The sequence below is a fragment of the Vibrio aestuarianus genome (assembly GCF_028858425.1).
Lineage (GTDB): Bacteria > Pseudomonadota > Gammaproteobacteria > Enterobacterales > Vibrionaceae > Vibrio > Vibrio aestuarianus.
In genome coordinates this window covers 2,649,371-2,707,041 of sequence record NZ_JAKNYQ010000001.1, presented here as the reverse complement: position 1 = coordinate 2,707,041, position 57,671 = coordinate 2,649,371, and the positions used below count along the sequence as shown (strand labels likewise).

Here is a 57,671-nt window from a genome sequence, read left to right as displayed (position 1 = left end):
CTGGTTGTGAACTGAGCGCTGAAGACAAAGATATTCTTGAGCACCCAACGGTAGGTGGCGTGATCTTATTTGCTCGTAATTACCATGATAACCAGCAACTTTTGGCTCTTAATAAAGCCATTCGCCAAGCGGCAAAACGTCCCATTTTGATTGGTGTTGATCAAGAAGGTGGTCGTGTTCAGCGTTTTCGAGAGGGCTTTTCGCTGATCCCTGCCGCACAAGATTATGCGCAGCACAGCAATGGTGAAGCGCTTGCTCGACAAGGTGGTTGGCTGATGGCTGCGGAATTGATCGCCCATGATATCGATCTCAGTTTTGCGCCAGTACTGGATAAAGGCCATGAGTGTAAAGCTATTGGGAGTCGCGCATTTGGCCATGATGTCAATACCATCATTCGTTATAGCTCCGCTTATATGCAGGGAATGAAAGAGATTGGTATGGCAACGACTGGAAAGCATTTCCCAGGACACGGTGGTGTTATTGCCGATTCACATTTAGAAACGCCTTATGACCAGCGAGACACTATTTTTGATGTCGATATGGCGATTTTTAAAGCTCAAATTGAAGCGGGATTATTAGATGCGATGATGCCCGCACATGTTATTTACCCTCAGTATGACGCGCAGCCAGCAAGTGGATCACAATACTGGTTAAAACAGATTTTACGTCAGCAATTAGGGTTTAAAGGGCTGGTTTTCTCTGATGATCTTACTATGGAAGGGGCGTCTGTCATGGGCGGACCTGCAGAGCGGGCTCATCAATCATTGGTGGCGGGGTGCGACATGCTTTTAGTGTGTAACCAACGCGATGCTCAGGTTGAAGTCTTGGACAATTTACCGATATTAAACGTCCCCGCCGCAGAGGGTTTGCTTAAGCGCAAGTCATTTACGTTATCGCAGTTGCACAGCTCGACTCAGTGGAAACAAGCTTCGGAAGCGATCAAGCGCATGTTGGGTTAGAAACCAATAAAACGCCACACTATCAATTATTGTGGCGTTTTGGTCAGTGGTTTAATGGAAGCCCAATACTTCTTTCAAACTTTTGAGATAACGGCGGCTAACGGGCACATGATGTTCGCTCCGAGTGACGATGGTTGCCAACCCATTTTCTAACAACTTGATCTCTTTAATGGCTTTGGTGTTAATTAAATATTGGCGATGACAGCGCACCAAGGGCGTTTTTTCCTCTAAAACTTTGAGCGTTAATTGGCTGGTGGCTCGCTGTTGATCTGTTTGCACATGTACACCACTAATATCGCTATAAGCAAACTCAACATCTTTGGTGGCAAGGATCACAATCCGATTTAGGCCGATGCATGGTACTTGGTCTAAGCAGGTTGGTGCTAAGATGGAAGCATCGCTTTTTTTCTTATCACTGCGAACCAAACGCTGGATAGTCTTTTTCAAACGTTCGGTATCTACTGGTTTGAGTAGGTAATCAAAGGCGTTATCTTCAAAAGCTTGGATCGCATATTGATCATAAGCGGTCACAAATACAACATTTGGCATGGTTTCTGGGTCAAGCATACCCAGTAATTCAATACCTGTTATTTGTGGCATTTGAATATCAAGAAAAACCACATCGGGTTTTAATTGATTAATTTTCTTTAGCCCTTCAATGGCATTGCTTGCCTGACCAATAACGTTAATTTGTCCTGTTTCTTCTAGTAGTTCTATCAGCTCTTCCCGAGCGAATAACTCATCATCAATGACCAGTACCGTAAGCATGTGATTACCTTAATAAGATCCTTTATAAGGAATGAGAAAGCTCATTCGTGTGTATTGATTTGCCAATACTTCTGTTTTAAGTGTAGATTGCGGTCCAAATTTATTGGTTAATCGTTTATCGACGATTTGCATGCCCAGTCCATCGTAGTCTTCGCTTGGTGCTTGGTAACTGCCTGCATTATCCTCAACAACGATTCGGTCCCCTTCCGCTTGTTGTTGGCTAAAAATACGGACTTTCCCTCCAGCTAATAAATTTGATGTACCGTGTTTAATGGCATTTTCTACCAACGGCTGTAGCGTAAAGCTAGGAACATTGCGTTCAAGTAATGAATCTTCAATTTCAATTTCAACTTCTAAACGATCAGCAAAGCGAGCTTGCTCGATGGTTAAGTAAGCTTTGACGTGAGCAATTTCTTCTTTGAGTGTGACGGTTTCAATATTTTGTTTGAGATTACTGCGAAAGAAATGTGATAAATGCTGAATCAAATCTCGTGCTTTATTTGGATCTCGACGAATAACAGCACTGATGGTGTTGAGTGCATTAAATAGAAAGTGAGGATTCACTTGAGCATGCAATAGCTTGATTTCAGCTCGCGAAAGTAGCATCTGCTTTTGTTGATATTCACCATATAAGATCTGGCTTGATAGCAACTGAGCGATTCCTTCAGCCATCGACATATTAATGGTTGAAAATAACTTCCGTTTCGGTTCGTACAGTTTGATGGTTCCAATCACTCGATCCCCTGCTCGTAGTGGAATAATGAGTGCAGACCCAAGTTTGCAGCTCTTCGACAAAGAACATTGATAAGGTGAATCTTTACCATCAAGGTAAATAATACTATTTCTAGTGATCGCATCGAGTGTGCTCTGGGAGGAGATAGGCGTATTTGGTTTATGGTGATCATCCCCAATACCAACGAAAGCGAGAATCTTTTCTCGGTCAGTAATGGATACTGCACCGACGTTGGTGAGTTCGTAAACAATGCGTGCCACTTTGCCTGCATTTTGTGGGTTAAAGCCGTTGGCTAACACTCCGACAGAGCGTTCGGCAATGTTGAGAGCACGCCGAGAAAATGTGGCTGAGTACTCTTCAAAAATGGTTTTCCTATCTTGCAGAATGCTCATAAACAGCGCAGCGCCAACTGAATTGGCGATGATCATTGGTGCTGCAATGGTCGAGACTAATGCATAAGCTTCATTAAACGGTTTGGCGACTAACAAAATGAGTAGCATCTGCACAATTTCGGCAAATAGGGTAACAGCGAACACAATGCTAGGACTAAAAAGTAAGCGTCCTTTGCCTTTACGTAGCAAGTAAGTGTGCAGCAAGCCACCAATCAGCCCTTCTGCCGTTGTTGAAATCGCGCAGGCGACATCGGTGAAACCACCTAAAGTATAACGATGCATACCTCCTGTAAAACCGACAGCAAAGCCAACCACAGGACCACCAAATAAACCGCCCATCACCGCGCCAATTGCGCGCGTATTGGCTATAGCGTCATTGATTTGTAAACCAAAGTAGGTTCCCATGATGCAAAACAGCGAAAATAGCACATAGATGCTGATTTTATGGCTAATCCGATTTGAAATGCTCAGCAGCGGTAGAAAAATCGGTGTTTTACTCAGCATGTAAGCCAGCACTAGGTAAACGCACATCTGTTGCAGCAGTGAAAGGATTAAATCCATGGTAAATCCTAGTAAGTCTGACTCAGTAAGTGGTAATAATGGACATTTTAGGGGAGATAGACGGAATAAAACACGCGTCATCTTATACTTTTTGTCTTAAAGCACGATAAAAATGAGTGTAAAATTTAATTTACATTAAATGTTTTTTATAATTTACACTTGCAATGTTTTTTAAGCCTGATAATTTGTCCTTTATCGGTTTTTAAGCGCAAATTTATTTTTGTGTAAATAAAAGAATACAGGTGATGAGATGCAGAAAAGTGAACTAAGTAATATTAATATCAGTGATGAGCAAGTGTTGATCACGCCAGATGAGCTAAAAGCAAAGTTACCGCTGAGTGATAAAGCTCGTCAGTTTATTCAGCATTCTCGTCAAACCATCGCCAATATCATTCATAAAAAAGATCATCGATTGTTAGTTGTATGTGGCCCTTGCTCTATCCACGATATAGATGCTGCGAAAGATTACGCCAAGCGCTTAAAAGCCCTTTCTGAACAGTTGAGTGATCAGCTTTACATTGTGATGCGTGTTTATTTCGAAAAACCACGTACTACAGTTGGTTGGAAAGGGTTAATTAACGATCCACATCTCGATGGCAGTTTTGATATTGAACATGGTTTGCATGTCGGGCGTCAGTTGTTAGTGGAACTAGCCGAAATGGAGATCCCGCTCGCGACTGAAGCACTTGACCCGATCAGCCCTCAATACCTAGCTGACACCTTTAGCTGGGCTGCAATTGGTGCTCGTACCACTGAATCACAAACTCACCGTGAAATGGCCAGCGGTCTATCGATGCCGATTGGCTTTAAAAATGGCACTGATGGTAATTTAGCGACCGCAATAAATGCGATGCAAGCGGCTTCCTCTAGTCACCGTTTTATGGGGATCAGCACTGAAGGGCAAGTGGCTTTGCTTACTACTCAGGGTAATCCCAATGGACACGTTATTTTACGTGGTGGTAAACAGACGAACTACGACTCGGTCTCTGTTGCGGAATGTGAACAAGAGATGGCGAAACATAAGCTCGACGCTTCCCTAATGGTTGATTGCAGCCATGCTAATTCCCGTAAAGATTACCGTCGTCAACCTTTAGTTGCGGAAGATGTTATTCATCAAATTCGTGAGGGTAATCAATCTATTATTGGTTTGATGATTGAGAGCCATATCAATGAAGGCAGCCAATCATCTGATTTACCTCTCAGTGAAATGGCTTATGGTGTTTCGATTACGGATGCGTGTATCAATTGGCAATCAACTGAGGCACTATTACGCCATGCTCATCTAGAGCTCGTTCCGTTCTTAGAAAATCGACTAAAAGGTCAGTAGAAGGAAGTACCATGGCTGTTGAACTTAACGAATTACGTGATCAAATTGATGCTGTTGATAAACAAATGGTGGAGTTATTGGCTCGTCGTTTAGCTTTAGTCGAGAAAGTGGGGGAAGTGAAAAGCCTGCACGGTTTACCTATCTATGCGCCAGATAGAGAAGCAGCAATGCTTGCTTCTCGCCGCGCTGAAGCCGAGAAAAAAGGCGTCCCCCCTCAGTTAATCGAAGATATTTTGCGTCGCACCATGCGTGAGTCCTATGCCAGTGAAAAAGATTCAGGCTTTAAGTGTTTAAATCCTGAACTGCGTTCGGTGGTGATCATTGGTGGTAATGGACAGCTAGGTGGTTTATTTGGTCGTATGTTCAAACTATCCGGTTACCAAGTTAAAGTACTCGGCAGTCAAGATTGGCATAAAGCTGATGACATGTTGCACAATGCTGGTTTGGTCGTAGTTACTGTTCCTATTCACTTGACTGTTGGTGTGATCGAAAAACTGGGCAACTTACCGCCAGACTGCATCTTGTGTGATCTTACTTCGATCAAATCCAAACCGTTGCAAGCCATGATGTCGGTTCACCAAGGCCCTGTTGTTGGCTTACATCCTATGTTTGGACCTGATGTTCCTAGCCTAGCGAAACAAGTGATTGTTTATTGTGATGGTCGTGGAGAAGTGAACTACCAATGGCTTCTGAAGCAGTTCTCTATTTGGGGGGCAAGCCTATGTCAGATCGATGCGGCTGAGCATGATCACGGTATGACATTAATCCAAGCGCTACGTCACTTCACTTCATTTGTTTATGGGTTACATCTTTCAAAGGAAAATCCCAACATCCAAAAACTGCTCCAATTGAGCTCGCCAATTTATCGATTGGAATTAGCGATGGTCGGGCGTTTGTTTGGTCAAGATCCGAATCTGTATGGGGACATTATTTTGTCGTCAGAAGAGAATGTCGAGATGATTAAACGTTTCCATCAGTGCTTTGGAGAAGCAATGAAGGTGTTGGATGGCCATGATAAACGGGCATTTGTTGAAAACTTTTCTAAAGTTAGTGAATGGTTTGGCGATTACTCACAACAATTTATGCTAGAAAGCCAAAACTTACTCAAGCAAGCCAATGATGCGATTCACCGAGCTTAAGTGGATAGGCTGAACTCAGTTTATCAATTGCTTGAAAGCTAAAAACCCCCCATTATTGAGCAAAGTCGTTTCCATTGATAAAAATGGAAACGACGCTTTTACTCCGCATCAATATCCCCTAAATCTGATAAGTATTCGAGCTCGCGGTGGAGCAAGGCATCATCCCCTACATTCAACTCAACCAAGCGTCTTAAGTGAGCAATGCTGTCGATATCAATATGATCAATGATCGCGCGAATAACGTTGTTATTAATGCTGATTAAATTAGCGACTAAGCTAATGGTTATATCACTTTCAGGTAGGGTAAATTCGACTTGAGCGGTTTCGTTGATGTTGAGTATATCGCTCTTTGGGCTTGAGAGTAATAACCCATGAAGAGACAAATCTTGAATGGTGGTGGCGATGTGATGGGAACCTTGTACCACACTGGCTGGCATCTGGTAGATAATGCGTGAAAAGCGGCGTCTTTCAATCATGTTACACTCTCTTTGTTGAGCCTTTACTATTACAGTATCGGCTCTATATTAGTGATCAATCATTATCTAGTGAGTTTAGACCGAATTAGCGATGGTGTCGCGAATCAACTCCTCACCTTTGCAAACCTCGCATCATTTTTCATCAACAACGTTTGAGTCATGAACCTTCTTAAGGATGAATTTGCGCGACTTTTTAAGAAAGTGAGAGAGTATTTACTACCCATAAAAATAAGGCCGCTTAACAGCGGCCTTAAAAGAGTAAATGGATTACTTAGCAATACGCTTATATTTTATACGGTGTGGTTCTGCCGCTTGAGCACCTAAGGTTTGTTTTAACCAATCGGTATACTCACTGTAGTTGCCTTCGTAGAAGTTAACTTGGCCTTCATCACGGTAATCAAGAATGTGCGTAGCGATACGGTCCAAGAACCAACGGTCGTGCGAGATAACCATTGCGCAACCTGGGAACTCTAGCAAGGCTTCTTCTAGTGCTCGTAGTGTTTCAACATCAAGGTCATTGGTTGGTTCATCGAGTAACAGTACGTTACCACCTGCTTTAAGCAGTTTTGCTAAGTGTACACGGTTACGCTCACCACCAGAGAGTTCACCAATCACTTTTTGTTGATCTACACCTTTGAAGTTAAAGCGTGAGCAGTAGGCACGAGCTGGGATCTCAAAGTTGTTGATCTTAATTATGTCAGCGCCTTCAGAAATCTCTTGGAAGACGGTGTTTTTGTCGTTCATGCTATCGCGGAACTGATCAACTGAAGCCAATTTAACCGTGTCACCTAACTCAATCGTCCCCGAGTCAGGTTGCTCGACACCGCTTAACATCTTAAATAAAGTCGATTTACCAGCGCCGTTGGCACCAATGATGCCGACGATGGCACCTTTAGGCATGCTGAATGACAAGTTATCAATCAGAACGCGATCACCAAAAGATTTAGTCAGGTTCGTAACTTCCAGCACTTTATCACCTAAGCGTTCACCTGGCGGAATGAAAAGTTCGTTGGTTTCATTACGTTTTTGGTGATCTGTCGTGTTTAGCTCTTCAAATCGAGCCATACGTGCTTTGGATTTTGCTTGACGACCTTTCGGGTTTTTACGTACCCACTCAAGTTCTTTCTCAATCGTTTTTTGACGAGCACTTTCTTGCGATGACTCTTGCTTCAAACGCTCATCTTTCTGCTCTAGCCAAGACGTGTAGTTTCCTTGCCATGGAATACCTTCACCACGGTCAAGTTCTAGAATCCAACCTGCCGCATTATCAAGGAAGTAACGGTCGTGGGTGATAGCCACAACGGTTCCTGAATAATCAACTAGGAAATGTTCAAGCCATGCTACTGACTCTGCATCCAAGTGGTTGGTTGGTTCGTCAAGTAGCAGCATGTCTGGTTTTTCAAGCAACAAACGACAAATTGCCACCCGGCGACGTTCACCACCCGATAGAACTGCAACTTTTGCATCCCATTCAGGCAAACGCAATGCATTTGCAGCACGCTCCAGGGCGTTTTCAAGGTTGTGGCCATCTTTGGCTTGAATCAAGGCTTCTAACTCGCCTTGCTCTTTTGCTAGCGCATCAAAGTCAGCATCAGGTTCAGCATAAGCGGCATAAACTGCATCAAGACGGGTCAGCGCACCTGCGACGTCTGCAACGGCTTCTTCAACCACTTCACGTACAGTTTTTGATTCATCCAATACTGGTTCTTGAGGAAGGTAGCCAACTTTTAGCCCAGGTTGTGGACGTGCTTCACCATCAATATCAGTATCAATGCCAGCCATGATACGCAGTAGGGTGGATTTACCCGAACCATTGAGACCTAAAACACCAATTTTGGCACCTGGAAAAAAGCTAAGAGAGATGTCTTTGAGAATTTGACGCTTAGGCGGGACAATTTTACTTACCCGCGACATGGTATATACGTATTCAGCCATTGCCGATTGTTCCTAATCTTAGTAACAGAATAAAGTAGCTATTTTATACCAAAGTGACCTTATTTGTTACTAGCTAACCAGTTTTTAACGCGGAAATAATGCCTTTCTATAGCTTTGATTTTTTGTGGTGGTTGTCAGTGGCTCTCTGATGTACTTGCGTCTTCAAGTTATCTAGATTTGGATATGCTTTAACCAATAAGCATTAAGTTACTTTATGCATATGTCGCAGTTTTATGAATTTAATATTATTTACATATGGATGCTTTACTTTTCTATCTAGAATAAGCGTAATGGAAGTGAATTTCCCCTCGCTTTAGATAGGATGAGAGCACATGACGCTTAGGCATTTTTTAAAGCCGCATTGTCTTTTTTCATCAATGATAGCTTTGACTTCATTGATGAGCGGCACAGCGTTTTCTGGCTCAACACTGGATTTGGATAGCCAGCGAGAGCTCTATGATCAAGCACAACAGTTGCTTGATGAAAACAAGGTTGATGAATTTAAAAAACTCAGAAAAAAGATCGCAGATTATCCCTTAACACCCTATGTGGATTATCGAGCATTTTTGGTTGATCTTAGTGATAAGCCGCCATTAGCCGTGCAGGTCTTTATTGATTCGCATGCAACTTTTCCCTTTTCTTATCGTATTCGTGCTCCTTATTTGGATGCTTTAGCAGCCAAAGAAAAATGGTCTACCTTATTAGCGTTTCAAAAATACGAGCCCAATGACGAATTGTATCGTTGCCATTATTACAATGCTCATTACCAAACTGGACATCGAGACGTTGCTTTTAAAGGAGCCGAGCAACTTTGGTTGAGTGGTAACAGTATTGCAGATGCTTGCGAACCTTTATTTAATGCTTGGGAACAACAGGGTGGCTTGACGGATGATTGGGTGCTCAAGCGTATGCTACTAGCGTTTGATAAACGAAATCTAACGCTGATGAAATATCTCCAGAAAAAACTGAAGCTCGAAAAGTCATTGCTAATCGCTCAATCCATGCTCGATCTGTACGCGAATCCTGACCAAGTGATAACTTTTGCTAAACACAATGTGAATGATGATTTTCACCAGCAGTTAGTTCAATTTTCGTTAGAAAAACTGGCCCGTAAAGACGCCGCTTTAGCGCAAGGTGTTTATCAAAGCTTGCTTGAAGGCAAAGTTTTAAGTGGAGAGCCGAGTCAGAAACTGGCTGACTACATCGCCAGACGATTATTGGACAGCGAAGATGAGCTATTAATGACATGGCGAGATAACATTATTGCGCAAAGCTCAAATAACACTCTGAAAGAGCTGCGAATTCGTCTGGCATTACAAGCGGCAGACTGGCGTGGTTTACAGTATTGGATTGAACAATTACCAGCGAAGAAGCAATCTAGCATTCGTTGGCAGTATTGGCTTGCAAGAGCTGAAATCGAGTTAGGAAATACCAGTAAGGGGATGCAGCGCTTGCAATCTATTGTTGGGCAGCGCAATTTTTACAGTGTGGCTGCAGCCACTGTGGTTAAACAATCGATTAACTATCCCACTTCATCTATCGAGCTAAACGTTACTCTATTAAAGCCACATCAAACCACCTTAACGCGAATTCAAGAATTGATTGATCGCGATAAGATTACCGCAGCAAAAAGCGAATGGCGATGGTTGCTTGAGCGTGTATCGGAGCCAGAAAAAGAGATGTTAGCGGCTTATGCGGCCTCTCAAAATTGGCACCACTTAACGGTTACTGCTTCAATTGCTGCAAAAATGTGGGATAACACCCAACTGCGTTTTCCATTAGCTCATCAATGGTGGTTTAATTTTTATGGGCAAAAGCATGGCATAGACCCGATCATGTTAATGTCTTTAGCTCGCCAAGAAAGTGGCATGGATGTTGAGGCTCAATCTCCAGTCGGTGCTCGCGGCATTATGCAAATAATGCCGAGGACAGCAAGCTATACCGCTAAAAAGTACCAGCTAACCTACAATGGTGAAGATGAATTATATCAAGTGGGTAAGAATATTGAGATCGGAAGCCATTATTTGAATGGTTTGTTAGAGCAATACGATAACAACCGAATTTTTGCTTTTGCTGCTTATAATGCAGGCCCAAGTCGAGTTAATCAATGGCGAGAGAAGACCCAAGGTAAGTTAGATGCCTACGCCTTTATTGAAGCGATTCCGTTTAAAGAAACTCGGGGCTATGTGCAAAACATTTTAATGTTTGAGCTCTATTACCGAGATTTGATGGGTGTTGAAGGTCAATTTCTTAACGCAAACGAAATCGATACAAAATATTGATTCCAATAGTAGATGAAAGTTCTACAATAGCCTTATGTATCACCTAGCGAGTACAAATATGTCGCAACAACCAGAGTACACAGACTGGCAACAGTTAATGACATTGGTCAAGCATGCCGCTGAGCAAGAACAGCATGAAATGCTACTTACGATGATGATGACACCGGATGAGCGAGAATCGTTAGTCGCGAGAGCCAATATTTTATGTGAACTATTTAAGGGTGAATTATCACAGCGGCAAATTAGCCAAATGTTAGGGGTAGGGATTGCGACGATTACGCGAGGTTCTAACGAGCTGAAAACCAAATCAGAGCAAGAAAAGTCTCAACTTGCCGCTTTATTGTTGAAATAAAACGGCTAAGCTCAGTGTAACGCTAGCTTGGCTAGCGTTACACTGATAAGTTTGCAGGAAAATGGCTTGGGTTAGTAAACGGGATTAAGGCTAAAATCAGCGCTTGCTGATAGACAGAGCTGCGAGTGAGTTGATTTTGTGTCAACAGGCTAATCGCTCCTCCTTTTTGTTTGATATTTTCCGTCGCAAATACCTCATCCATTACATCTCCCAGCTCATTGGCGGTGGCCAATTTTTCTAAGACGATAGGCGGTAACATCAAACTTGCTGAGCGAGATTCCCCACGATGAGTGTCTGATTCGATGATCATCCAAGCAAAGGTCACATTTCCTTCTATGCCCGCTTCTAACCCAACGTAATAATCAGCGCCAGGGTAAATTTCTTTAGCATGTTGGACACGATTAAGCGCGCCTAGATGAGTTTCATCATTACTCATTGGTTGATCAGCAACACCGCTTGGAACGCTGACACCAGTAAAGGCAAATTGTTGTTGTGGAAATACACTTTCAAATGCACTGCGTACCGCGTTAATTTTTGCCGGGTTAAGAGAGGCAATGGTCACGTTTTTCATAAGTTAGACTTAGTTCTTTTTGTTGTTTATACCATGAAGTGAGGGCATTCAAGGTCATAGGTTTTGCAAAATAATACCCTTGCATATAATCACAATGGTAGCCGGCAAGCCAGTGATGCATTTCTTGATTTTCAATACCTTCAGCAGTCACCAGCATCGATTGAGAGTGGCATAAGTCGATCAGTGGCTTAATGACCTTTTGATTATTGGTTGCAATGAGTGTGTCCAAAAATAGTCGGTCAAATTTAATTTTTTGTACCGGATATTGCACAAGCTGTGTGATCGAGGTGTAACCAGAACCAAAATCATCTATCGCGAGCCCATATCCTAAATGAGAAAGTTCATGAAGTAGAGGAAACCCTTTAGAGTTGGCGGCAAAAGTTTCTGTGATTTCAAAATCAATCAAATGCGGGGGAATCGCATTTTCTTGTGCATGTTTGTGAATGTAATGTGCTAATTGCAATGTGTTCAGTTCTGCTGATGAAAGGTTTATTGACACTTGCACGGGATGTTCACTAATGGCTTGTAATGCGTGAAACTCCTTGAAAGCGCTGCGAATAACCCATCGGTCAATACTACCAAATAGCCCAGTTTGTTCGGCAATAGGAATAAACTCTTTTGGCGACACTAGTCCTAATTGCTTAGATTCCCAGCGAAGTAAAACTTCTACCCCCGCAATCGTGTTGCCATTGCGATTTAAATAGGGTTGATAAACAAGGCTAAATTCTCGTTCAAAATCGCCCAACCGTAATGCTTGTTCAATATTTGCTCTACGCTGAACGCCTTTATCGAGATCGGGTGAATAGTAAGCAATTTGGTTTTTGCCCGCATTCTTTGCTTGATACATGGCGGTGTCAGCATTCAACAGCAGCTTCTCAAGGGTATTTCCATCAAAGGGATAAGTGGCTATGCCAATACTCGCTGTGATAGGGAAATTGCCCAGCGGAGAATTACTTTGATTTTGGATAGGAGCTAATAACTGAGTCGCAAACTCTGTGGCTCCTTGACTAAAGGAGCTAGGAGCTGAAATAAATATCGAAAATTCATCACCAGAAAGGCGAGCAGCCAAATTTTTGACTTGGTATTGAGTGTAGAAGAAGTGGCTTAATGAACGAACATGCTGGGCAAAATTGACGAGCAAGGTGTCACCGACCTGATGACCATATTTATCATTTACGTATTTAAAATTATCGAGGTCAATGTACAGCACCCAAATATTGTCGTTATACCGTGCATTAGAGAGCACTCGCTCGACGGATTGTTTAAAGTGGTGGCGGTTTGCGAGTTTCGTTAGGTGATCATATTCAGCTAACGCCTTGGTTTTCTTGTAAGTGGTATCAAGCTCTTGATACATATCGTAGAAGCGAGAAGAAAGGCGACCTATTTCATCTTTGGTGTCGAGTGTCTCAATGTTGTCGCGCTGTTTATTCTCTACTTCTTTTAATTGTTTATCTAATTGGGAGATTGGTTTGATGACATGGCGATACAGCAAAAATAGCAGTAAAAAAACAGTGACAAATGCTGATGTGCCAAATGATAAGGCCAAACGTTTTAAAATAATATTGAGTTTGTTGTTAATAAGAAATTGAGCTGGATCTAAGGTTGCATACAATCCGGGTTTCAATTCAACGGTTTGTGTCAGTCCAATTTTATCTATATTAGAATTTTCAGAGAAGAAAATAGTACTTTGATTATCAAATTCAATTTGTTTTCTGAGTTGATCAAATTGTTCTAGTGCAGCGAATACAACGACAAAAAATATTTGATCTCGGTTATAGCTTAGAGGTGCAGCTAGCGTTTTTTTATCGAGCACATCATAGCGAACTAGAATACCTTCACCGCTAGAGTTAGTGATATAGCTAATATCAGATATTTTTTTGGTATGATTAAAAGTATCTTGCACATAGTTAAGTACTTTTTTGTCAATAGTTGCGAACGGGTCAATGCTATTTTCAGCATAATAGAGTACATTTTTGCTGCCATCTAAAATAGATAACGCAACAAAACGTCCTTCTCGAGATTGAAGAATATCTAACGTTTGCTGAAAATTATCGACTAATTCTAATTCTCTATAGGGGTTTTTTTCATGTGCTACATAATGACGAATAATGTCACTTTTCGTTAGTGTGTAGGCGTAACTATTTACAAGAGAGTGAGTCTGGCGAAACAGCCCTGCGAGCTTTTCCATACTTAGCTGTAGATAGCTTTCCTCACGTTTTAGCAAGGCGTCTTTTTGGCTAGAGTAAATAATGTAACTCGACGCCGCTGCACTCAAAAGGATAACTGGGGCGATCAGTAACAGGATTCTATTGTTGAGCTTCATGTTGTTCCAAAATACTGTTAATGATTTTTGCTCTTAAACTGATGTTGGTCGGTATCAATTCACTATCAATGATGCCTTGTTCTAGCAAGGTCGGATCTGGGAATAATGATGCATCATTTTGATAGCTATTAGGCATCAATTTTAACGCACTTAAGTTCGGTGTCGCAGCTTTAATATCTTTTGCATTCGTTGCGGCAGTTTCTGGAAGCATTAGGTAATTTAAGAATGCTTTCGCTTGCTGCTTATTTTTGGAATTACTATTTATGGCTAAGCAGTCTACCCAAATATAAGGTTTACCATTGGGTGTAACGAAATCCCAATCGTCTCCTCCAAAGTACTTGTTTAGTGAGTATTGATCACCACTATAAGCGAGTGCCATGTGTAAATTATCGCTATCAGGATGGCTTCGTACGTAACTCAATACATATTCATAGGTCAAAATATTGGGATTAACGGATAGCATTGCCTGATACGCTTTTTTAAGTGCAGCTTGGTCATCAGTGATTGGCGATTGTGATTGGCTATATAGTGCAGGCAATAGAGTTTCGACCGTATCGGTCAACATACCGACATGACCTTTCAGTGCATCGGGCATATCGAGAAAATCAGTCCATTTTGTGGGGGCTTCTGTGACTTTACTTTTCTTATAGGCTATTCCTACTGTTCCCCAAAAATAAGGAATAGCGTGAGAGCCACAAGCTTGGTTCCATTTGTTGTCATTATATTTTCTATTTTCAAGGTCACTTAAATCTTCAAACGTTTTCAGGCGAGAATATATAAGTGCAGACACATTATCGAGTACGACAATATCAAAAGGAAGCTGGAGGCTTTTTACCATTAACAGGCTGCGTTCATCATCATTATCAAAATGATATAGGTGAATGTTGGTTTCAGTATTTTCGCTCCACTCAGAAATGATCTGAGGGGAGATGGTATCCTCCCACAGATAAATATTGAGTTCTGAACTTAGTATTGGCATTGAAATGCTAAAACCACAAAGCATTAAAGCGCCTAGATGAGCTTTCGTCATGATATAAGTGGATGAACCTTATTTGTCTGAGGAAGAGCATCGATCACAATGAGAGTCACAAGACTTGCGGAAACTATCCGTAATTCAAAGTGCGCTGACAGCCCTATACAATAGCGATAAATAATACTAAAACGCGCGCATTATATGAGCTTTGTTGCTAGCTGTCAGCAGACTCATGACAAAAATTTGACTAAGTGACGATTATTGTAGTTTTACTTGGGTCGGTTTAACGTTTTCGCTTGGGTAGCAACCAAGTACTTTTAGGTGTTTGGTTATTTTCATCAATTCATTGATTGATTGTTGCATTTCGACTGAATCTAAGTGTGATTCGAGATCAACATAAAACATTTCTTCCCAAGGATTACCCATGATTGGGCGCGATTCCAACTTAGTCATATTGATACCATATCGTTGCAGAACCAGTAAGGTTTCAACTAATGAACCTGCTTGTTGAGAGGTAGACATTATCAAGGTAGTTTTAGCTGGTATTTGAGTCGAGACTTCTACCGGCTTTCTAGCAACGATAATAAAACGAGTATGGTTTTCTGTTTGATTGGCGATATTGCCTTTGATTGCTTGCAGACCATAAAGTTTGCCACTAGATGCATTGCCAATTGCAGCTACATCGTTTCGATTCAGTTCTTGGACTTTTTGCATAGCATCAGCGGTACTAGCACAAGACTCTAGTTTAACGCCTTTTAGACGGCTTAAAAACTCACTGCACTGCTGGTGAGGCTGAGGGTGAGAGTAGAGTACTTTGAGATCTTCTAATTTCAGGTCAGAAGTAGCGACCAGGCAATGTTCAATTGGTAATGTTAATTCACCGACAATATATAGCGTTGTGTGTTGTAGAAGATCATAGACTTCATTGATTGAACCCGAGCTGGTATTTTCAATAGGAAGAACACCGTAATCGGCATGCCCCGATTCTACGGTCTTGGTTACTTCTCTGAAATGCTCACAATTGAGTTCAATCAGTTCAGTGTTTTTTCTGCTGAAATACTCACGTGTTGCAAGGTGTGAATAGGAGCCTTTTGCGCCTAGAAATGCGACGCGGGCTAGTGGTTTACGGCTGAGTTGAGGGTTTGCTAAATTCTGTAAATAGGATTGTTGTAGAAGCACTGAGTCTTCAATAATAGTGTGGAATAATTTCGTGATGTATTGTGCATCCAAATTATATTTTTCTTTGCCATTATTTATCAGTTTGACCAAAAGTTGCTGTTCACGTACTGCATCTCGTACTGGCTTTGCGGTTTCAATTTTGCTCTTTGCTACTTCGATGCTGAACTTACGACGTTCAGAGAGCAAACTCAGTAGTTGGTCATCGAGTTCGTTGAGACGTATGCGGATCTCATCGAGTGAATATTGTTTTTCTGTCATAGAATAATCCTTGTAAAAAAGCCTCCCGGTGGGAGGCTTTCTGTTCGTTTTTGACTTATCTTCTGTCAACGACCATGCCTCCAAATATTATTGGAGAAAAAAGAAGTCAAAAAAGAACAGCGAAGTTAAGTGCATAAAATCAGGTTTCGTTTTAAGTGTGAGAACACAATAAGCAAGCAGCTATAGGGCGTCAAGCAAAAAAATAGCGCCTAACGGGCGCTATTTTCAATCCTTTTAATCTTTATTCGATTTCTTCTTCCACTTCCGGTTTCTCTGTACGACGAGCTTCTGGTTTGTGGCGCAGTTTATTGAGTTGACGTTCTAGTTTTTGTTCTACCTCATTAACAGCTGTATAAAGATCTTCATGTACTGCGGAAGCGACGAGTTGTCCTTTGGGTACCGTAATTATCGCTTCAAATTTTTTCTGTTTGCCTGGTTCTTCACTAAAGCTAGCTTGGCAGCCAATAATGTCCACTTGCCATTTTTCTAACTTCTTAAATTTGCTCTCAATGTGATCGCGGATTGCAGAGGTGATGTCGATATTTTTACCAGTGATATTTACTTTCATAGATTTTTTCCTCTGTGTCATCCCTCATGGGTTAACTCCAGATTACCTATTCGATAAGAAATAAATGTGATCTACATCACCTTATGGTGAGGGTTTTCTAATGTTGGGTTTAAACGTGATCTCACGCAAAAAGTGGTATCAAGAGGGCAAGGAAAAGCTTGAGATTCATATTGGTTACGATAGATTGAATGGTATCGCAAGCTAAAAACTTCTCCATTTTTAGGGCCTTTTTACGGCTTAATAAACGTGTTGTTTATTTGCTAAGCAGGTAGGGTAAGTTGTGTCCAATGCCACTCAGGTTTTGTATTCATACCTACGGTGGCGTCTGCTCATTTTCTTCTGTGTTTTTCTTGCTCTCTTATATTTAACCGCTGATAGCAAAAAACCATTAACAAACCATGTGTTAATATCGTTTGTTAATGGTTGAATTTGCTCTGTGCTGCGAAAGGGTTACTCTGGGTTGAGTGCAATCAATTTTTCTGTTCTTTCTATTGCGTCATCAAGTTTTAGCTGTTTGTAGGCTTCAAGTTGAATACGCAAGGATTTTCTCGCCGCTTCTGTATCAGGGTAAGTTTTTTGTAACTCCTGAGTACGATTAATCGCCGCTATCCATGCTTCTCGACGTAGATAGAAATCAGCGGTCGCAAGATCATATTCGGCTAAACGATTTTTGAGAGCAAATAAACGTTTATGTGCATCTTCTGCATATGGGCTCGCTGGATAGCGTTGCAGTAATTTTTTGAAATCAGCAAAGGCTGCTTTTACCGGTTCAGGATCACGATCTGAACGATCAACATTAAAAAGGTCATGCATGAAGTTACGGTCTTGAGCCATGTGCGTTAAGCCACGCATATAAAGTACCCAGTCCATTTTTTCGTGGGTTGGGTTTAAACGTGTAAAGCGTTCAATCGTAGCTAATCCTAAAGCAAGATCATCGTTTTTATAATAGGCATAGATAAGATCAAGTTGCACTTGTTCGGAGTAAGCTCCGAATGGATAGCGTGAATCTAACGCTTCAAGTTTTTCTATTGCAGTAAGCCAATTGCCACTTTGCAGTGAAATTTGTGCATCTGAATACAATTCAGAAGGCGGCACATCAGGGACAATATCTTCGCTGCTTGAACAGCCAAATAACAGTGATAGTGCGAGTAAGCCTGATAAAGTGTGGTGTTTCATGACAGGAGTCGGTTCCTTGAATTAGTGCTTCTTAATTGAGTGCGTAATCGCTTTATAAATCGTTTCGTTACTTTCTTACCAGTAACAGATACAATAAAGCCATATTTTATCCATACTAGACGCTATTAGTCTCACGGTTTTTAAAAAAGTTCTATATGGCTCAGCAGATTGAATTAACAAATACAGTAAAAGATAGCCAGTTAGGTCAACGTTTAGACCAAGCTGTCGCTGAATTATTCGCTGATTTCTCACGCTCACGTCTAAAAGAGTGGCTTTTAGATGGCAAGGTTCAGGTTAATGGTGAAGTGATTACCAAACCGCGAACTAAAGTCATGGGTGGCGAAATCATTACCGTTCAAGCCGAACTTGAAGATGAAGAGCGTTGGGAAGCGCAAGACATTCCTTTAGACATTGTTTATGAAGATGATGACATTATTGTCATCAATAAACCACGAGATTTTGTCGTTCATCCTGGTGCCGGAACACCCGATGGCACAGTGCTTAACGCACTATTGTTCCATTATCCAGCTATTGCGGAAGTTCCACGTGCAGGTATTGTGCACCGTTTGGACAAAGATACTACCGGGTTAATGGTGGTAGCTAAAACGGTACCCGCTCAAACTCATTTGGTGCGAGCGCTACAAAAGCGCAATATCACTCGTGAGTATGAAGCGATTGCAATCGGAACGATGACGGCTGGTGGCATGATTGATAAGCCAATTGGTCGCCATTCAACTAAACGAACCTTAATGGCCGTTAGCCCTTTAGGTAAGCCGGCGGTAACTCATTACCGTGTCGCTGAACATTTCCGCGAGCATACGCGTATTCGTCTCCGTCTTGAAACTGGTCGTACACACCAAATTCGCGTGCATATGTCTTACTTACAGCATCCACTTTTGGGGGATACAGCTTACGGCGGCCGAGCTCGTATTCCAAAAGGGGCAACGGAAGAACTGGCTGAAATGATTCGCGGTTTTGATCGTCAAGCATTGCATGCCGTGATGCTTAGATTTAATCATCCAGTTACCGGTGAAGAGCTTGAGTTCCATGCGCCTGTTCCAGACGATATGGTCGAAATGGCTGAAGCACTTCGAGTGGACACCAAGCTGAATAAAAAAGAAGAATATTAATGGAAATGGTCATCCCTAATTGGAATGCTCCTAAAAATGTGAAGGCCTTCTCTTCGACAAGAATCGGTGGTTTTTCACTTGCTCCTTACGAGGGGCTCAATTTAGGAACTCATGTTGGGGATGACTCATCATTAGTCGAGCGCAATCGTAATTGGCTTCTACAACAAGCTCAATTACCTGCGATGCCTATTTGGTTAAACCAAACTCATTCCACTAACGTCATTGAAGTGAGCTCATCCACGAATGATATTTTGGATGCCGATGGTCTTTTCACTCAACACCCCAATGTTGTCTGTTCAGCAATGACCGCTGATTGCTTACCCGTTTTATTGACTAATACTGCAGGAACTCAAGTGTCTGCTGTACATGCGGGTTGGCGCGGACTCGCCAACGGCATTATTGAAAATGCAGTGGCGCAATTTTCTGGTGATGTGATAGCTTGGCTCGGGCCTGCAATTGGACCACTCGCTTTTGAAGTGGGTCATGATGTCTATCAAGCTTTCGTTGATGTAGACGTTAAGGCTTTTCATGCATTTTCTGCAAAAGGAGATGGAAAGTGGCTAGCGAATATGTCTCAACTGGCAATATTAAGGCTGAATCAATGCGGAGTTGAGCAAGTATTTGACAGTGGTCTTTGTACTTATCAAGATCCTGCCCGTTTCTATTCTTATCGACGAGATGGTATTACCGGACGCCAAGCATCCTTTATTTGGATTGAATAGCTATTTAAATTAGAAAATCTTCCCACACCTCCCCCTTGAAAAAACCATGCCTCGTATCCATCTTTAGCTACATAAGATTGGTCTCTCAACAATAGAATGAGGAATATTGGTATGCGTTTAGATCGATTTACAAGCAAATTTCAAATTGCAATTTCTGATGCGCAATCATTGGCATTAGGCCGTGATCATCAATATATAGAGCCCGTTCATTTGATGGTGGCGCTGCTTGACCAAAATGGTAGCCCGATTCGTCCACTACTGACGATGCTAAGTATTGATGTGATGCATCTTCGCTCAAAGTTAGGTGAAATTTTAGATCGCTTACCTAAAGTCAGTGGTATTGGTGGTGATGTGCAATTGTCGAGTGCTATGGGCACCATGTTTAACTTGTGTGACAAGTTGGCCCAAAAACGCCAAGATTCGTACATCTCATCTGAAGTATTTTTGTTAGCGGCGCTAGAAGATAAAGGTGCGCTTGGGAAACTGCTAAAAGAATTAGGTTTAACCGAAAAGAAATTATCGGATGCAATAGAGCAGATCCGCGGGGGGCAGAAAGTTAATGACCCAAATGCTGAAGAGCTAAGACAAGCTTTAGAAAAGTTTACTATCGATCTTACAGAGCGAGCGGAGCAGGGTAAGCTTGATCCTGTTATTGGTCGTGATGACGAAATTCGTCGCACTATCCAGGTACTGCAACGCCGAACTAAAAACAACCCAGTCATTATCGGTGAACCGGGGGTGGGTAAAACCGCCATTGTTGAAGGGTTAGCACAACGCATTATCAACAACGAAGTACCTGAAGGTCTACGTGGTAGGCGTGTTTTGTCGCTAGACATGGGCGCTTTGGTAGCGGGTGCTAAATATCGTGGTGAATTTGAAGAGCGCTTAAAATCAGTACTTAATGAGTTAGCTAAGGAAGAAGGCAACGTCATTTTGTTTATTGATGAACTACATACGATGGTTGGTGCAGGGAAAGGCGAAGGTTCAATGGATGCTGGTAATATGCTCAAACCTGCACTGGCCCGCGGAGAACTGCATTGTGTTGGAGCAACAACTTTAGATGAGTATCGTCAGTATATAGAGAAAGACCCTGCCCTTGAGCGCCGCTTCCAAAAAGTATTGGTTGATGAGCCGAGCGTAGAAGATACCGTCGCTATTTTACGTGGCCTAAAAGAACGTTATGAACTTCATCATCATGTTGAAATTACTGACCCTGCAATTGTTGCCGCGGCGAGTTTATCGCACCGTTATGTTTCTGATCGACAATTACCGGACAAAGCGATCGACTTAATTGATGAGGCTGCATCAAGTATACGCATGCAGATTGACTCAAAACCAGAATCATTGGATAAGTTAGAACGCAAGATTATTCAGCTTAAAATAGAGCAGCAGGCATTAACCAATGAGCACGATGAGGCGAGCACCAAACGTTTGTTTACTTTGAATGAAGAACTCAAAGAAAAAGAGCGTGAATTCGCTGAATTGGAAGAAGTATGGAATGCAGAAAAAGCGGCGCTTTCAGGTACTCAGCATATCAAGTCTGAACTGGAACAAGCTCGGATGGATATGGAATTCGCTCGTCGAGCGGGTGACTTAAGCCGGATGTCGGAATTGCAATACGGACGTATTCCTGAACTGGAAAAACAACTTGACCTTGCCACTCAGGCTGAAATGCAAGAAATGACCTTGTTACGTAATAAAGTAACCGATGTTGAAATTGCAGAAGTATTATCAAAGCAAACGGGAATTCCAGTATCGAAAATGCTTGAAGCAGAAAAAGAAAAGCTGCTGCAAATGGAAGCTGTACTGCATAAAAGAGTGATCGGACAAGTAGAAGCTGTTGAAGTGGTTTCAAATGCAATTCGCCGTAGTCGAGCTGGTTTATCAGATCCGCAGCGACCGATCGGATCTTTCCTATTTTTAGGTCCAACTGGTGTTGGTAAAACGGAGCTTTGTAAGACACTCGCCAATTTCATGTTTGATAGTGAAGATGCCATGGTGCGCATTGATATGTCCGAGTTTATGGAAAAACATTCTGTTGCTCGCCTTGTCGGTGCACCTCCTGGTTATGTTGGATATGAAGAAGGTGGATATTTAACGGAAGCTGTGCGTCGTAGACCTTATTCAGTCATTCTGCTTGATGAGGTGGAAAAAGCACATCCGGATGTGTTCAATATTCTGTTACAGGTTCTAGATGATGGTCGCTTGACTGATGGTCAGGGTCGTACGGTCGATTTTCGTAATACCGTAGTGATAATGACATCGAACTTGGGGTCTGCTCGTATCCAAGAAAAATTCGCAAGTCTCAACTATGAAGGCATCAAGAATGAAGTTATGGAGGTGGTGAGCAAACACTTTAGACCTGAATTCTTAAACCGAGTCGATGAAAGTGTTGTGTTCCATCCGCTCGGACAAGAGCAAATTAAGTCGATTGCTTCTATTCAACTGGCCCGTCTTGGTCAAAGAATGGAAGAGAAAGGCTATCAACTAGAAGTATCAGATAAAGCGTTAGAACTGATCTCTCAAGTTGGATTTGATCCTGTCTATGGTGCGCGGCCTTTGAAACGGGCAATTCAACAGAGTGTTGAAAACCCACTAGCAAAAGATATATTAGCTGGAAAAATCTTGCCAGATAAAAAAGTGAAGTTGATTGTTAGCAATGATCAAATCATTGCTCATCAAGATTAATCACTGTCTATACCTACAAAAAGGACCATCATTGGTCCTTTTTGTATAATAAATGCCTACTTTGATTGTTTAATGAGCAAGCGAACGGCTTGTTAGAAAAAAATGCGTTTTATCGCTTGTATCATTGTTCAAACTGCCTATAATGCGCCTCGTTGTCACGGCAGACTAACTAGGTCAGCCAGCAACATGACGGAAACTTATCAAAGATAAGTGCAAGAGAAATAACTAATAAAGTGTTTGACACTTGAAGTTAAATCGCTAGAATTGCCGTCCGCTTTGAGAGGAACGCCTCGCAAAGTAACGCTCTTTAACAATATAAACCTATCAATCTGTGTGGGCACTCGTTGATGATAATCGAAAAAGATTTATCAATGAACTGAGTGACCAATCAGAATCAAGTTTACTTGATTTTGGCACAGTCAATTCATTGTTGTTCTGTTGGAGCAACAATAGCTTTAAAATTACTTTTTACTTTCGAGTAAAAACAGTTTTGAAGTCAGTATTCATTGAGCCGGTCTTAGGACCAACAAAACTTTAATTGAAGAGTTTGATCATGGCTCAGATTGAACGCTGGCGGCAGGCCTAACACATGCAAGTCGAGCGGTAACATTTCAAAAGCTTGCTTTTGAAGATGACGAGCGGCGGACGGGTGAGTAATGCCTAGGAAATTGCCCTGATGTGGGGGATAACCATTGGAAACGATGGCTAATACCGCATGATGCCTACGGGCCAAAGAGGGGGACCTTCGGGCCTCTCGCGTCAGGATATGCCTAGGTGGGATTAGCTAGTTGGTGAGGTAATGGCTCACCAAGGCGACGATCCCTAGCTGGTCTGAGAGGATGATCAGCCACACTGGAACTGAGACACGGTCCAGACTCCTACGGGAGGCAGCAGTGGGGAATATTGCACAATGGGCGCAAGCCTGATGCAGCCATGCCGCGTGTATGAAGAAGGCCTTCGGGTTGTAAAGTACTTTCAGTCGTGAGGAAGGGGGTATCGTTAATAGCGGTATTCTTTGACGTTAGCGACAGAAGAAGCACCGGCTAACTCCGTGCCAGCAGCCGCGGTAATACGGAGGGTGCGAGCGTTAATCGGAATTACTGGGCGTAAAGCGCATGCAGGTGGTTCGTTAAGTCAGATGTGAAAGCCCGGGGCTCAACCTCGGAACTGCATTTGAAACTGGCGGACTAGAGTACTGTAGAGGGGGGTAGAATTTCAGGTGTAGCGGTGAAATGCGTAGAGATCTGAAGGAATACCGGTGGCGAAGGCGGCCCCCTGGACAGATACTGACACTCAGATGCGAAAGCGTGGGGAGCAAACAGGATTAGATACCCTGGTAGTCCACGCCGTAAACGATGTCTACTTGGAGGTTGTGGCCTTGAGCCGTGGCTTTCGGAGCTAACGCGTTAAGTAGACCGCCTGGGGAGTACGGTCGCAAGATTAAAACTCAAATGAATTGACGGGGGCCCGCACAAGCGGTGGAGCATGTGGTTTAATTCGATGCAACGCGAAGAACCTTACCTACTCTTGACATCCAGAGAATCCAGCGGAGACGCAGGAGTGCCTTCGGGAGCTCTGAGACAGGTGCTGCATGGCTGTCGTCAGCTCGTGTTGTGAAATGTTGGGTTAAGTCCCGCAACGAGCGCAACCCTTATCCTTGTTTGCCAGCGAGTAATGTCGGGAACTCCAGGGAGACTGCCGGTGATAAACCGGAGGAAGGTGGGGACGACGTCAAGTCATCATGGCCCTTACGAGTAGGGCTACACACGTGCTACAATGGCGCATACAGAGGGCAGCCAACTTGCGAAAGTGAGCGAATCCCAAAAAGTGCGTCGTAGTCCGGATTGGAGTCTGCAACTCGACTCCATGAAGTCGGAATCGCTAGTAATCGTGGATCAGAATGCCACGGTGAATACGTTCCCGGGCCTTGTACACACCGCCCGTCACACCATGGGAGTGGGCTGCAAAAGAAGTGGGTAGTTTAACCTTTCGGGGAGGACGCTCACCACTTTGTGGTTCATGACTGGGGTGAAGTCGTAACAAGGTAGCGCTAGGGGAACCTGGCGCTGGATCACCTCCTTATACGATGATTACACTGATGAGTGTCCACACAGATTGATGGTTTATACAGTTTTAGAGAAAGAATGTTCCCAAACATTCGCCACTTAGTGTCCCGTTCGTCTAGAGGCCTAGGACACCGCCCTTTCACGGCGGTAACAGGGGTTCGACTCCCCTACGGGATACCATCTTTAAGCACATTTGCTTAAGTGTTCTTAAAAATGGTTTTCATCAGAAAATCTTGCTCTTTAACAATTTGGAAAGCTGACTGATAACAACGTGATTTTTTGTTGTTATCAAATAAAAGTTCTCAATATCAACACGTTTATGTGTTGATACCAAACACATTCAAGTGTTCTTGGGAAAGCTTACTGCGGTAAGTTTTCAAAATTGAGTCCGGCAAAATCGAAATGTCTCTCGCTCATTCAATAAAGAGAGACACTAAACCTTGGTGACTTGTCATCAACACGAAACTTCTTCGGGTTGTATGGTTAAGTGACTAAGCGTACACGGTGGATGCCTTGGCAGTCAGAGGCGATGAAGGACGTATTAACTTGCGATAAGCGTAGATTAGGCAGTAAAAGCCACTTGAGTCTACGATTTCCGAATGGGGAAACCCACTAGCATAAGCTAGTATCGCTGCGTGAATACATAGCGCAGCGAGGCGAACTCGGGGAACTGAAACATCTAAGTACCCGAAGGAAAAGAAATCAACTGAGATTCCGAAAGTAGCGGCGAGCGAAATTGGACTAGCCCTTAAGCTTTAAATGATGCAGGTGAACACGCTGGAAAGCGTGGCAATAAAGGGTGATAGCCCCGTAACCGACACGTCATTCTAAGTGAAAACGAGTAAGGCGGGACACGTGATATCCTGTTTGAATATGGGGGGACCATCCTCCAAGGCTAAATACTACTGACTGACCGATAGTGAACCAGTACCGTGAGGGAAAGGCGAAAAGAACCCCTGTGAGGGGAGTGAAATAGAACCTGAAACCGTGTACGTACAAGCAGTAGGAGCAGGCTTTGTCCTGTGACTGCGTACCTTTTGTATAATGGGTCAGCGACTTATATTCAGTGGCAAGGTTAACCGTATAGGGGAGCCGTAGGGAAACCGAGTCTTAACTGGGCGCTTTAGTCTCTGGATATAGACCCGAAACCGAGTGATCTAGCCATGGGCAGGTTGAAGATTGAGTAACATCAATTGGAGGACCGAACCGACTAATGTTGAAAAATTAGCGGATGACTTGTGGCTAGGGGTGAAAGGCCAATCAAACTCGGAGATAGCTGGTTCTCCCCGAAAGCTATTTAGGTAGCGCCTCGGACGAATACTACTGGGGGTAGAGCACTGTTAAGGCTAGGGGGTCATCCCGACTTACCAACCCTTTGCAAACTCCGAATACCAGTAAGTACTATCCGGGAGACACACGGCGGGTGCTAACGTCCGTCGTGGAGAGGGAAACAACCCAGACCGCCAGCTAAGGTCCCAAATTACTACTAAGTGGGAAACGATGTGGGAAGGCTCAGACAGCCAGGATGTTGGCTTAGAAGCAGCCATCATTTAAAGAAAGCGTAATAGCTCACTGGTCGAGTCGGCCTGCGCGGAAGATGTAACGGGGCTAAGTAGTAAACCGAAGCTGCGGCTGCAATCGTAAGATTGTGGGGTAGGGGAGCGTTCTGTAAGCCGTTGAAGGTGTGTTGTAAAGCATGCTGGAGGTATCAGAAGTGCGAATGCTGACATGAGTAACGATAATGGGGGTGAAAAACCCCCACGCCGGAAGACCAAGGGTTCCTGTCCAACGTTAATCGGGGCAGGGTAAGTCGACCCCTAAGGCGAGGCTGAAAAGCGTAGTCGATGGGAAACGGGTTAATATTCCCGTACTGCTTATAATTGCGATGGGGGGACGGAGAAGGCTAGGTGGGCCTGGCGACGGTTGTCCAGGTTCAAGTGCGTAGGCTAAGAGACTAGGTAAATCCGGTTTCTTGTTAGGCTGAGACACGACGTCGAGCTACTACGGTAGTGAAGTCATTGATGCCATGCTTCCAGGAAAAGCCTCTAAGCTTCAGATTATAAGCAATCGTACCCCAAACCGACACAGGTGGTCGGGTAGAGAATACCAAGGCGCTTGAGAGAACTCGGGTGAAGGAACTAGGCAAAATGGTACCGTAACTTCGGGAGAAGGTACGCTCTTGGCGGTGAAGTCCCTAGCGGATGGAGCTACTGAGAGTCGCAGATACCAGGTGGCTGCAACTGTTTATTAAAAACACAGCACTGTGCAAAATCGTAAGATGACGTATACGGTGTGACGCCTGCCCGGTGCCGGAAGGTTAATTGATGGGGTTAGACTTAGGTCGAAGCTCTTGATCGAAGCCCCGGTAAACGGCGGCCGTAACTATAACGGTCCTAAGGTAGCGAAATTCCTTGTCGGGTAAGTTCCGACCTGCACGAATGGCGTAATGATGGCCACGCTGTCTCCACCCGAGACTCAGTGAAATTGAAATCGCTGTGAAGATGCAGTGTACCCGCGGCTAGACGGAAAGACCCCGTGAACCTTTACTACAGCTTGGCACTGAACATTGAACCTACATGTGTAGGATAGGTGGGAGACTTAGAAGCGCAGTCGCTAGATTGCGTGGAGTCGTCCTTGAAATACCACCCTTGTAGTTTTGATGTTCTAACGTTGGCCCCTAATCGGGGTTGCGGACAGTGCCTGGTGGGTAGTTTGACTGGGGCGGTCTCCTCCCAAAGAGTAACGGAGGAGCACGAAGGTGGGCTAAACACGGTTGGACATCGTGTGGTTAGTGCAATGGCATAAGCCCGCTTAACTGCGAGAATGACAATTCGAGCAGGTACGAAAGTAGGTCATAGTGATCCGGTGGTTCTGAATGGAAGGGCCATCGCTCAACGGATAAAAGGTACTCCGGGGATAACAGGCTGATACCGCCCAAGAGTTCATATCGACGGCGGTGTTTGGCACCTCGATGTCGGCTCATCACATCCTGGGGCTGAAGTCGGTCCCAAGGGTATGGCTGTTCGCCATTTAAAGTGGTACGCGAGCTGGGTTTAGAACGTCGTGAGACAGTTCGGTCCCTATCTGCCGTGGGCGTTGGAAGATTGAAGGGGGCTGCTCCTAGTACGAGAGGACCGGAGTGGACGAACCTCTGGTGTTCGGGTTGTTACGCCAGTAGCATTGCCCGGTAGCTAAGTTCGGAATCGATAACCGCTGAAAGCATCTAAGCGGGAAGCGAGCCCTGAGATGAGTCTTCCCTGGCACTTTAAGTGTCCTAAAGGGTTGTTCGAGACTAGAACGTTGATAGGTTGGGTGTGTAAGCGCTGCGAGGCGTTGAGCTAACCAATACTAATTGCCCGTGAGGCTTAACCATACAACACCGAAGGGGTTTTGTGGGCTCAATAGAAGAACATTGAATGTGAAGAACGAATTCAGCTTTCCGAATTAAAGAATTTGCTTGGCGACCATAGCGTTGCGGACCCACCTGATTCCATGCCGAACTCAGAAGTGAAACGCAATAGCGCCGATGGTAGTGTGGGGCTTCCCCATGTGAGAGTAGGACATCGCCAGGCTTTGAATATTGTCTAACCAGACACGCAGCGGAGCGGTAGTTCAGTTGGTTAGAATACCGGCCTGTCACGCCGGGGGTCGCGGGTTCGAGTCCCGTCCGCTCCGCCACTTTATTAGAAACCTCAGCAGCAATGCTGGGGTTTTTTGCGTTTAGGGCATTAAGCTATACTCGTTACCTCTTTTCCTACTAGCCTCTCTTCCTTCCCATGCCTTATTGCTATCGTTGCAGATACCATCTCTCAGAAGTGACCACAAAATTAATTTAAGGCTAATTCAGACTTAGTAAACAATTAGTCATCCTAGCTTGTTAAAACGCTCGATAACGACATTAGAATTGTTAATTGTAGAGTAACTACTTATCGAAAAATTCCGCCTGCTATTAAGTATTTTTCCTACGCTATTTCTGATCACTTACTTACTGTGATTAGTATTAGTTTTGGTGCGATTTTAGCTTCACCTATCTGCACGTTAATATTGAGTTTATGTAGCCTTATTTCTTATATAGTTGCCGAATGATTGACTTTATGGTGGTATACGGTTTTAAAAAGCAAGTTGATACAGGTTGATATGACATCATCGAAAAGTGGGTTGAAAGCTGTCGCGACATTAGAGGCTTTCAAGGGGCTATGTTCTCTTTTGGTGGCTTTTGGTCTTCATACGCTGGCTGGCCGCAACTTACAACAAGTTGCTGAGTCCATTGTTAGTCATGCACATTTAAATCCTGCAAGTAATTTGCCTAGTGTTTTTATTCATGCGGCGAGTACATTCTCAGATAGCAGTGTGGGCTTAGCTGCGATAGGAGCTTTTGCTTACTCATTGATCCGCTTTGTTGAGGCGTATGGTTTGTGGAAAGGATTGGTTTGGATTGAATGGTTTGCGTTGGTTAGCGGAGCTATCTATATACCGTTTGAAATATATGAAATAATTATCCATACCAGTATGTTAGGCATCAGTATTTTTATCTTAAATATCATTGTGGTTTGGTATATGGCGGGAATCCTTCTGGGTAAGCGCAAGGAGTTTACTCATTTAAACTAGTTAAACCAAATTTGGCTTATATCCATCTTCACAAAAGCTAAAAGAGTCAAATACAGCTAACCACGTTTGACTCTTTGTTTTGCATACTAGTTGTCAGTTAACTAACGGCGGAATTGGCGTCCACGAGAAGAACGCTCTTTATGAGCCGATGCCGCTTTGGCTTGCGACTTCAAAATTGAATCAACAGTGAGTTCCATTGGCTCTTTTGGCTTAAGCCCATGTGCAAAGGTGCGAGCTCGAGGTGGTAAATCATACTCTTCGCTAGATGCACGAGGCATACGCTTAAAACGGTATAGGTAAAAATTCTCTAATTTTTCTCTTGCCCAATCTGTTTTATTTAAATACTTAACACTGCTCGCAACCGATGGGTTAGTGTGAAAACAGTTAAAACGCATCGCGGTATCTAGAATATCCCAACCGTAAAAATCGACTAGCTCTTGTATTAACGTTTCTAACTTAAGACCGTGTAATGGGTTGTTCTTTTGTAATTCAATTCTTTCTTCATCAGTCATCATAACGAGTTCCTAAGTATCTAACTAAGCAAAGCTGGCTGGATTTGCGTACAAATCTTCAATTACACCTTGATACGTTTATTAAGCCGTTGTATCAAGGTTTGAGGGCGGGCAATTCTAACAGAGTTAGCTTAGCATCCCTATTATTATCGTTATGAATAGCCGCTTGCTTGAGACAACCTCGCCCACCATCTATCTTCCTGCTATGATAGTTTCACTTAACGATAAGGGAAACTCACTATGCCGCATTTTAGATTTCGAGCTGTTGAACCTCAAACAGTCCAAGCTTTATCAAAGCCCTTAATTGATGAGTTGGAGTCAGTGATGGGATCGCCACGTGAAGATTTTACATTTGAATATATTTACACCACGTTTTTTCATGAAGGTGAAGTGAGTCCAGCTTATCCTTTTGTTGAGGTATTTTGGTTTGAACGTGGACAAGAGGTTAGAGATACGGTTGCTCAAGTAGTCACGAAACAAGTAAAGGAAATTGTTGGTGAAGACAATAATGTAGCTGTTATTTTTACGGCTTTGGAGCCGAGCGCTTACTACGACAATGCGAAACACTATTGAGAGGGAAATCTGAATGAATTCTGTTGTTGAAACTATTCTTTCTCATCGTTCTATTCGCTCATTTACCGAACAGCCGATTTCTCAAGAACAAATGGATGCGATTATTTCATCCGGCATTGCCGCGTCTTCATCGAGCTTGTTACAAGTAAATTCTGTTATTCGAGTGACGGATAAGTCGAAGCGTGAGCAATTAGCTAAGTTGGCTGGTAATCAAGCCTATGTGGCTACCGCAGCAGAATTTTTAGTTTTTTGTATTGATTATCAACGTCACTATGCAATGAATCCGGAAGTTAAACCTGAGTTTATGGAGTTGACACTTATCGGAGCTGTTGATGCTGGGATCATGGCGCAAAATTGTTTACTCGCCGCAGAGTCGATGGGGTTGGGTGGTGTTTATATTGGTGGATTAAGAAACTCTCCTAAAGAGGTCGATGAGTTACTAGAGCTCCCTAAGTATTGTGCGGTTTTGTTTGGCATGTGCTTAGGTCATCCAGCTCAAGATCCTCAGTTAAAACCTCGCTTAAGTCCTACTGTGATTGTCCACCAAGATAGCTACCAAAAACTCGATCAGAATGCGCTCAAACAATACGATCAAACCATGCTTGATTATTATCAATCACGTGCAAGTAATACCAAGCAAGAAATGTGGTCACAACAAATCACGGCTAAATTATCTCAAGAGTCTCGCCCTTTTATGTTGGATTACTTAAAAAGCAAAGGACTGGCTAGTAAATAAAAAAAGCCCAATCGTTCGATTGGGCTTTTTCATCAGGCTAAACCTTGAATGATGACAAACTTTTCGAGTAGTTCACTCTCAGTTTCGATGTGCTCAGGATCGGTGATGATGCAGTTAGTGATAGGGCATACAGACTGACAAGTTGGTTTGTCGTAATGTCCCTTACATTCTGTGCATAAATGTGGATCAATTTCGTAGATACTGCTACCCATTGAGATGGCACCATTCGGGCACTCAGGATCACACATATCACAATTAATGCATTTCTTTGTGATCAGTAATGCCATGTTACTTACCTACAGGGTTACGGGTATCCTGACCAGCATTTAAGTTACGCATTAACAAGCCAAAGTTTAAATCCAATTCTTCAGGAACAGGAATATAAACAAAGTGCCCATTTCCTTTTGCATCGTCTACGGTTTCACCTTTACGATTTTCCATTGCTTCTAACGTGAACACCACGTTACCTTTTGGTGTCATCAGCTCTAAACTATCGCCTAAGATAAACTTATTCTTCACTTCAACTTCAGCCATTTCACCGCGGCGTTTGCCTGTAAATTCACCGACAAATTGCTGTGAATCAGATACGGAATAACCGTAATCGTAGTTTTGGTAAGTATCATGAGTATGACGACGTAGGAAGCCTTCGGTGTAACCACGGTGAGCTAGGCTTTCTAAAGTACCCATTAAATTTTCATCAAACGGCTTACCTGCAACCGCATCGTCAATGGCTTTGCGGTAAACTTGAGCAGTACGAGCACAGTAATAGAAGGACTTAGTACGACCTTCGATTTTGAGAGAGTGGACACCCATTTGAGTGAGGCGCTCTACGTGTTGTACCGCACGCAAATCTTTTGAGTTCATGATGTAAGTACCATGCTCATCTTCGAACGCGGCCATTTTTTCTTCTGGACGATGGCTTTCTGACAGCAATACCACATCATCAATCGGTTTACCTAAGCCAAGCGTATTATCAGGGCGCTCTTCTTGTACTTCGATTGTTTGAATCGCTGCTGGATCAAATTTTTCAACAATTTGGCCAGATTCATCTTCTTTAGCTGTCTCGACTTTATATTCCCAACGGCAAGCATTAGTGCAAGTGCCTTGGTTTGGATCGCGCTTATTGATATAACCAGACAATAGACAACGGCCTGAATACGCCATGCAAAGCGCGCCATGCACGAAAATCTCTAGCTCAGTATCAGGGCATTGTTGGCGAATTTCTTCAATTTCTTCTAGCGAAAGCTCACGGGAAAGAATGACACGTTCCACACCTTGAGATGCCCAAAACTTAACGGTTGCCCAGTTAACAGCATTAGCCTGTACTGAAAGGTGAATCGGCATTTCTGGAAATGCTTCACGAACCATCATTATAAGACCAGGATCTGACATGATCAGTGCATCTGGACCCATATCGACAACCGGTTTTAGATCGCGAATGAACGTTTTTAGTTTCGAGTTATGAGGTTGGATATTACAAACCACATACAGTTTCTTGCCTAAAACGTGTGCTTCATCGATACCAATTTGCAGATTTTCATGATTGAATTCGTTGTTACGTACACGAAGACTGTAGCGCGGCTGTCCAGCGTAAACCGCATCAGCACCATAGGCGAATGCATAACGCATATTTTTTAAACTGCCTGCTGGTGATAGTAGTTCAGGTACGAAAGGTTTATTTGTGCTCATTGCTATTCTCTAATTCTGATCTCAAGTCAGGCCAATACCACCTAATGGTATTGGAGGGGCGCAAATTTTACGCCAAAAAAAGAGATGTGCCTAGGGTGATAGTTAGGGATAGAAAAAAAAGCCTGATGTACTGTATGGATATCAGGCTTTAACTCTTTGATTCTTGCAAATGGATGAGGAAACTATGCCTCTGGGTGAGGTAAACCACCGAGTGCTTCAAACAGGTTAGGTAAGAAGGCTGATATTTCGCCACACATCAGAGAAAAGTCTGCATCAAAGCGTGCTGCAGGATCTTCGCGTGGAATGTCATCATTCTGATCTTTAAGATCATCACTAAATGCTAAACGTTTTATGCTGCAATCTTCAGCTAAAATGAAGCTGATGCGATCTTGCCAATTTAAAGAGAGTTTTGTGACGACTTTATTGGCTTCGATATGACTTAAAATCTCATCACTGGTCAATTCTTGCTTCTTACAACGAATAACAGCACCGTCTTCTAATAGCGATTTGAGTTCTGCTTCTTCAAGTAAAGTAAAGCCTTGAGGTAAATCACCACTTTTCACCCATGCCGTCAACGTGGTTTCAACCGCTTGTTCTGGAATCGCTGGTACAACGGGTAAGCTGCCCATGGTTTTACGCAGTAGTGCTAATACGTCTTCTGCTTTTTTATAGCTTGCTGCATCAACAAGAATAAGGCCTTGCTTTGGTAGGATCAGAACGAAAGTGAGATTACTACGGCTGAAAGCTCGTGGTAGAAGATCAATCACAATGTCTTCTTTCAGGTTGTCTTTTTCTTTCTTTTTGAGAGGACGACCTTCTTCAGCTTCTATCGCTTCTGCTTTGGCATTTAAAGATTCTTTAATAACCGATGCAGGAAGCATTTTTTCTTCTTTTTTCGCGCAGATCAGAATACGGTCTTCAGAGACATGAGTCATCATGTCACCGTGTCTTCCCATCGCATGAACCCAGCCAAATTTCTGCTTATCTTGACTCCCGCATGGCGTAAAACGAAATTCAGCCAGTTGTTCTTCAAGTTTGTCAGCATTAAATTCAACATCGCGATTAACACGATAAACCATACAGTTTTTAAACCACATACTCTTTCTCTTACCTTATTAGAAGACGCAACATGATAGGGGATTTAAGTGTTAAAGTCTTAAACCAATTTCAAAATATAAACATGAACTTGATAAGAAAGTTATATGAAAAATTGTTTTCAAAGGTCACAAAAGTGTCATAATTGTTTCTCATAATGCATAGCGTTGATTACATAGAAAGGTTGTTCAATTATGTCTAGAAGGATTCTGGTTGTTGAAGACGAAGCCCCAATTCGTGAAATGCTATGCTTCGTACTTGAGCAAAAAGGTTATCAAGCGGTAGAGGCAGAAGATTACGATACCGCGGTAAACAAACTTGCTGAACCCTTCCCTGATCTCGTGTTATTAGATTGGATGTTGCCTGGTGGCAGTGGCATTAACTTTATCAAACACATGAAACGTGAAGAACTGACCCGCAATATTCCAGTGGTAATGCTCACTGCTCGTGGTGAAGAAGAAGATAAGGTACGTGGCCTCGAAGTTGGGGCTGATGACTATATAACAAAGCCTTTTTCTCCCAAAGAGCTGGTGGCTCGCCTTAAAGCCGTTATTCGTCGCGTTACTCCTACCGCTCTTGAAGATGTGATTGATGTACAAGGTCTAAAGTTAGACCCAGTCTCTCACCGCGTTACCGCCAACGAGCAGCCATTAGATATGGGGCCGACTGAATTCAAAATGCTCCACTTCTTCATGACGCACCAAGAGCGTGTATATAGCCGCGAACAGCTGCTCAATAATGTATGGGGCACTAATGTTTATGTGGAAGATCGTACGGTTGATGTTCATATCCGTCGCTTAAGAAAAGCTTTAGAGGAAGCGGGGCATGACAAGCTAATTCAAACCGTACGTGGTGCCGGCTATCGCTTCTCGATCAAAGCTTAAAGACGGAATTGAGGAACTGAATGGTTGAACGACTTACGTGGAAAAGGCTAGCTTGGGAGCTGGCTTTTTTTTACTCCCCTTGGATCGTGATCGGGTGGATCTTCGGCTACATGCCCTGGCTGCTGCTTGCGGCAACAGTGTTGCAATTGGTGTGGCATTTGCACAACCAAATGCGCCTTTCTGCCTGGTTGTGGGATGAAAAACGTTTAACACCGCCTTCTGGTTCTGGCAACTGGGAATCCTTGTTTAATGGGATTTATCGTCTTCAGCAGCGGCAGCGAAAAAAGCGCAAAGAGCTGACCAATTTAATCCGCCGTTTTCGTAATGGTGCAGAATCACTTCCTGATGCGGTGGTGGTATTTCGCGACGAAGGCAACATTGTTTGGTGTAACCGTCTTGCGCAGCATTTACTCGGTTTTCGCTGGCCAGATGACGCAGGACAACCTATCTCGAATTTGTTACGCGCTCCAGATTTTATCAAATATCTGCAAAAAAATGATTTCAGCGAGCCACTTGAAATGCGCTCACCGCTCAATGTAGAACGTATGCTTGAACTGCGTATTGTGCCGTATACAGACGGTGAGCATTTGATGGTAGTGCGTGATGTGACTCAGTTAAAACAGCTTGAAGGTATGCGCCGTAACTTTTTTGCTAACGTCTCTCATGAGCTTCGAACACCGATGACTGTACTACAAGGTTATCTTGAGATGACCGAAGATCCTGACATGCTTGTGGGGCCGATGTGGCCAAAAGCGCATGGAGTCATGACAGAGCAGCTGAACCGAATGAACAGTTTAGTTAATCAGCTCTTAACGCTCTCCAAAATTGAAGCAGCGCCAATGCATGAATTGGAAGATGTAGTTAATGTACCAGCCATGCTCGAAATTCTTGAAAAAGAAGCACTGAGTCTGAGTGGAGATCATCATCACAAACTGTATTTTAGTGTCGATAAGCAGTTAAAGGTGCTAGCGGATGAAGATCAACTACGTAGTGCGATTTCAAATCTTGTCTATAACGCGGTGAAATATACCCCGCCCGGTGCGGAAATTAATGTGCGTTGGTATCAAAATACGCAAGGTGCTTGTCTTGAGGTTACTGATAAGGGCGATGGTATTGAACCGCAACATTTACATCGTTTAACCGAACGTTTTTACCGGGTGGATAAAGCACGCTCTCGTGATACAGGCGGCAGTGGTTTAGGTTTAGCGATTGTAAAACATGCACTTTCTCACCACGATTCACATTTAGAGATACGCAGTGAAGTTGGCGTCGGTAGTCAGTTTTCATTTGTACTGCCAAAGCGTTTGGTTGTGAGATCATGATGAAAAAGGTATTGAAACCATTCGTGATATTTTCTTGCTTGATGTTTTCGCATCTTGTTACTGCGTCTCTACCTGATTATAAAAAAACGTCGGGTGTGGCGGGGAGTTTGTTGTCGGTTGGTTCAGATACGCTCGCGGGGATGACTACCTTGTGGGTGGAAGAGTTTAAAAACGTTTATCCGAATATTGATGCGCAAGTCCAAGCTTCTGGTTCATCAACCGCGCCACCGGCATTAACGGAAGGAACTGCACAATTTGGACCGATGAGCCGCCCGATGCGTAGCCGAGAAATTGAAGCTTTTGAGCGGATGCATGGCTATAAGCCTACGGCTCTGCGAGTGGCGATTGACGCTATTGGTATTTTTGTTCACAAAGATAACCCTGTTCAAGGGTTGAACTTTGTGCAGCTCGACAGCGTTTTCTCATCCACATTGCGTTGTGGGGCAAATCAGCCGATCAATACTTGGTCTGAGCTAGGTGTGGATTACGCTTGGGCCAAACGGGGTATTCAGTTGTTTGGTCGTAATTCTGTATCAGGAACTTATGGTTACTTTAAATTGAATGCGCTGTGTGGTGGTGATTTCAAAAAAAACGTCAATGAGCAGCCAGGTTCAGCTTCGGTAGTGCAGTCGGTTGCTTCATCAATCAATACCATTGGTTATTCCGGTGTTGGCTATCAAGTTTCCGGTGTTAAGTTAATTCCGATAGCTAAGCAAGGGCGTGAGTATGTTGAAGCTAGTCAAGAGAACATTTTGTCGGGGAAATATCCGTTATCTCGTTATCTTTACGTCTATGTGAATAAACACCCAACACGAGACTTTTCTCCTATTCAGCGCGAGTTTATCCGCTTTATTTTTTCTCGTCAGGGACAAGCGTTAGTTGAAAAGGACGGGTATGTTCCCATTAGTGCTGAATTTGCAAAACAAGAGCTTGCTAAGGTCGGTATTGAATAGCGAACATTAATACTCGCTTTGTTTAATACCGACTGATCTATCTTGGGAGTGATTCTATTGAGCTCATAGGTACAATTTAGAACTCTACTACTTGAATTCAACCAATGATGTGTTTTTTCTTTGATGTGGCATCTTTGTTTCAAGGGAGCAGCCTAATATAGTTGTTTTCTTTTCAGTTATTTATTGCGAGCTGTAATATAATTGTCATGCAAATTACATATTGTATGCTCAGAAAAGTATAGGTAGAGACAGCGATGGCACCAGCCGAATTTTCATTGAAGGAACGAGACCAAAAACGACTGATTAAAGATCGTTTGTTTCGACTTGCAGTGAACATCGGTGGCATTAGTGTATTAGGCGCGCTAGTGCTGATTTTTGTCTATCTGGCTATGGTAGTTTTCCCGCTGTTTGGTAGCCCCAAAATTGAGAGTGATGTTGCACAATCTGCTGTGACGGCTGTTGATCCTCAGTTATTGTCGATTGATGAGTATGGTGAAAATGCCTTTATTTTTGATCATGATGGGCGAATGACGTTTTGGTCTCTCGATTCGAGTGATAACCGCGCTAAGTGGTCGCAGAGATTAGCGATTAAACCCGCTCTATTTTCTTCATCAACGGTCAATGATGGTTGGTTTGCAGTCGCTGATGCTAGCAATCGGGTTGTGGTAGCCCGTCCTCAATTTAACTCCCTACCAAGTAAGCAAGGCCGGCAGTTGACTCCTGATGTGGAATACTTGCCTTTGCCTGCCGAGCTGCTTCTCGCGAGTGACGATCAAGTTCTTGAACGGTTTACGTTTGCCGTCGGAAGTGATGATGTGTTTTTTGCTGCGTACACTGATACTGGACAAGTCACCATTCAATGGGGGGCAAGGCATTCAGCTCAGCTTTGGCAGCGTTTTACGTTCCCGGCTCAGTTTTCTGATGTTGATCAGATGCTCTTTACGCCGGATGGAAAAACGCTTTATCTGCGTATGGGGTCAGACCTAGTAGTGGTGACTCAGTCCGAGGGGAGTTATTCCGTACGAGAGATTGTCGATTTAAGCCAAGGTAATGAACAACACCAGGCTGTTCAACTAAACTTACTCTCAGGAGCCTATTCTCTTTTGGCTACTCACCATGATGGCCGAGTATCACAGTGGTTTGATGTGTTACAAAATGGTGAGCGTAAGTTAACCCATATTAGGGAGTTTAAACTGGCTCCTCAGGTGCAATTTTTATTACCAGATAGTTATCGTAAAGGTTTTTATAGTTTTTACCCCAATGGCACCGTACAAAGCCACTATACGACGAGCGAAAAATTGGTGCTATTTGAGCGCGTGTATAACAAAGCGCCCCAATTAGCGGCGATGTCGAATAACGAGCTGTATTTGGTTATATTGAATGACCAACAGCTAAATGTGGCAAAAATTGACAACGATTATCCAGAAATATCGTTTTCTTCGTTATGGCAAAAAGTCTGGTACGAGGGTTACCCACAACCTGAATACGTATGGCAATCGACATCAGCAAATGATGAGTTTGAGGCCAAGTTTAGCCTAGTGCCGATTGCTTTTGGCACACTTAAAGCCGCAGCTTATGCGATGCTGTTTGCCGTTCCTATCGCGGTACTAGGCGCGATCTATACTGCCTATTTTATGGCACCAAAAATGCGCCGCGTCGTTAAACCATCAATTGAATTGATGGAAGCGTTGCCAACGGTGATTATTGGCTTTTTAGCGGGTCTTTGGTTTGCACCGCTTGTTGAGAGCCATTTAGCTGCGGTAGGGGCGTTAATGTTGGGGTTACCAATAGTTATGTTGCTCGTTGGTATCATCTGGTACTTGTTGCCCAAAAGGTGGATTCGTCATTTCGCCAATGGTTGGCATGCGCTGATTTTAATTCCGGTACTGGTGCTCAGTGCTGCACTTATTTTTTCTCACAGTAGTCAAATAGAAATGTGGTTGTTCGATGGCGACATTCGAATTTACTTAGCGCAACATGGAATAGACTTTGATCAACGTAATGCTTTGGTTGTCGGATTCGCTATGGGCTTTGCGGTTATTCCTACGATTTTCACCATTGCAGAAGACGCTATTTTTTCTGTTCCCAAACATCTTTCTGATGGTTCATTGGCGTTAGGGGCGACCTCTTGGCAGACTTTAATCCATGTGGTGTTGCTAACGGCCAGCCCTGGCATTTTTTCTGCGATTATGATGGGACTAGGGCGTGCCGTGGGTGAAACGATGATTGTCTTAATGGCAACAGGAAATACACCTATTTTAGATTGGAATATCTTGGAAGGAATGAGAACACTTTCAGCAACGATAGCGGTTGAATTGCCAGAATCTGAAGTGGGTAATAGCCACTATCGCTTACTATTTTTGGCGGCCTTATTATTATTTATCTTCACCTTTTTTGTGAATTCAGTAGCTGAATGGGTTAGACAGCGGTTGCGAGAAAAATATCGTGCCTTGTAATCAATTAGGAATAACAATCCCGAATGTTTAAGTGGATTAAATCAGGAGCACCTTGGATATGGTTAACGGGCGGAGCTGTCAGTCTCAGCCTGATTTCTGTGTTAGGGTTACTACTATTGATTGGTTGGAAAGGGTTGACCTATTTCTGGCCTACACCGCTTTATCAGTGGCAAACCAGTGACGGCAAGAAACTTGTTGGGCAACTCTATTCTCAAGAACAGGTGCCGTTGACTCACCTGCGAGAGGTCAACATTGATTGGCCGCCAGAGGCATTAGTGTCTGGTGAGGTTAATCGTCTTAGTATTAAAGTGGCAAACCGAGAGTTAACTCATGCTGATTTTGTCTCTATTTTGGATGTCAAATTATCGGATAAGCAAAAGCCTAGCGGCTGGGCTGTGATCGAGCGTGTGCGTGATGGCCAGTTTTACGGCAAACCGATCGCCTATTTGCAAGCGAATGGCCAAGAAAGTTTAGATGCTCAAGCGCAGCTCGAGCAAGGAATGCGTGATGCGTCTTTGTTGCGAGAAAAAATCGATAATGTGATTACCGAGGAAATCCGTGTCATTGGTAATGCTGCTGAAAAATTGCGTTTAGAGAAGCGTCGTAAAGAGTTGAATGGGCAGTTAGATGAAACTTATCTTGCGCAATATAGGCAAAGAAAAGAGGATTTAGATAGCCAGTTGGTGCTCTCTGAGCAAAAGCTTGATGCATTGCGTGCTCAATTAAATCAACAATCATTGATTGTCGAAGATATGACCGGTAGCCGAGTCTATATTCCGTTGAGTCAGATCCTCGATATTTGGTATCCCAACGACATGGACTTGGGGCAAAAAGTCACTCAATGGGGAAAACAAGTTTGGGTGTTTTTATCGCAAAGTCCGCGTGAATCTAACTCGGAAGGTGGTGTATTTCCTGCCATATTTGGTACGGTGTTTTTAGTGTTGATTATGTCAATCATTGTGATGCCACTCGGAGTAGTGGCTGCCATTTATCTGCATGAATACGCCAAAGATAATGCGTTCACTCGAGTTATTCGAGTAGCTGTCATAAACTTGGCTGGGGTTCCGTCCATTGTGTATGGGGTGTTTGGCCTTGGTTTTTTTGTCTACACGATAGGCTCATCGATTGATGCACTGTTTTATGCCGAGCGTCTGCCCGCCCCAACTTTTGGCACACCAGGTTTATTGTGGTCAGCGTTAACCTTAGCCGTACTGACTTTACCGGTCGTGATAGTGACCACTGAAGAAGGTTTAACAAGGATCCCGAGTTCTGTAAGGCATGGTTCCTTAGCTTTGGGTGCAACACAATTTGAAACCATTTGGCGGATTGTTTTACCGATGGCAAGTCCAGCCATTATTACCGGCTTAATCCTTGCTATTGCAAGGGCTGCGGGTGAAGTGGCTCCATTGATGTTGGTTGGTGTGGTTAAATTGGCTTCTAGCTTACCCGTTGATGGCGAATTTCCATTTGTTCATCTAGAACGCAAGTTCATGCATTTAGGCTTTCATATTTATGATGTCGGTTTTCAAACTACCAATATTGAGACTGCGCGGCCATTGGTTTACGCGACCTCCTTTTTACTCGTCACTGTTATTGTCGCGTTGAATTTAACAGCCATTAGTATTCGCAATAATTTGCGTGAGAAATATCGAACGTTGGGGCAAGATTAAGCATGTTTTCCATCAATCAAACTTTGGGTTATCACGCCCCGTTAGATGTGAACAATTTGAGCGATAAGCAAACTGCGATAGCGATAGAAGGGCTCAACCTGTTTTACAAACAAACTCAAGCGTTGAGCAATATTTCAATGCGAATTCCTAAGGGGCAGGTGACTGCTTTCATTGGACCTTCTGGCTGTGGAAAGTCGACACTATTGCGTTGCATTAATCGTATGAACGATTTAGTCGAAGGGTGCCGAGTGGAAGGGCAAGTCAAGTTGCATGGTAAAAATGTGTATCATCCAGAAGTGGATGTGGCAACTTTACGCCGTCGTGTTGGGATGGTGTTCCAAAGACCTAACCCATTTCCTAAGTCGATTTATGAAAATGTGGTTTATGGATTGCGCCTGCAAGGGGTTAAAAATAGCCGAACCTTAGACGACGCTGTTGAACGAGCCTTACGTTCAGCTGCGTTATGGGATGAAGTAAAACATCGATTGCATGAAAATGCCTTTGGGTTATCGGGTGGACAGCAGCAGCGTTTGGTCATTGCACGAGCGATAGCTATTGAACCTGAAGTGCTATTATTAGATGAACCAACATCGGCACTTGATCCTATCTCAACCTTGACTATCGAAGAGCTGATTAATGATCTGAAAACCAAATACACGGTTGTTATTGTTACCCACAACATGCAACAAGCGGCAAGGGTGAGCGATCACACCGCTTTTATTCATATGGGAAAATTGATCGAGTATGCTGATACGGACTCGATTTTTACATCACCATTGAAAAAACAGACCGAAGACTATATTACTGGTAGGTATGGTTAATATTTTAATCAATAACGTATTTTATAAGGAAGCATAATGCAGCTAGGTCGCCACATTTCAGGAAAATTTAATGTTGAACTTGAGTCAATCCGTACTCATGTTTTAACTATGGGCGGGCTGGTGGAGCAACAACTTTCTTTTGCGATGCAGGCATTACATAAAGATGATGCTGACCTGGCTCGTAAGGTGGTTCGGGATGATCATAAAGTCAATGCATTAGAAGTTTCTATCGATGAAGCCTGCACGCGGATTATAGCTAAACGTCAACCGACAGCGAAAGATTTACGTTTAATTATGGCGATCATCAAAACCATTACTGATCTTGAGCGAATTGGTGATGTTGCGACTAAAATCGCCTACGTTGCGATTGAAAGCCCTTCAGTAAAAGAGAGCAAATTTCACGTTTCCCTGGAACCTTTATGTCGTCAAGCTATCGCGATGTTACACCAAGTGTTAGATGCATTTGCTCGAATGGATATTGAGTCAGCGGCAGAAGTGTACAAACTGGATGATAAATTAGACGCTGAATATGAAGCGGTCATTCGACAATTGATGACCTACATGATGGAAGACCCGAAAAATATCCCACATATTTTGCAAGTGATGTGGTCGGCTCGCGCTATTGAGCGGGTTGGAGACCGTTGTCAAAATATCTGCGAATACATTATTTACTTTGTGAAAGGTAAAGATGTGCGGCATTTAGACAAGCAATCTATTGATGACTTACTTAAACCTTAAAAGGTGAAGACTTTTCCTTCACCTTTTATGTAAGACTTTACTCTGTTGCTAGTTGCTAGTTGCTAGTTGCTAACTGAGCTGACGTACGACTTCTTGGAGTAACTCTACATCGGTGACTGGAATCAAGGTCTCATCGATAGAATCGTGTCCCATTTTTATCGCATTGGCGATCATGTCCATTTTACTGGCTCGGGTTGATTTACTCGATAGGTGAATTTCAGTAATGCCTGTTTCTTTGATCACCTCGCTAATATTACTCGCATTTAGCCCTGCGCCCGCCATGATAGAAAAGCGATCACCTGCAAGCTTAACCATTTCTGCAATTACAGATCTTCCACTATAAGCATTGGGTGCTAAACCTGAAGTAAGTATTCGCTCACATCCGAGAGAAGCAACATCTTCAATTGCTTGTTTATAGCTATGGCATTGGTCAATAGCGCGGTGAAAAGTACTACCTAAACCTTGCGCTGCTTTCATCATTTGTTGGCTAGCGTCAATATTAATGGTTCGATTTGGGTTCAAAATTCCAAAGACAATACCATTCAGCCCTGCTTGTTTCGCCATTTCAATATCGATTAACATTGAGTCGATATCGTCTTGATCGTAAAGGAAATCACCTTGGCGTGGGCGGATCATCGCATAAACGGGAATAGTTGAAATCTCAGCGGCCTTTTTCATCAAACCAAAACTCGGTGTTAAGCCGCCTAAGGCCAGTGATGAACAGAGCTCAATACGGGTTGCACCACCTGCAATGGCATTGTGTAGTGATTCAATATTATCAATGCAGACTTCAATTTGAGTATTCATAGCAAAGCTCTATTTGTAAAATTTATCCAATATTAGCAAGTAATCATACTGGAGTCTGTGTGAAGCAAGTGGGAAATAGGGGTAAAGTTTGCCAAGTAAACATACCTCATTTGTATAACCGTTTCTGCGCAGCATAATTTGACACATAACAAAAAGCCCAAAGCAGTGCTTTGGGCTTGGATAAGGACTTTACTTCTTAACTGATTGGCGATGCGTTTTACGCTTTATTATATGTCCAACCATTGACCCGAGTTGAGCGCGGGCTAAGGAGTAATTATTTCTTGCCTAGGTCGTCTGAGTGCTCAGATAGGAATGCTGCAACACCTTTTGGAGATGCATCCATACCTGCTTTACCTTCTTCCCATTGTGCTGGGCACACTTCACCGTTCTTTTGGTGGAAGTTTAGTGCGTCAACCATACGTAGCATTTCGTCGATGTTACGGCCTAGTGGTAGGTCATTAACAACTTGGTGGCGTACTAGGCCATCTTCGTCGATTAGGAAAGAACCACGGAAAGCAACGCCTGCTTCTGGGTGCTCTACATCGTATGCTTTACAAACTTCATGCTTAACGTCAGCAACTAGAGGGTATTTAACTTGACCAATACCGCCGTTCTCAACAGCAGTGTTACGCCATGCGTTGTGAGAGAACTGAGAATCGATAGAAACGCCGATTACTTCAACGCCTTTAGCTTGGAAGTCTTCGAAACGCTTGTCAAAAGCGATTAGCTCTGATGGGCAAACGAAAGTGAAGTCTAGTGGGTAGAAGAAAACTACCGCTTTCTTACCTTTAGTAAATTCTGCGAAGTTGAAGCTATCAACGATTTCACCGTTACCAAGAACAGCTGCTGCAGTAAAATCAGGGGCTTTACGACCAACTAGTACCATTTTTTTGCTCCTAAGAATTATGTTTAGTTCCGAACCGATAAGTTTGTTTCGGTTCAGTCCGTGTTTGAACGAGACAAACTATAGTACAGATTGTAGTATTGAAAAAAGCGAAATAAATAGATTAAGTTAATCGAAAAAAGCGATAAGCCTAGAATCGTTATCCATTAGACAGTAATGATATAAGATACTAATAAAATTATGAATAAATGGCCAAGTTTAAAGCAATTACATTATTTAGTGACACTTCATGAAACCCGACACTTTAGTGATGCGGCTGATAGATGCTTTGTTAGCCAATCGACCCTTAGTAAAGGTATTCAAAACTTAGAAGAGTTAATTGGTTGTCCTTTATATGAAAAGAAAGACAAAAAAAGCCCTTTAGTATTTACTCATGCGGGTGAATTGGTGGTGAGTCAAGGGCGTGAGTTATTGGCAAAAGGCCAGGACTTGGTTGAGCTTGGTAAACTATGCCAAGGTGATGATATGCAAGGACAGCTTAAGTTGGGGTGTATTCCGACGATTGCTCCTTTTTTATTGTGCGATTTAGTGCAAGAGATAAACACGCATTTTCCAAAACTCAACTTATTGTTGCGAGAAGATACCACGGCTAATTTATTAACCGCATTGCGCCATGGTGAATTGGATGTGCTAATTTTGGCGCTGCCGATTGAGATAGGCAACATGGCCAGTCGAGTCGTTGGAAAAGATCCGTTTCGAATGGTTATCAGTCGTCATCAGGCTGACCGTATTCGGGTCCCCATCAAATACGATGATCTACCTGATGAGTCAGTATTTTTACTTGAGAATGAACACTGTCTTACTGAACACGCCGTTTCAGCTTGTAAGCTAACAGACAAAGAGAAAATTAATCCTTTTACTGCGACCAGCTTGCATACCTTGGTACAGATGGTCGCCAATGGCTTAGGCACTACCTTTATTCCGCAAATGGCCATCGACCATGGGTTGTTAGACAACCAAAACTTAGTGGTCGTTGATCCTCCTGGCCAGCAGGCATACCGTGAAATTGGCTTAGTATGGCGGCCAAGTTCATCTCGAACTACGACTTTTAATCAATTAGCGGATGTGGTTTCAGCTCTGCTCTAGCACTTAGTCTTAGCCCATGAAATGCGATAAATGACTTTAAGCTCACTGTTTTTAGTGGGCTTTTTAGTTTTTTATTCTGTTGGTGTTTTTTGACTTGTAAAATTTTACAAGTAATTCTTGTTGAAGATTTCATAAATTAAGAAAACTTCACAACCTCAATTTCACAGCTTTTGTCCGACGTGTTGTTTAAATAAACGTCGAGTTAGGTTCTCCACTATTAATTAACACAACTGCTTATCCGCTTATCATTAATTCGAACGCCTGTTTAAAACGAATTCCATTTAACAATTATCTTGTAATTAAATAACGTAATTAATTACAAAAATGCAGCCAAAATCAATCAGTTGTTTCAAACGGAATAAAACTTCAAATTTAACCATTTATTAACTTTTGATCTTTTACTCTAATTTCTATTGGTGTAAGGTTTATTAAGGCTTTGTAAGACTTATGTCTAGTTTGGTTAGCCTTGAAATGTAACGTCATCTAAGACAAGGTATAAACAAAGAAAAGTTAAAGATGAACCCAAGAAAGCATTTGAATTTGTGGTTTTAAAGTTACAAATGTGGTCGACTAATTTTTAAGGAAGAAAGTTATGCTTGCACAGACCCCAGAGACAGATTTAGCACAGAATAAAGAACACAATAGCGAAGCCAAGATTGAGCTTCGTGGTTCAATTGACCCACAACATCAAGCCATTTTCCCTGTTGAAGCCCAAACCTTCTTATCGAGCTTGTGTGCTAAATTTGCTGGCCGAGTTGATGAACTGCTTGCCACTCGAGAAGAGCGACAGGCTCAGATCGACGCTGGTGTACTTCCTGACTTCCTAAAAGATACCCAAGATATTCGAGAGGGAAGCTGGAAAATTCTGGGGATCCCACAAGACTTACAAGATCGCCGTGTTGAAATCACCGGACCTACAGACCGCAAAATGGTGATTAACGCACTGAACGCTAATGTCAAAGTTTTCATGGCTGATTTTGAAGACTCAATGTCACCGGCATGGGGGAAAGTATTGGATGGGCAAGTTAACCTTCGCGATGCGGTGAACGGAACTATTAGTTATACCAACCCCGACAATGGCAAGTGTTATCAGTTAGCAGAAAATCCAGCAGTACTGATTTGTCGTGTTAGAGGTTTGCACCTCAAAGAAAAACATGTTCAGTTTGAGGGACAGAGTATCCCGGGTTCACTGTTTGATTTTGCTCTGTATTTTTACAATAACTACAAAACGTTATTGAAAAAAGGCAGTGGTCCATATTTTTATTTGCCTAAATTACAAGCGCATCAAGAAGCGAAGTGGTGGAGTGATGTTTTCCACTTTACGGAAGAGTATTTCGGTCTAGAAACGGGAACCATAAAAGCCACGGTATTGATTGAAACGCTACCTGCTGTATTTGAAATGGATGAAATATTGTTCTCTCTCAAAGAGCATATTGTTGGTTTGAACTGCGGACGTTGGGATTACATCTTTAGCTACATTAAAACATTGAAAAACCACCCTGACCGAGTGTTGCCTGATCGCCAAGTGGTGACAATGGAAAAACCATTCCTCAATGCCTATTCAAGATTGCTGGTTTACACCTGCCATAAACGTGGCGCGTTCGCGATGGGAGGTATGGCTGCCTTTATTCCAGCCAAAGATCCACAAGTGAATCAGCAAGTCCTAGATAAAATTCATCACGACAAATTACTAGAAGCAAACAATGGTCATGACGGTACATGGGTGGCTCATCCAGGGCTTGCGGATACGGCAAAAGCGGTTTTCGACCAAGTGCTTGGCGAACGCAGTAATCAACTTGATGTGACGCGACTTTCTGATTCGCCTATCCACGCTCATGATCTTCTCGAGCCTTGTGAAGGGGAGCGTACAGAGCAAGGTATGAGACACAATATTCGTGTTGCGCTGCAATATATTGAAGCTTGGATCTCCGGTAACGGCTGTGTGCCAATTTACGGATTGATGGAAGATGCCGCTACGGCAGAGATCTCGCGAGCATCTATATGGCAGTGGATTAAGCACGGCAAAACGCTAGATAACGGTCAAGTCGTCACTAAGGAGCTGTTCGAGCTGTATCTCGAACAAGAAATTGAGGTTGTTAAGTATGAGATTGGTGTTGAACGTTTTGCAGCAGGTCGATTTACCGAAGCCGCTCAACTCATGTCGCGTTTGACGACGAGTGATGAGCTAACCAATTTCCTCACCGTTCCAGGTTATGACTACTTGGATTGATGAGACTTAAAACAATAAAAGCCTAATACATTAATAAACAAAACAATACACCAATAACGTGAACAGTTTTCAAAAGCAGATCAGGATGTACTGCTGAGAAAAGGATGACAATGCGCTTGCGCATCAAATTAAGAGGGATAGAACATGACATTAACTCGCCGCCAACAAATTGAAGCTCTTGAAAAAGATTGGGCAACCAATCCGCGCTGGAAAAATGTAAAGCGTACTTATACTGCTGCTGAAGTGGTCGACCTACGTGGGTCTATTACACCGGCTAACACTATTGCCCAGCGTGGTGCTGATAAATTGTGGTCACTGGTCAACGGTAGCGCTAAAAAAGGTTATGTTAACTGTTTAGGTGCACTAACGGGTGGTCAAGCTGTACAGCAAGCGAAAGCGGGTATCGAAGCCATTTATCTTTCAGGTTGGCAAGTTGCTGCGGATAATAATACCGCTTCAACCATGTACCCTGATCAATCACTTTACCCCGTTGACTCTGTGCCATCAGTGGTAAAACGCATCAATAATTCATTTCGTCGCGCAGACCAAATTCAATGGGCTGGTGGCAAATCACCTGAAGATGAAGGTGGTATCGATTACTTCCTACCGATTGTTGCCGATGCGGAAGCGGGTTTTGGCGGTGTATTGAATGCTTATGAATTGATGAAATCGATGATTGAAGCGGGCGCAGCGGGTGTCCATTTTGAAGACCAACTCGCCTCGGTTAAAAAATGTGGTCATATGGGCGGTAAAGTTTTAGTGCCGACCCAAGAAGCGGTGCAAAAACTGGTGGCAGCACGATTGGCCGCTGACGTGTCGGGTACTACAACGCTAGTGATTGCGCGTACTGATGCAAACGCTGCTGATTTGCTAACTTCTGATTGTGACCCTTATGATCGTGATTTCATTCAAGGTGAGCGCACTCAAGAAGGTTTCTACCGAGTGAAAGCCGGGATCGACCAAGCAATCTCGCGCGGTTTGGCTTATGCGCCTTATGCTGATTTAGTTTGGTGTGAAACAGCGAAACCAGATTTGGAAGAAGCTCGTCAATTTGCAGAAGCAATTCTTGCTGAATACCCAGACCAATTGCTTGCGTATAACTGCTCGCCTTCGTTTAACTGGGAGAAAAACCTAGATGCCGAGACGATCGCTCGTTTCCAACAAGAACTGTCAGATATGGGTTACAAGTACCAATTTATCACTTTAGCGGGCATCCACAACATGTGGTACAACATGTTTGAGTTAGCACATGCTTACGCGCAAGGTGAAGGTATGCGTCACTATGTTGAAAAAGTTCAGCGTCCTGAATTTGAAGCCGCCTCTAAAGGTTACACTTTCGTTGCACACCAACAAGAAGTGGGTACAGGATACTTCGACCGCATGACAAACACCATTCAAGGTGGTAATTCTTCCGTGACCGCATTGACAGGTTCAACAGAAGAAGATCAATTTTAAGTCAACCACTCCAAAGCCCAAGAATTGGAGTCTTTCCCTTATCGCCAGTCGGGGGAAACCAGGAGTAGAACAATAATCTGTGCAACACGTTTGAGCGGCGAAAGCCGCTCTTTTTTAGATCTTATTTTTTCGCGCTTACAAATCATTATCCACGTCTATCTCTTCGGGTTCACTTTCTTCCTGAAGCTCTAAGAGTGTTACTGCAACACCAATAAAATCCGTGTCGGTGATGATGCCGACCAACTGTCCTTTATCAACCACTGGTAAGCAACCGACTTTATGCTTTTGCATATAAATAGCGCTTTCCTTTAGCCCCGCTTGTGGGTCAACGGACATAATTTCAGTATTCATCACTTCATACAACGGAGTGCTGAACGTATAAGACTGATCACTAGGTATTTTCTGGAGGCTAGATTCTTGTGCGGCAAGAATGTCACGGTGGGTGACAATCCCAAGTAGCTTTTTATGAGCATCTACAATAGGCACATGGCGAATGTCTAGCGCTTCCATAGTGTGTTTAGCATCGGCGAGAGTGTGAGAGCGCAACAAGGTATGGGGGTTGCGAGTCATCATGTCTTCGATTTTGATCATAACCAACTCCTTCTTATTATTTGTCTCCTTCAACTATAGGTTTTTTTTGGCGGAATGTTTGAGAGTTGAATCTGTTTTTGCTTTGATGAGTGGTTAAAAGTAACCCACCATTTTCATTTTTAATTACATTAATTTCGTATCTTGGTCTGACGGTTGAACAACTTTCCGTATATACTAGCGCGCTTAAAAAAATTACGTTGTCCACCCAAAAGCGAACAAGACTAGAACTATGCAAGTTTCCGATTTTCACTTTGAACTCCCAGATGAGCTTATCGCTCGTTATCCAAAAGCGGAGCGTACAGCCAGCCGACTACTTCAATTAGACGGCAACAGTGGTGAGCTTATTGATGGCTCATTTAAAGATGTTGTTGACCGAGTTCAAGCTGGTGATCTGTTGGTGTTCAATAACACACGAGTAATTCCTGCTCGCATGTTTGGCCGCAAAGCTTCTGGCGGTAAATTAGAAGTGCTCGTTGAACGTATGTTAGATGAACATACCATTTTGGCGCACGTTCGCTCATCTAAACCGCCAAAGCCTGGCAGTGAGCTTTATTTGGGTGAGAATGATGAATACCACGCACAAATGGTCGCTCGTCATGATGCGTTATTTGAAATTCGTTTTACGGCACAAACGGCAGTACTCGACATTTTAAATCAAATTGGTCACATGCCGTTGCCACCGTATATTGACCGACCTGATGAAGATACCGATAAAGAACGCTATCAAACGGTGTATAACCAGAAACCTGGCGCTGTTGCAGCCCCGACCGCTGGCTTGCACTTTGATGAAGCGTTACTGGAACAAATTAAGGCTAAAGGTGTCGAATTTGCTTACGTCACCTTGCATGTCGGCGCTGGAACATTCCAACCAGTGCGAGTTGATAATATTAACGATCACCACATGCATGCTGAATACGTTGAAGTTCCTCAAGAGGTTGTTGATGCAATTGCAGCAACGAAAGCACGCGGTGGTCGCGTGATTGCGGTTGGTACGACATCAGTTCGCTCATTAGAAAGTGCCGCGCAAGATGCCTTGAAAAATGGCACCGAACTAGTGCCATTTTTTGGTGATACTGAAATATTCATTTTCCCAGGGTATCAATATCAGTTAGTTGATTGCTTAATTACTAACTTCCACTTGCCAGAATCGACACTGATTATGTTGGTGAGTGCCTTTGCAAGTTACGAATACACCATGGCAGCTTATTCGCATGCTGTAGAGAATAAATATCGCTTCTTTAGCTATGGTGATGCGATGTTTATTACCAAGAAAACCAATTAACGAGTGCTAGCAGTAGGCTAGGGAGAGAAGTATGACTTCATTCTTCGCAAGGAATTGGCGACCGCTCTCGTAGGGTGCTTGCACCCAGTAATGAAACGTCAGACTGTTTCTCTGACATTTGGAGGCTTCGTGAAATTAAAATACGAACTTAAAAAGAAAAATGGTAATGCCCGTCGTGGTCAATTAACGTTTGAACGCGGTACAGTACAAACTCCAGCATTTATGCCTGTTGGTACATACGGCACCGTAAAAGGTATGACACCTGAAGAAGTCAAAGAGACTGGCGCAGAAATCTTGTTAGGTAACACTTTCCATCTGTGGTTACGTCCAGGTCAAGAAGTGATGAAAATGCACGGTGACTTGCATGATTTTATGAATTGGCAAGGTCCGATCTTAACTGATTCAGGCGGTTTCCAAGTATTTAGCCTAGGTGATATTCGTAAAATCACCGAAGAAGGTGTTCATTTCCGTAGCCCGGTAAATGGCGATAAAATTTTCATGGACGCAGAAAAGTCGATGGAAATTCAAAAAGATCTCGGTTCTGATATCGTGATGATCTTCGATGAGTGTACGCCATACCCTGCGACACATGACGAAGCGAAAAAATCGATGGAAATGTCACTGCGTTGGGCTCAACGTTCACGAGACCATTTCGACAAGTTAGAAAACACTAACTCTCTATTTGGTATTGTCCAAGGTGGTGTTTACGAAGACTTGCGCGATGTTTCTGTGAAGGGACTGACTGATATCGGTTTTGACGGTTACGCAGTAGGTGGCCTCGCGGTTGGTGAACCTAAAGAAGACATGCACCGTGTGCTAGAACATACTTGTCCACAATTGCCAGAAGATAAGCCACGTTACCTAATGGGCGTTGGCAAACCTGAAGACTTAGTGGAAGGTGTACGCCGTGGTATTGATATGTTTGACTGCGTTATGCCTACGCGAAATGCACGTAATGGCCACCTATTTGTAACTGGCGGTGTGATCAAGATCCGTAATGCAGTACATAAAACCGATACAAGCGCTCTTGATCCGCATTGTGACTGTTACACTTGCAAAAATTATTCGAAATCATATTTGCACCATCTAGATCGTTGTAACGAAATTTTAGGTGCGCGCTTAAATACGATTCATAACTTACGTTATTACCAACGCTTAATGGCAAGTATCCGTTTAGCCATTGAAGAAGATCGTTTCGATGCGTTTGTGGAAGAGTTTTACGCTCGCCGCAATCGTGACGTTCCGCCTCTTGGTCAGTAATAGCTAAATCAACATTACCAGGCTGTATTATTTATGATTTGTGAAGTTGTAAACTTGAAATCGAGATGATGCAGCCCAATAGATTCAACATCAACAATAATTTAGAGGACGTTTCTCAATGAGTTTAATTTCTGTAGCACACGCAGCAGGTGAAGGTGCACCACAAGGTGGCGGTTTTGAAATGCTAATCATGCTTGGCATGTTCGCGGTTATCTTTTACTTCATGATCTACCGCCCACAAGCAAAACGTGTAAAAGAGCACAAAAGCTTAATGGCTGCGATGGGTAAAGGCGATGAAGTGCTAACTAGCGGTGGTCTAGTTGGTAAAATCACTAAAATCGCAGAAGATAGCGACTACATCACTATCGAGCTAAACGCGAACAATGAAATTGTGATCAAAAAAGATTTCGTCACTGCAGTGTTACCAAAAGGTACGCTTAAGTCTCTATAAAACAGCTAGAGGATCCTCGCTGTGCTAAACCGTTATCCGTTATGGAAGTATTTATTGGTCGTGTTTGCCATTGCCATTTCCGCTTTGTATGCACTTCCAAATATCTACGGTGAAGATCCGGCTATTCAAGTTACAGGGGCGCGTGGCGCCTCTGTAGATATGTCAACGCTGGATGCTGTCACCAATGCTCTTGATAAAGAGAGCCTTTCTCATAAATCCATTGCTTTAGAAAATGGATCAATTCTTGTTCGATTTAACGATACTGATACACAAATTAGTGCTCGTGACATCATTAGTGAAGCGTTAGGCAAAGATACTATCGTTGCACTGAACCTTGCTCCTTCTACACCTAGCTGGCTGGAATCTATTGGTGCTGCGCCAATGAAGCTTGGCCTTGATTTGCGTGGTGGTGTTCACTTCTTAATGGAAGTGGATATGGACGCGGCAATGGAAAAATTGTCAGGCCAACAAGAAGAAGCGTTTCGTAGTGAACTTCGTGATGAAAAAATCCGTTACCGCGCTATTCGTACGGTAGGTAACGATACCGTTGAAGTGACTTTGCGTGATGCAGAGCAACTTGAACAATCAAAAGCGGCACTGGCTTCAAAACACCCTGACATGACTTTTGTTGAGTCTGATGCTAACGGACGATTTATCTTAACGGCTAAATTTACCGAGCAACGCTTACAAGAAATTCGTAATTATGCGGTTGAACAGAACATTACGATTCTACGTAACCGTGTTAATGAACTTGGGGTCGCAGAGCCTTTGGTTCAACGCCAAGGTGCAAGCCGCATCGTGGTTGAACTTCCAGGTGTTCAAGACACGGCTCGTGCGAAAGAAATTTTAGGGGCAACAGCAACACTTGAGTTCCGTGAAGTTGATGATAAAGCGGATTTAGCTGCAGCGGCCTCTGGTCGTGTTCCTCCTGGTAGCGAAATTAAGTTCGACCGTAATCAACGTCCTGTAGTTTTGAAAAAACGTGTGATTCTAGGCGGTGCGAGCATTACTGATGCAAGTTCAAGCACGGATGAATACGGACGCCCGCAAGTAAACATCTCACTAGACAGTGAAGGTGGTAACAAAATGTCAGCGTTCTCTAAAAAGAACATTGGCAAGCTGATGGCGACCGTGTTTGCAGAATACAAAGACAGTGGTCGCAAAACTCCGGAAGGTAAAGTGATTCTTGCTAAGCAAGAAGAAGTGATCAACCAAGCGACGATTCAGTCGGCGTTAGGTCGTAACTTCCGTATCACTGGCATTGATTCTGTGGCTGAAGCACACAACTTAGCGTTGCTATTGCGTGCTGGTGCTCTGATTGCGCCGATCTCTATTGTTGAAGAACGTACGATTGGTCCATCAATGGGTCAACAAAACATCGATATGGGTGTTCAAGCGTGTATCTGGGGTATGGTCGCGGTTATGTTGTTTACGCTGCTTTATTACCGTGGATTTGGTCTTATTGCCAACATCGCGCTAATGGCTAACCTAGTACTGATTATCGGTGTCATGTCGATGATTCCGGGGGCCACTATGACGCTACCAGGTATCGCAGGTATTGTATTAACAGTTGGTATGGCGGTTGATGCGAACGTACTGATCTTTGAGCGTATTCGGGAAGAGCTTCGTGATGGGCGCAACCCGCAACAAGCGATCCACCAAGGTTATGCGAATGCATTTAGTACCATTGCCGATGCCAACATTACCACATTGATTACCGCTATCATCTTGTTCGCAGTGGGTACAGGGGCAATTAAAGGCTTCGCCGTGACACTTTCTATCGGTATTTTAACTTCTATGTTCACCGCTATTATCGGGACTCGCTGTATTGTGAACCTGTTATACGGTGGTAAACGTATCAAAAAACTGTCGATCTAAGGCTAGGAATTATTATGTTTCAGATTCTAAAAGCAGATAAAACGATCGACTTTATGCGTTGGTCGAAGTTAGCGTTTATTTTCTCAATTTTGATGATAGGTGCTTCACTCTTTACGCTTTCAACTAAATGGTTGAATTGGGGTTTAGATTTTACCGGCGGAACTTTAATTGAAGTTGGCTTTGAACAGCCAGCTAACCTTGAAGATATCCGTGGGGCACTTGAAGCAAAAGGGTTTGGTGATGCAACAGTGCAGAACTTTGGCTCTGCGCGTGAAGTAATGGTTCGCTTGCGTCCTCGTGACAATGTTGCGGGTGAAACACTCGGCAACCAGATCCTTTCGGCTATCAAAGAAGGAACCGGTAGCAGTGTTGAGATGCGCCGTATTGAGTTTGTTGGGCCAAACGTGGGGGATGAGTTGGCTGAAGCGGGTGGTTTAGCCATTCTAGCTTCACTAATTTGTATCCTGCTTTACGTGTCTATGCGTTTTGAATGGCGTTTAGCTGCGGGGGCGGTTTTGGCCTTGGCGCACGACGTTATCATTACTCTTGGCATATTTTCTATCATGCAAATTGAGGTTGACCTAACGATTGTGGCAGCACTGCTGACGGTTGTTGGTTACTCGCTCAACGATACCATTGTGGTATTTGACCGTATTCGTGAAAACTTCCGTAAATTGCGTAAAGGCGATTCCGCGGAAATCATGAACAGCTCTATCACCCAAACATTAAGCCGTACACTGATTACATCCGGTACGACTTTACTAGTGGTTATTGCACTGTTTGTGCAGGGCGGTGCCAATATTCATGGTTTTGCAACAGCATTGTTATTGGGCATCACTGTCGGTACTTATTCTTCAATCTATGTTGCGTCTGCACTGGCATTGAAATTGGGTATCACACGTGAGCACTTACTTCCGCCTCAAGTGGAAAAAGAAGGTGCTGAGTTTGACGAACTCCCTTAGAGTTATACCTGCAACTTCAAGTTGTTTGGGTATGTCTTGATTACTAAAAATCATTTAAACGCCAAAAGCCGCAGAAAATTCTGCGGCTTTTTTCTAATGTGAAATTGGTATGATACTTAAGGTAAAGAAAAAGCCTCGTATATTGCTATACGAGGCTTGAATCAGCTGTGACGGAGCTTGATATTGTTCAGTGCAATCTATTTAAGGATAGCGCTGTTGCCGTTTTCGCGGATGTGTTTAAGAATTGATTTTACGCCGCGAGCACTTGAGCCAACGATATTACCAGACTTCATGTAGTCAGTACCGCCAGCAAAGTCAGTCAGGATAACACCAGCTTCACGAGCGATTAGCTCACCAGCAGCCATATCCCAAGGTTTCAAGCCCAATTCGAAGTAACCATCAACACGGTTCGCTGCTAGGTAACATAAATCTAGAGCTGGGGAACCTGTACGACGGAAATCCGCACATTCAACAAAAAGAGCAGACATAATCTTCATGAAAGATTCAGAGTGTTGTTTTTGTTTGAATGGGAAGCCTGTAGCCAGTACCGCACCTTGAAGATCTTTCAATTGCTTAACACGGATACGAGAGTTGTTTAGTTGTGCACCAGAACCACGTTGAGCGGTAAATAGCTCGTTACGCATTGGGTCATAAACACAAGCAACTTCTGTTTTTCCTTTGATACGAACAGCGATAGAAACCGCGAAGTGAGGTAAACCTTTTACAAAGTTTGTGTTGCCATCCAGTGGGTCGATGATCCATTGAACGTCCTTATCTTTACCGTCGATAAGACCGTTTTCTTCAGCAACGATACAGTGTTCTGGGTAAGAACTCTTGATTGTATCGATGATCATAGCTTCTGCTTCTTTGTCTACGTTAGTAACAAAGTCATTAGTGCCTTTCTGAGTGGTTTCGATTTTCTCAGCGTTTTCTAGCGATTTAGCAATATGATTGCCAGCTTTTCGCGCAGCGCGAATAGCTATGTTTAGCATTGGATGCATACAGTTTTCCCAACGGATGTTAAAGAACGAAAAAGCGGGCGGCAGTATACCAAATTTTTATTAAAAAGGAAGTGGTTATTTTTTACTCGTTCGGTCTTGTATCACACAAGGACCTGACTATTTTGGTCAGGTTTATGTTAATATCTCGGCGTTTTAATTTTATTGGTGTTATGTGCAATGTTAGACAATGTAAAAGTCGTTTTGGTGGGCACTTCTCATTCTGGAAATATTGGCTCTGCGGCCCGTGCAATGAAAGTGATGGGGCTGAGCAAAATGGTTTTGGTTGCGCCGCAATGTGAAGTTGACGCTCAAGCGATTGCTTTAGCCGCGGGCGCTAGCGACATCGCGTTAAATGCAGAAATTGTTGATACATTAGACCAGGCTGTTGAAAATTGTGGTTTGGTGGTGGGTTCAAGTGCTCGCTCTCGCACCTTAGAATGGCCAATGCTTGAGCCGCGAGAATGCGGTGAGAAATTTGCAATTGAAGGTCAACAGCATCCTGTCGCGTTGGTGTTTGGTCGCGAACGAACGGGCTTAACTAACGAAGAGCTGCAAAAGTGTCATTTCCACGTCTGTATTCCTGCTAACCCAGAATACAGTTCCTTGAACTTAGCAATGGCAGTGCAAACCTTGAGCTACGAGATTCGTATTGCGCATTTGGATTACGAGAAAAAGGGTTATCCATCGCCGCCTCAAGAAGTCTACTCACGTCACAATGAGCTAGAAATGTTTTATGAGCACCTTGAAAAGGTGATTACTCAAACCCAATTTATCTCTAAAGAACAGCCCGGTCAGGTAATGAATAAACTTCGTCGTCTATTCAGTCGTGCACGTCCTGAAGCTCAAGAAATCAATATCTTACGCGGTATTCTAACGTCAATTGAAAAGCACAGCACTACTAAGTAATTAACCTCTTTTATTAAATGGTTAAATACCTGACTAATTTAGTCAAATAAATACTTGACCAAATTAGTCAGGTATGGAAAAATACTAACCACATAATCAATGTGGATACGGTATGATATGAGACTTACATCTAAAGGAAGATATGCGGTAACAGCCATGTTAGATGTGGCTCTGCATTCGCAGCAAACCCCAGTGCCACTGGCGGATATTTCAGAGCGCCAAG

At 43.2% G+C, this 57,671-nt stretch carries 46 protein-coding genes, 2 tRNA genes, 3 rRNA genes and 1 other annotated feature (2 of these 52 running past the window's edge); of the genes, 33 read left to right on the top strand and 18 right to left on the bottom strand.

The annotated features are described in order from the left end of the window. On the top strand, positions 1-959 hold the 3' portion of the coding sequence (gene nagZ, locus MCT08_RS12335) for a beta-N-acetylhexosaminidase (RefSeq protein WP_168786807.1). The gene continues 25 nt to the left of window position 1, outside the view; the window shows 959 of its 984 coding nt (coding positions 26-984); its start codon lies off the left edge, out of view; the stop codon is at positions 957-959. Between the two features lie 51 nt (positions 960-1,010). Here the strand turns inward: nagZ and btsR are convergent, their stop codons facing one another. Together btsR and MCT08_RS12325 are read right to left on the bottom strand one after the other, a co-directional pair. Beyond that, positions 1,011-1,727, bottom strand: a complete 717-nt coding sequence (gene btsR, locus MCT08_RS12330) for a two-component system response regulator BtsR (RefSeq protein ID WP_274675184.1) — start codon at positions 1,725-1,727, stop codon at positions 1,011-1,013. 9 nt (positions 1,728-1,736) lie between these two features. Then, positions 1,737-3,413: a sensor histidine kinase gene (locus MCT08_RS12325; RefSeq protein WP_274678506.1), complete on the bottom strand. Its 1,677-nt coding sequence runs from the start codon at positions 3,411-3,413 to the stop codon at positions 1,737-1,739. Between the two features lie 250 nt (positions 3,414-3,663). Between MCT08_RS12325 and MCT08_RS12320 the strand changes: the two genes are divergently transcribed. Together MCT08_RS12320 and tyrA are read left to right on the top strand one after the other, a co-directional pair. Further along, a complete protein-coding gene (locus MCT08_RS12320) occupies positions 3,664-4,740 on the top strand; it encodes a 3-deoxy-7-phosphoheptulonate synthase (protein ID WP_053311219.1) in 1,077 nt (358 codons plus the stop codon). Between the two features lie 11 nt (positions 4,741-4,751). Further along, complete coding sequence (tyrA, locus tag MCT08_RS12315; RefSeq protein WP_053311218.1) at positions 4,752-5,879, top strand: bifunctional chorismate mutase/prephenate dehydrogenase; 1,128 nt, start codon at positions 4,752-4,754, stop codon at positions 5,877-5,879. Between the two features lie 98 nt (positions 5,880-5,977). Here tyrA and MCT08_RS12310 read toward each other — a convergent pair whose 3' ends face one another. After that, positions 5,978-6,355 (bottom strand): PilZ domain-containing protein, encoded by a 378-nt coding sequence (locus MCT08_RS12310; protein ID WP_053311217.1) that lies wholly within the window; start codon positions 6,353-6,355, stop codon positions 5,978-5,980. Positions 6,356-6,622: 267 nt separating this feature from the next. Further along, positions 6,623-8,290, bottom strand: a complete 1,668-nt coding sequence (gene ettA / locus MCT08_RS12305; protein WP_053311216.1) for an energy-dependent translational throttle protein EttA — start codon at positions 8,288-8,290, stop codon at positions 6,623-6,625. A gap of 332 nt (positions 8,291-8,622) precedes the next feature. Here ettA and sltY point away from each other — a divergent pair, with 332 nt between their 5' ends. Both sltY and trpR read left to right on the top strand, forming a co-directional pair. Next, the gene (sltY, locus tag MCT08_RS12300) at positions 8,623-10,572 is read left to right on the top strand and encodes a murein transglycosylase (protein WP_168523146.1); all 1,950 of its coding nucleotides are present in this window, start codon (positions 8,623-8,625) and stop codon (positions 10,570-10,572) included. A 58-nt stretch (positions 10,573-10,630) separates the two neighbouring features. Further along, complete coding sequence (gene trpR, locus MCT08_RS12295) at positions 10,631-10,924, top strand: trp operon repressor (protein ID WP_261915781.1); 294 nt, start codon at positions 10,631-10,633, stop codon at positions 10,922-10,924. Between the two features lie 37 nt (positions 10,925-10,961). On the opposite strand, the gene yjjX is transcribed toward trpR, so the two are convergent. The 6 genes from yjjX to bamD all read right to left on the bottom strand — a co-directional run bounded on the left by yjjX (position 10,962) and on the right by bamD (position 17,972). Beyond that, on the bottom strand, positions 10,962-11,495 hold the full coding sequence (yjjX, locus tag MCT08_RS12290; protein ID WP_171980866.1) for an inosine/xanthosine triphosphatase: 534 nt from the start codon (positions 11,493-11,495) through the stop codon (positions 10,962-10,964). Further along, a complete protein-coding gene (locus MCT08_RS12285) occupies positions 11,467-13,818 on the bottom strand; it encodes a putative bifunctional diguanylate cyclase/phosphodiesterase (protein ID WP_274678505.1) in 2,352 nt (783 codons plus the stop codon). Before MCT08_RS12285 ends, yjjX begins: the two co-directional genes overlap by 29 nt. Next, entirely contained in the window at positions 13,802-14,848 is a 1,047-nt protein-coding gene (locus MCT08_RS12280) for a polyamine ABC transporter substrate-binding protein (RefSeq protein ID WP_420883306.1), read from the bottom strand. The genes MCT08_RS12285 and MCT08_RS12280 overlap by 17 nt, the downstream gene beginning before the upstream one ends. Before the next feature lie 201 nt (positions 14,849-15,049). After that, entirely contained in the window at positions 15,050-16,228 is a 1,179-nt protein-coding gene (gene pheA / locus MCT08_RS12275) for a prephenate dehydratase (RefSeq protein WP_168523142.1), read from the bottom strand. A gap of 11 nt (positions 16,229-16,239) precedes the next feature. Further along, positions 16,240-16,361, bottom strand: a sequence feature (Phe leader region). A gap of 108 nt (positions 16,362-16,469) precedes the next feature. Further along, positions 16,470-16,796, bottom strand: a complete 327-nt coding sequence (hpf, locus tag MCT08_RS12270) for a ribosome hibernation-promoting factor, HPF/YfiA family (protein ID WP_053311209.1) — start codon at positions 16,794-16,796, stop codon at positions 16,470-16,472. Positions 16,797-17,246: 450 nt separating this feature from the next. Next, positions 17,247-17,972: an outer membrane protein assembly factor BamD gene (gene bamD, locus MCT08_RS12265; protein ID WP_168523140.1), complete on the bottom strand. Its 726-nt coding sequence runs from the start codon at positions 17,970-17,972 to the stop codon at positions 17,247-17,249. Positions 17,973-18,127: 155 nt separating this feature from the next. Between bamD and rluD the strand changes: the two genes are divergently transcribed. The 9 genes from rluD to MCT08_RS12220 all read left to right on the top strand — a co-directional run bounded on the left by rluD (position 18,128) and on the right by MCT08_RS12220 (position 29,186). Beyond that, the gene (rluD, locus tag MCT08_RS12260; RefSeq protein ID WP_053311207.1) at positions 18,128-19,102 is read left to right on the top strand and encodes a 23S rRNA pseudouridine(1911/1915/1917) synthase RluD; all 975 of its coding nucleotides are present in this window, start codon (positions 18,128-18,130) and stop codon (positions 19,100-19,102) included. Then, the gene (pgeF, locus tag MCT08_RS12255) at positions 19,102-19,824 is read left to right on the top strand and encodes a peptidoglycan editing factor PgeF (protein WP_274678504.1); all 723 of its coding nucleotides are present in this window, start codon (positions 19,102-19,104) and stop codon (positions 19,822-19,824) included. Before rluD ends, pgeF begins: the two co-directional genes overlap by 1 nt. 111 nt (positions 19,825-19,935) lie before the next feature. Further along, on the top strand, positions 19,936-22,512 hold the full coding sequence (gene clpB, locus MCT08_RS12250; protein ID WP_053311205.1) for an ATP-dependent chaperone ClpB: 2,577 nt from the start codon (positions 19,936-19,938) through the stop codon (positions 22,510-22,512). 535 nt (positions 22,513-23,047) lie between these two features. Further along, positions 23,048-24,594, top strand: a 16S ribosomal RNA gene (locus tag MCT08_RS12245). Between the two features lie 88 nt (positions 24,595-24,682). After that, positions 24,683-24,758, top strand: a tRNA-Glu gene (locus MCT08_RS12240). Positions 24,759-25,059: 301 nt separating this feature from the next. Next, positions 25,060-27,951, top strand: a 23S ribosomal RNA gene (locus MCT08_RS12235). A gap of 83 nt (positions 27,952-28,034) precedes the next feature. Further along, positions 28,035-28,150: ribosomal RNA gene (rrf, locus tag MCT08_RS12230) — 5S ribosomal RNA — on the top strand. The 16S, 23S and 5S rRNA genes sit together here with 2 tRNA genes alongside, the layout of an rRNA operon. 29 nt (positions 28,151-28,179) lie before the next feature. Then, a tRNA-Asp gene (locus tag MCT08_RS12225) sits at positions 28,180-28,256 on the top strand. A gap of 459 nt (positions 28,257-28,715) precedes the next feature. Continuing rightward, on the top strand, positions 28,716-29,186 hold the full coding sequence (locus MCT08_RS12220) for a DUF2127 domain-containing protein (protein ID WP_274678503.1): 471 nt from the start codon (positions 28,716-28,718) through the stop codon (positions 29,184-29,186). A 101-nt stretch (positions 29,187-29,287) separates the two neighbouring features. On the opposite strand, the gene MCT08_RS12215 is transcribed toward MCT08_RS12220, so the two are convergent. Next, positions 29,288-29,701, bottom strand: a complete 414-nt coding sequence (locus MCT08_RS12215; RefSeq protein WP_053310434.1) for a VF530 family protein — start codon at positions 29,699-29,701, stop codon at positions 29,288-29,290. 237 nt (positions 29,702-29,938) lie between these two features. Between MCT08_RS12215 and MCT08_RS12210 the strand changes: the two genes are divergently transcribed. After that, positions 29,939-30,271, top strand: a complete 333-nt coding sequence (locus MCT08_RS12210) for a DUF1904 domain-containing protein (protein ID WP_053310433.1) — start codon at positions 29,939-29,941, stop codon at positions 30,269-30,271. A 13-nt stretch (positions 30,272-30,284) separates the two neighbouring features. Further along, complete coding sequence (gene nfsA / locus MCT08_RS12205) at positions 30,285-31,007, top strand: oxygen-insensitive NADPH nitroreductase (RefSeq protein WP_274678502.1); 723 nt, start codon at positions 30,285-30,287, stop codon at positions 31,005-31,007. 32 nt (positions 31,008-31,039) lie between these two features. On the opposite strand, the gene MCT08_RS12200 is transcribed toward nfsA, so the two are convergent. The 3 genes from MCT08_RS12200 to rdgC form a co-directional block, all read right to left on the bottom strand. Further along, complete coding sequence (locus MCT08_RS12200; RefSeq protein ID WP_192075618.1) at positions 31,040-31,294, bottom strand: YfhL family 4Fe-4S dicluster ferredoxin; 255 nt, start codon at positions 31,292-31,294, stop codon at positions 31,040-31,042. A 1-nt stretch (position 31,295) separates the two neighbouring features. After that, a complete protein-coding gene (trhP, locus tag MCT08_RS12195; protein WP_274678501.1) occupies positions 31,296-32,696 on the bottom strand; it encodes a prephenate-dependent tRNA uridine(34) hydroxylase TrhP in 1,401 nt (466 codons plus the stop codon). A 182-nt stretch (positions 32,697-32,878) separates the two neighbouring features. Next, positions 32,879-33,793: a recombination-associated protein RdgC gene (rdgC, locus tag MCT08_RS12190; RefSeq protein ID WP_274678500.1), complete on the bottom strand. Its 915-nt coding sequence runs from the start codon at positions 33,791-33,793 to the stop codon at positions 32,879-32,881. A gap of 192 nt (positions 33,794-33,985) precedes the next feature. Here rdgC and phoB point away from each other — a divergent pair, with 192 nt between their 5' ends. From phoB to phoU, 7 genes are all read left to right on the top strand, one after another. Continuing rightward, positions 33,986-34,675, top strand: a complete 690-nt coding sequence (gene phoB, locus MCT08_RS12185) for a phosphate regulon transcriptional regulator PhoB (protein WP_053310428.1) — start codon at positions 33,986-33,988, stop codon at positions 34,673-34,675. Positions 34,676-34,695: 20 nt separating this feature from the next. After that, a complete protein-coding gene (gene phoR, locus MCT08_RS12180; RefSeq protein ID WP_053310427.1) occupies positions 34,696-35,997 on the top strand; it encodes a phosphate regulon sensor histidine kinase PhoR in 1,302 nt (433 codons plus the stop codon). Positions 35,998-36,038: 41 nt separating this feature from the next. After that, on the top strand, positions 36,039-36,950 hold the full coding sequence (locus MCT08_RS12175; RefSeq protein WP_241772860.1) for a PstS family phosphate ABC transporter substrate-binding protein: 912 nt from the start codon (positions 36,039-36,041) through the stop codon (positions 36,948-36,950). 254 nt (positions 36,951-37,204) lie between these two features. After that, positions 37,205-39,406: an ABC transporter permease subunit gene (locus tag MCT08_RS12170; protein ID WP_274678499.1), complete on the top strand. Its 2,202-nt coding sequence runs from the start codon at positions 37,205-37,207 to the stop codon at positions 39,404-39,406. 23 nt (positions 39,407-39,429) lie between these two features. Next, the gene (gene pstA / locus MCT08_RS12165) at positions 39,430-41,076 is read left to right on the top strand and encodes a phosphate ABC transporter permease PstA (RefSeq protein WP_274678498.1); all 1,647 of its coding nucleotides are present in this window, start codon (positions 39,430-39,432) and stop codon (positions 41,074-41,076) included. Between the two features lie 2 nt (positions 41,077-41,078). Continuing rightward, positions 41,079-41,897: a phosphate ABC transporter ATP-binding protein PstB gene (gene pstB / locus MCT08_RS12160; RefSeq protein WP_053310423.1), complete on the top strand. Its 819-nt coding sequence runs from the start codon at positions 41,079-41,081 to the stop codon at positions 41,895-41,897. Positions 41,898-41,933: 36 nt separating this feature from the next. Continuing rightward, positions 41,934-42,635: a phosphate signaling complex protein PhoU gene (gene phoU, locus MCT08_RS12155; RefSeq protein WP_168523110.1), complete on the top strand. Its 702-nt coding sequence runs from the start codon at positions 41,934-41,936 to the stop codon at positions 42,633-42,635. 69 nt (positions 42,636-42,704) lie between these two features. Here phoU and MCT08_RS12150 read toward each other — a convergent pair whose 3' ends face one another. Next, complete coding sequence (locus MCT08_RS12150) at positions 42,705-43,442, bottom strand: copper homeostasis protein CutC (RefSeq protein WP_168523108.1); 738 nt, start codon at positions 43,440-43,442, stop codon at positions 42,705-42,707. A 274-nt stretch (positions 43,443-43,716) separates the two neighbouring features. Beyond that, positions 43,717-44,328, bottom strand: coding sequence for a peroxiredoxin C (locus MCT08_RS12145; RefSeq protein ID WP_053310420.1), 612 nt, complete (start codon positions 44,326-44,328; stop codon positions 43,717-43,719). Positions 44,329-44,526: 198 nt separating this feature from the next. Here MCT08_RS12145 and MCT08_RS12140 point away from each other — a divergent pair, with 198 nt between their 5' ends. The 3 genes from MCT08_RS12140 (at position 44,527) to aceA (ending at position 49,117) form a co-directional block, all read left to right on the top strand. Beyond that, on the top strand, positions 44,527-45,432 hold the full coding sequence (locus MCT08_RS12140; RefSeq protein ID WP_053310419.1) for a hydrogen peroxide-inducible genes activator: 906 nt from the start codon (positions 44,527-44,529) through the stop codon (positions 45,430-45,432). 592 nt (positions 45,433-46,024) lie between these two features. After that, positions 46,025-47,662: a malate synthase A gene (aceB, locus tag MCT08_RS12135; RefSeq protein WP_168523106.1), complete on the top strand. Its 1,638-nt coding sequence runs from the start codon at positions 46,025-46,027 to the stop codon at positions 47,660-47,662. A 144-nt stretch (positions 47,663-47,806) separates the two neighbouring features. Then, entirely contained in the window at positions 47,807-49,117 is a 1,311-nt protein-coding gene (gene aceA / locus MCT08_RS12130; RefSeq protein WP_274678497.1) for an isocitrate lyase, read from the top strand. A gap of 135 nt (positions 49,118-49,252) precedes the next feature. On the opposite strand, the gene MCT08_RS12125 is transcribed toward aceA, so the two are convergent. Beyond that, on the bottom strand, positions 49,253-49,708 hold the full coding sequence (locus tag MCT08_RS12125; RefSeq protein ID WP_172532257.1) for a CBS domain-containing protein: 456 nt from the start codon (positions 49,706-49,708) through the stop codon (positions 49,253-49,255). A 229-nt stretch (positions 49,709-49,937) separates the two neighbouring features. Between MCT08_RS12125 and queA the strand changes: the two genes are divergently transcribed. The 5 genes from queA (at position 49,938) to secF (ending at position 55,541) form a co-directional block, all read left to right on the top strand. Beyond that, the gene (gene queA, locus MCT08_RS12120; RefSeq protein ID WP_053310415.1) at positions 49,938-50,990 is read left to right on the top strand and encodes a tRNA preQ1(34) S-adenosylmethionine ribosyltransferase-isomerase QueA; all 1,053 of its coding nucleotides are present in this window, start codon (positions 49,938-49,940) and stop codon (positions 50,988-50,990) included. Between the two features lie 129 nt (positions 50,991-51,119). Then, positions 51,120-52,250 (top strand): tRNA guanosine(34) transglycosylase Tgt, encoded by a 1,131-nt coding sequence (gene tgt, locus MCT08_RS12115; RefSeq protein WP_053310414.1) that lies wholly within the window; start codon positions 51,120-51,122, stop codon positions 52,248-52,250. 118 nt (positions 52,251-52,368) lie between these two features. Then, positions 52,369-52,701: a preprotein translocase subunit YajC gene (yajC, locus tag MCT08_RS12110; RefSeq protein WP_053310413.1), complete on the top strand. Its 333-nt coding sequence runs from the start codon at positions 52,369-52,371 to the stop codon at positions 52,699-52,701. A gap of 21 nt (positions 52,702-52,722) precedes the next feature. Then, positions 52,723-54,579 (top strand): protein translocase subunit SecD, encoded by a 1,857-nt coding sequence (gene secD / locus MCT08_RS12105; protein WP_168523098.1) that lies wholly within the window; start codon positions 52,723-52,725, stop codon positions 54,577-54,579. A gap of 14 nt (positions 54,580-54,593) precedes the next feature. Beyond that, positions 54,594-55,541, top strand: coding sequence for a protein translocase subunit SecF (secF, locus tag MCT08_RS12100; protein WP_053310411.1), 948 nt, complete (start codon positions 54,594-54,596; stop codon positions 55,539-55,541). Between the two features lie 197 nt (positions 55,542-55,738). On the opposite strand, the gene suhB is transcribed toward secF, so the two are convergent. Continuing rightward, entirely contained in the window at positions 55,739-56,542 is an 804-nt protein-coding gene (suhB, locus tag MCT08_RS12095) for an inositol-1-monophosphatase (protein ID WP_053310410.1), read from the bottom strand. A gap of 177 nt (positions 56,543-56,719) precedes the next feature. Here suhB and trmJ point away from each other — a divergent pair, with 177 nt between their 5' ends. Together trmJ and iscR are read left to right on the top strand one after the other, a co-directional pair. Next, on the top strand, positions 56,720-57,448 hold the full coding sequence (gene trmJ, locus MCT08_RS12090; protein ID WP_274678496.1) for a tRNA (cytosine(32)/uridine(32)-2'-O)-methyltransferase TrmJ: 729 nt from the start codon (positions 56,720-56,722) through the stop codon (positions 57,446-57,448). A gap of 117 nt (positions 57,449-57,565) precedes the next feature. Continuing rightward, positions 57,566-57,671: the 5' portion of a Fe-S cluster assembly transcriptional regulator IscR gene (gene iscR, locus MCT08_RS12085; RefSeq protein WP_071233038.1), read on the top strand. It continues 416 nt past the right edge of the window; only the first 106 of its 522 coding nucleotides appear in the window; it begins with the start codon at positions 57,566-57,568; its stop codon lies beyond the right edge, outside the window.

Excerpts from the sequence above, each read along its gene's own strand:
- MCT08_RS12215 (WP_053310434.1), bottom strand. The coding sequence starts at position 29,701 with ATGATGACTGATGAAGAAAGAATTGAATTACAAAAGAACAACCCATTA.
- yjjX (WP_171980866.1), bottom strand. The coding sequence starts at position 11,495 with ATGAAAAACGTGACCATTGCCTCTCTTAACCCGGCAAAAATTAACGCG.
- phoU (WP_168523110.1), top strand. The coding sequence starts at position 41,934 with ATGCAGCTAGGTCGCCACATTTCAGGAAAATTTAATGTTGAACTTGAG.
- trmJ (WP_274678496.1), top strand. The coding sequence starts at position 56,720 with ATGTTAGACAATGTAAAAGTCGTTTTGGTGGGCACTTCTCATTCTGGA.
- sltY (WP_168523146.1), top strand. The coding sequence starts at position 8,623 with ATGACGCTTAGGCATTTTTTAAAGCCGCATTGTCTTTTTTCATCAATG.
- tyrA (WP_053311218.1), top strand. The coding sequence starts at position 4,752 with ATGGCTGTTGAACTTAACGAATTACGTGATCAAATTGATGCTGTTGAT.
- bamD (WP_168523140.1), bottom strand. The coding sequence starts at position 17,972 with ATGAAACACCACACTTTATCAGGCTTACTCGCACTATCACTGTTATTT.
- ettA (WP_053311216.1), bottom strand. The coding sequence starts at position 8,290 with ATGGCTGAATACGTATATACCATGTCGCGGGTAAGTAAAATTGTCCCG.
- MCT08_RS12320 (WP_053311219.1), top strand. The coding sequence starts at position 3,664 with ATGCAGAAAAGTGAACTAAGTAATATTAATATCAGTGATGAGCAAGTG.
- MCT08_RS12125 (WP_172532257.1), bottom strand. The coding sequence starts at position 49,708 with ATGATCAAAATCGAAGACATGATGACTCGCAACCCCCATACCTTGTTG.
- rluD (WP_053311207.1), top strand. The coding sequence starts at position 18,128 with ATGGCTCAGCAGATTGAATTAACAAATACAGTAAAAGATAGCCAGTTA.
- MCT08_RS12280 (WP_420883306.1), bottom strand. The coding sequence starts at position 14,848 with ATGACGAAAGCTCATCTAGGCGCTTTAATGCTTTGTGGTTTTAGCATT.
- hpf (WP_053311209.1), bottom strand. The coding sequence starts at position 16,796 with ATGAAAGTAAATATCACTGGTAAAAATATCGACATCACCTCTGCAATC.
- pheA (WP_168523142.1), bottom strand. The coding sequence starts at position 16,228 with ATGACAGAAAAACAATATTCACTCGATGAGATCCGCATACGTCTCAAC.
- queA (WP_053310415.1), top strand. The coding sequence starts at position 49,938 with ATGCAAGTTTCCGATTTTCACTTTGAACTCCCAGATGAGCTTATCGCT.
- phoB (WP_053310428.1), top strand. The coding sequence starts at position 33,986 with ATGTCTAGAAGGATTCTGGTTGTTGAAGACGAAGCCCCAATTCGTGAA.
- btsR (WP_274675184.1), bottom strand. The coding sequence starts at position 1,727 with ATGCTTACGGTACTGGTCATTGATGATGAGTTATTCGCTCGGGAAGAG.
- MCT08_RS12140 (WP_053310419.1), top strand. The coding sequence starts at position 44,527 with ATGAATAAATGGCCAAGTTTAAAGCAATTACATTATTTAGTGACACTT.
- MCT08_RS12145 (WP_053310420.1), bottom strand. The coding sequence starts at position 44,328 with ATGGTACTAGTTGGTCGTAAAGCCCCTGATTTTACTGCAGCAGCTGTT.
- pstB (WP_053310423.1), top strand. The coding sequence starts at position 41,079 with ATGTTTTCCATCAATCAAACTTTGGGTTATCACGCCCCGTTAGATGTG.
- MCT08_RS12210 (WP_053310433.1), top strand. The coding sequence starts at position 29,939 with ATGCCGCATTTTAGATTTCGAGCTGTTGAACCTCAAACAGTCCAAGCT.
- pgeF (WP_274678504.1), top strand. The coding sequence starts at position 19,102 with ATGGAAATGGTCATCCCTAATTGGAATGCTCCTAAAAATGTGAAGGCC.
- MCT08_RS12220 (WP_274678503.1), top strand. The coding sequence starts at position 28,716 with ATGACATCATCGAAAAGTGGGTTGAAAGCTGTCGCGACATTAGAGGCT.
- MCT08_RS12325 (WP_274678506.1), bottom strand. The coding sequence starts at position 3,413 with ATGGATTTAATCCTTTCACTGCTGCAACAGATGTGCGTTTACCTAGTG.
- aceB (WP_168523106.1), top strand. The coding sequence starts at position 46,025 with ATGCTTGCACAGACCCCAGAGACAGATTTAGCACAGAATAAAGAACAC.
- rdgC (WP_274678500.1), bottom strand. The coding sequence starts at position 33,793 with ATGTGGTTTAAAAACTGTATGGTTTATCGTGTTAATCGCGATGTTGAA.
- MCT08_RS12170 (WP_274678499.1), top strand. The coding sequence starts at position 37,205 with ATGGCACCAGCCGAATTTTCATTGAAGGAACGAGACCAAAAACGACTG.
- secF (WP_053310411.1), top strand. The coding sequence starts at position 54,594 with ATGTTTCAGATTCTAAAAGCAGATAAAACGATCGACTTTATGCGTTGG.
- clpB (WP_053311205.1), top strand. The coding sequence starts at position 19,936 with ATGCGTTTAGATCGATTTACAAGCAAATTTCAAATTGCAATTTCTGAT.
- MCT08_RS12285 (WP_274678505.1), bottom strand. The coding sequence starts at position 13,818 with ATGAAGCTCAACAATAGAATCCTGTTACTGATCGCCCCAGTTATCCTT.
- aceA (WP_274678497.1), top strand. The coding sequence starts at position 47,807 with ATGACATTAACTCGCCGCCAACAAATTGAAGCTCTTGAAAAAGATTGG.
- trhP (WP_274678501.1), bottom strand. The coding sequence starts at position 32,696 with ATGAGCACAAATAAACCTTTCGTACCTGAACTACTATCACCAGCAGGC.
- suhB (WP_053310410.1), bottom strand. The coding sequence starts at position 56,542 with ATGCATCCAATGCTAAACATAGCTATTCGCGCTGCGCGAAAAGCTGGC.
- MCT08_RS12200 (WP_192075618.1), bottom strand. The coding sequence starts at position 31,294 with ATGGCATTACTGATCACAAAGAAATGCATTAATTGTGATATGTGTGAT.
- MCT08_RS12150 (WP_168523108.1), bottom strand. The coding sequence starts at position 43,442 with ATGAATACTCAAATTGAAGTCTGCATTGATAATATTGAATCACTACAC.
- nfsA (WP_274678502.1), top strand. The coding sequence starts at position 30,285 with ATGAATTCTGTTGTTGAAACTATTCTTTCTCATCGTTCTATTCGCTCA.
- MCT08_RS12310 (WP_053311217.1), bottom strand. The coding sequence starts at position 6,355 with ATGATTGAAAGACGCCGCTTTTCACGCATTATCTACCAGATGCCAGCC.
- MCT08_RS12175 (WP_241772860.1), top strand. The coding sequence starts at position 36,039 with ATGTTTTCGCATCTTGTTACTGCGTCTCTACCTGATTATAAAAAAACG.
- yajC (WP_053310413.1), top strand. The coding sequence starts at position 52,369 with ATGAGTTTAATTTCTGTAGCACACGCAGCAGGTGAAGGTGCACCACAA.
- phoR (WP_053310427.1), top strand. The coding sequence starts at position 34,696 with ATGGTTGAACGACTTACGTGGAAAAGGCTAGCTTGGGAGCTGGCTTTT.
- pstA (WP_274678498.1), top strand. The coding sequence starts at position 39,430 with ATGTTTAAGTGGATTAAATCAGGAGCACCTTGGATATGGTTAACGGGC.
- trpR (WP_261915781.1), top strand. The coding sequence starts at position 10,631 with ATGTCGCAACAACCAGAGTACACAGACTGGCAACAGTTAATGACATTG.